The sequence below is a fragment of the Actinacidiphila sp. bgisy160 genome, assembly GCF_057707815.1.
On record NZ_JBYIQW010000011.1, the window covers coordinates 1 to 55627 of the forward strand.

Here is a 55627-nt window from a genome sequence, read left to right on the forward strand (position 1 = left end):
CACGGTCCTCGTCCTGGGCACCGTCAGCCTGATCACCGACGTCTCGTCGGAGATGGTCACCGCCGTGCTCCCGCTCTACCTGGTCGCCGGGCTCGGGCTCTCCCCGCTCGGCTTCGGCCTGCTGGACGGCGTCTACAACGGCTTCAGCGCGCTCGTACGGCTGGCCGGCGGCCACCTCGCCGACCGGGGCGGCGGGCGGCACAAGGCCGTCGCGGCCGTCGGCTACGGCCTGTCCGCGCTGTGCAAGCCCGCGCTGCTCCTGGTCCACAGCCTGCCCCTGATCGGTGCCGTCCTCGCCGTCGACCGCACCGGTAAGGGGCTGCGCACCGCGCCGCGGGACGCGCTGATCTCGCTGTCGTCCGCGCCGGAGACCCGTGGGCGGGCCTTCGGCGTGCACCGCGCCATGGACACCGCCGGGGCGCTGCTGGGACCGCTGGTGGCGTTCCTCATCCTGCGGAAGGCCGCCGAGGGGTACGACGCCGTCTTCACGGTGAGCTTCTGCGTGGCCCTCGTGGGCGTGCTGGTGCTGCTCCTCTTCGTGCCGGGCGGCCGCGGCGGCGTTCCCGCCCCTGTGCCCGCGCACGCGCCCTCGCTGCGGGCCTCCCTGGCGCTGCTGCGCCGCCGGGACGTACGGCGGCTGACGGTCTGCGCGACACTGCTGGGCCTGTCGACGGTCAGCGATTCCTTCGTCTACCTGCTGCTGCAGCATCGTCTCGGCGTCCCCGACCGCTGGTTCGCGCTGCTTCCCCTGGGCACCGCGGCGGCCTTCCTGCTGCTGGCGATGCCGCTGGGGCGGCTGGCCGACCGCATGGGCCGCTGGCGGATGTTCCTGGCGGGTCACCTGGCGCTGCTCGCCGCGTACGGGCTGCTGCTCGCACACGGCCCCGCATACCTCGTCCTGCTGCTGCACGGCGCCTTCTACGCCGCCACCGACGGGGTGCTGATGGCGGCCGCCTCCACCACCGTCCCCGACGAGCTGCGCGGTGCCGGGCTCGCCCTCGTCCAGACCGGGCAGGCCGTGGCGCGCTTCGCCGCCTCCCTGGCCTTCGGCGCGGCCTGGACCGCCTGGGGCGACCGCACCGCGCTGACCGCCGCCGCGCTGGCGCTGACGGCGTGCGCGGTCTGCGCCGTGTTCCTGCGTCCGGCGCAGCGCACTTGACCACCGAGGAAAGGCCTCCCATGAACACCCGCAGCCGTCTGTTCGTGCTGCTCGCCGCCATGGCGGCGCTGGCCGCCGTCGCCGCCGTGTCCGTGCTGCGCGCCGCCGACCGCGCGGCGGAGAAGGACCGCCCGCAGGCCGGCGGCCCCGCGGTCACGGCCGGGACGGTGACGCTGGCACCGGACGCGCCCCGCATGGTGTTCCGCAACATGGCGTGGGGCCCGCACCGGGACGAGCTGGCCACCGTCCCGGCCGGCAGCCCCGGCGCCGCGCGCACCGCCTCGGACGTCACGTGCCTGCGCTTTCACGCGGCCGCGGGCACCGGCATCTGCCTGCGGTCGGTCAAGGGCGCCGTCCAGGACGGCTACCGCGCCGTGGTGCTCGACGCCCGGCTGCGCGAGCTGCGCCACTTCCCCCTCGCGGGCATCCCGACCCGGGCCCGGGTCTCGCCCAGCGGGCACATGGCCGCCTGGACGGTGTTCGTCGGGGGCGACTCCTACGCGGGTACCGACTTCTCCACCCGCACCTCCGTCCTGGACACCCGTACCTGGACCCTCGTCAAGAACCTCGAGGACTTCCGGATCACCAAGGACGGCCGGCCCTACCGCGCCGCCGACGTCAACTTCTGGGGCGTGACCTTCTCCGACGACACCCACTTCTACGCCACGCTCGGCACCGGCGGCCGCACCTACCTCGTCCGCGGCGACGTCGCGGCCCGCTCCGTCCGCACGCTGCGCAGCAACGTCGAGTGCCCCTCGCTCTCGCCCGACGGCACCCGGCTGGTGTTCAAGAAACGCGTCGAGGGCCTGTCCCCCGACGCGCCCTGGCGGCTGTACGTCCTGGACCTGGCCACCTTGCGCGAGACCCCGCTCGCGGAGCGGCGCAGCGTGGACGACCAGGTCGTCTGGCGCGACGACCACACGGTCGTCTACGCCCTCGCCGGGGACTTCGGCGCGGACCTGTGGACGGTGCCCGCCGACGGCACCGGCACGGCCCGCCGCATGATGACGGCGGCCCTGGCCCCGGCGTACCTCGGATAGGGCGCGGCCGGGGCCGTCCGCTCAGGTCTCCAGCGCCACGTCGGTCGCCTCGACCAGCGCGACGACCTCGGCGCCCTCGGCGACGCCCAGCTCGTCGAGGGCCTCCCGGGTGATCACGGCGGTCAGCTCGCGGCCGCCCGCGAAGCCGATCCGCGCGGTCGCCATGGCCTCGCCGCGTGTGACGGCGGTGACGGTGCCCGGGATCCGGTTGCGGATGCTGATGCCCTGCACCGGGGCCGTGGCGAGGGAGACCTTCGTCGCCTCGATCAGCACGGTCACCCCGCCGCCGGGGATGATGCCGAGTTCACGCACGGCCTCGGCCGTCACGGCCGCCGTGAAGTCGGGTCCGCCGCCGTCGAGACGGACCGTGACCACGGCCATCACCTCGCCCGGGACCACCGAGGCGACCTTGCCGTCGATCTGGTTGCGAATGGTCAGTGCCATGTGCGGCAACGTAAGGCCGCCTCCGGCGCGCCGCGCGGAACGACCCGCCGCCCGCCCCGGGCCCGGGCGGCGGTCCAGCCCACCGCCGGCGGCTCAGGCGGTGACGAGGTCCGCCCAGCGGGTGAACCCGGCGCGGTCGGCACGGATGCCGTGCCGTGTGGACAGGGCCTTGACGATGCCAAGACCCCGGCCGTGCTCGTCGGGGTCGCTGGATCCCCCCGGCATGCATGGTCGGGCCGACGGGCCGGAGTCGGTCACTTCTATGTGCAGGGCGCTGCGCCCGTCGACCTCGGTCCAGCAGATGCGCAGCGAGGCGGGGCCGTCGGCGTGCACGATCGCGTTCGTGGTCAGCTCCGAGATCACCAGCAGCGCGTCCTCGGCGACCTCCGGGCCCAGCTCCCACTCCGCCAGCACGCCCCGCACTCGCCGGCGCACGACGGACAGGGCACCGGGGATCTGCGACAGCGCGCAGACGTGCACGTCCTCGCGCTGCGGCATCGTCTCGGGCTGTGCCGCCATGGTGTCCTCCTCCGGGGGGAGCCCTGCTGGGTGGACTCCCGGACCTGGACGAAAGCTTCCGAGACCGGACATCGCGGGTCAATGAATAGGGGTCGTCATTATCGAACGCCCTCCTCAGAGGCCGAACGATCTGCGCAAACGCGCTGATGCCCATCGCCGTTGCCGGAGATAGCATCGACGTATGGCCGGCCCGCTCCAGTCCATCGAACGGGCGGCGGCGATCCTCAGGCTCCTGGCCGGCGGTCCCCGCCGCCTCGGGCTGGGCGAAGTGGCCGCCTCGCTCGGGCTGGCGAAGGGCACCGCCCACGGCATTCTGCGCACCCTCCAGCACGTGGACTTCGTCGAGCAGGACCCGGCGACCGGGAAGTACCACCTCGGGGCCGCACTGCTGCACCTCGGCACCAGTTACCTGGACGTCAACGAGCTGCGGTCCCGGTCGATCAACTGGGCCGACGCGCTGGCCGCCCGCAGTGGCGAGGCGGTCCGCCTCGGCACCCCGCTGGAGGGCCAGGTCCTCGTCGTCCACCACGTCTTCCGTCCCGACGACAGTCTGCAGACGCTCGACGTCGGCGCCCTGCTGCCGCTGCACGCCTCCTCACTCGGCAAGATCCTGCTGGCGTACGGGGCGGCACCGCTGGAGCCGCTGCTGAAGGAGGAGCTGGAGGCGTACACCCGGCACACCCTGGTGGTCCCGGAGGAGCTGACCCGGGCCCTGTCCGAGGTCCGCGAACAGGGCTGGGCGGCGGAGGTGCAGGAGATGTCGATGGGCGAGGCGGGGGTCTCGGCGCCGATCCGCGGGTCGGGTGGCCTCGTCGTGGGCGCGATCGGCCTGACCGGTCCGGTCGAGCGGGTCTGCGACACCAAGGGCCGTCCCCTGCCGTCCCTGGTCACGCTGCTCCGCGAGGCCGCGCGGGCGATCTCCAGAGACCTCGGCGCCGCCCGCTGGTGAAGCCGGCCCGCACACCGGAGACGCCGGGGACGCCGGAGAGCGTGAACGCGAGGAAAGCATGAGAAAGCATCGGAAAGCAGGCCCCGATCATGGTTGAACGGTATGTGATGTCCATCGACCAGGGCACCACCTCCACCCGATGCATCCTGTTCGACCACCGGGGGCGCCTGGTGTCGGTCGCCCAGCGCGAGCACCAGCAGCACTTCCCCAAGCCCGGCTGGGTCGAGCACGACGCCCTGGAGATCTGGCGCAACCTCGAGCGCATCGTGCCGCAGGCGCTGTCGTCGGCCGAGATCGCGGCGGACGAGGTCGCCGCGATCGGCATCGCCAACCAGCGGGAGACGACCGTGCTGTGGGACCGGAGCACGGGCGTTCCGCTGGGCCGGGCGATCGTCTGGCAGGACACCCGCACCGCGCCGCTCGTCGAGCGGCTGCGCAAGGACCCCGGCGACGACTTCTTCCTGGACCGCTGCTGCCTGCCGCCGTCCACCTACTTCTCGGCGCCGCGGATCCGCTGGCTCTTCGACGAGGTGCCCGGACTGCGGCAGCGCGCCCGCGACGGCGAACTGCTCTTCGGGACGATGGAGACCTGGCTGATCTGGAACCTGACGGGCGGGGTCGACGGGGGCCTGCACATCACCGACGCCACCAACGCCAGCCGCACCATGCTGATGAACATCCGCTCCCTGACCTGGGACCAGGACCTGCTGGACTTCTTCGGCGTCCCCCGCGCGATGCTCCCGGAGATCCACGCCTCCGCCGAGAACTACGGCGCGGCCCGGACGGTCCTGCCCGGCGTCCGTATCACCGCCGCCCTGGGCGACCAGCAGGCGGCGCTCTTCGGCCAGACCTGCTTCTCCCCCGGCGAGGCGAAGTGCACCTACGGGACCGGCAGCTTCCTCCTGCTCAACACCGGGTCCAAGATGATCAGGTCGCGGCACGGGCTGCTCTCCACGGTCGCGTACAAGATCGACGACCAGCCGGCGGTCTACGCCCTGGAGGGCTCGATCGCCGTCACCGGGTCGTTGGTGCAGTGGTTCCGCGACCGCCTCGGACTGATCAGCAGCGCCCCGGAGATCGAGACCCTCGCCCGCACCGTCGAGGACAACGGCGGCTGCTACATCGTGCCCGCCTTCTCCGGTCTCTTCGCCCCGCACTGGCGCAGCGACGCCCGCGGCGTCATCGTCGGCCTCACCTCGTACATCACCAAGGGGCACCTCGCCCGGGCCGTGCTGGAGGCCACCGGCTGGCAGACCCGCGAGGTCGTCGACGCCATGAACGCCGACTCCTCGCTCAGGCTGAAGGAGCTCAAGGTCGACGGCGGCATGACCGCGGACAACCTGCTCATGCAGTTCATCGCCGACGTCCTCGACGTCCCCGTGGTCCGCCCCATGGTCGCCGAGACGGTGTCACTCGGCGCCGCCTACGCCGCCGGCCTCGCCTCCGGCTACTGGCCGGACCTGAAGGTGCTGCGCAACAACTGGCACCGAGCCGCGCAGTGGCTGCCCGACATGGACCCGGAGCGCCGCGCCGCCGAGTACGAGAACTGGCAGCGCGCCGTCGAGCGCTCCATCGGCTGGATCAGACAGCCCGGGGCCCCGTGACCTACGGCGTGACCAGGGGCGGGACCAAGGACACCGCCCGGCCGGTCACCCGTACCCGCGGGTCCCGCGGGCCGACGCCCACGACCAGCTCGCTCGGGCGCCCCATGTCCTCGCCCTGCCGGACGACCACCCGGGCCGCCTCCGGCACCAGCCCGAGCTCCCGCAGGTAACCGCCGAACGCCGCCGCGGCCGCGCCGGTCGCCGGGTCCTCGACGACCCCGCCCACCGGGAAGGGGTCGCGGGCGTGGAAGAGGTCCGGGGCCTCCCGCCACACGAGGTGCACCGTGGTCCAGCCGTGGCGGCGCATCACCGCGGCGAGGGCGTCGAAGTCGTAGACGAGGTCCGCCAGCCGGGCCCGGTCGGCGGCGGCCAGCACCAGGTGGTGGACCCCACCGAAGGCCACGTGCGGCGGCAGCGCGGGGTCCAGCTCGCCCCGCACCCAGCCCAGCGCGGCGAGGGCCGCGTCCAGCTCGGCGTCCGTGGCCGGGCGGGACCGGGTCGGCACGCTGGTGAGGGTGGCGTGCAGCGCCCCCTCGCCGTCGCCGGCCGTCAGCACCGGGATCTCCCCCGCCGGGGTGTCGAAGACCAGCTCGCCGGGCCCGATGCGCTCCGCCAGCGCGACGGCCGTCGCGACGGTCGCGTGACCGCAGAAGTCGACCTCGGCGAGGGGGCTGAAGTAGCGCAGCGCGAACCGCCGGCGGGCGGGATCCGCGGCCGTGACGAACGCCGTCTCGGAGTAGCCGACCTCCGCGGCGAGGGCGAGCATGCGCTCCTCGTCGAGGTCCGACGCGTCGAGGACGACGCCGGCCGGATTGCCGCCCGCGGGGTCAGAGCTGAAGGCGGTGTAGCGCAGCACGTCGGTGCGGGTTCCAGGTGTCATGCCGTCCACGCTGTCACACCAGGCATCATTCATAGAAACGATGGTTCTTCATGGATGCGATTGATGCAACCGATCGCAGCGGATACGGTCGTGCCGTGGACACCCGACTGCTCACCACCTTCCTCACCCTGGCCAGGAGGGGGAACTTCACCAGCGCGGCCGCCGAGCTGCACATGTCGCAGTCCACCGTGACGGCGCAGATCAAGTCCCTGGAGAAGGAGCTGGGCGTACGGCTCTTCGACCGCATGCCGCGCGGCGCGCAGCTCACCGGGGCCGGTCGGCGCCTGATGGCGGAGGCCGAGGACGTCCTCGATGCGGAGACGCGCCTGCGCGGCACGGCGGCCGGGGACGCACGCTCCGGCGGGACCGTCGCCCTCGGCGCCGGTGACACGCTCTGCTCGACGCACGCGCCCCGGATCGTCGCCGCCCTGCGCCGCACCCACCCCGGCATCGACGTCCACCTCCATCCGGCGGGCACCGACGCGGCCGTGGAGGGCCTGCGGGCCGGGCGACTCGACGTCGCCCTGCTGCTGGAGGACCAGGTCGCGCTGCCCGACATGACCGCCCGGCCGCTCGCCGCCGAACCGCTGGTCCTCATCGCCTCCCCCGGCCACCCGCTGGCCGCGCTGGGCCGGCCCGTCACCTGGGAGGAACTCGCCCGGGAGACGTTCTTCCTGCACGAGGAGGGCTGCTCCTACAGCGACCGCGTCGCGCGCGAGCTCCTCGGCGTCCGTGACGCCCGGCCGCGGCTGACCCGGTTCGGCAGCAGCGAGGCCGCCCGCACCTGCGTGGCCGCGGGCCTCGGCCTCGGTGTCCTCCCCCGCGCCACCGTCCGCACCGCCCTACGCGAGGGCACCCTCACCGCCGTGCCGGGGCCCCACCTCCCCGACGTGCCCGTCCAGCTCGTCCGCCGGCGCGGACGCTGGACCTCCCCCGCGCTCCAGGCCGTCCTCGACGCGCTGACGGAGCACTTCTCGCGGTAGCGGGCGAACAGGCGCGCGGCGGCCCGGGTCCGTACGTCGGGAGAGGTTCCCAGGCCACCCCCATCATCCGGGTCACCCCGGCGCCGTGACGGGTGCGCCCATGGCCAGAGCTCGCACCACCCGCCCGCTTCACAAGGCGCCCCCGTCCGTACGAAGTCCTGCACGACGGCCGACGCCCGGTCGATGCCCAGCACGAAGTAACCCGTGAACTCCGCGGGGTCGTCCATGACGGGGACGTCCACCACGGCACCCGGCGGGACAGTCCCGTCGCCCACGACAAGGGACGTCACCACCCGAGCCACCAGGATCCGATGGCTTCCGGACGCGCTGGGCCTCGACCCTTCGTGACAGCCGGCAAGAGCGCGGATTGTCATCTGCGGCGTTGCCGCCTACGTCAGTCGTCGAATTCGAAGCCGTTCGCTTCCGCTGACGTCACCAACTGCCGCATACGGTCGCCATCCGTCGCGACAGCGCTCATGCGCATACCCAAGTCCTCAAGAGCACTCCGCTCCGAACCGTAGGCGCAGAACATGCCTCCCTCCGGGTCGTAGGAGAAACGCCCTTCCAGAGCCGGGGCCTCAGTGCTGACGAGCACTTGGGCAATGCCTTCCCAGAAGTAGCCGTTGGGTTCGTGCCCCAGTGCTTCGACCACTTCGTCCACATCCGTGGTTCCGGCATCCAGCAACAGGGAGTATTCGCCGGGGGACAGCTCAAGCAGCCTCAAAGGTTCCACGGGCGGAGCCTCGCGGTAGATCAATTGAAGCGCAACCGCCAGGCCGGGTCGGGCATGTCCGGCTTCCGATGCGTATCTGACCGACGTCAGCGATCCACGAACCCGACTCACTCCCCGTCGGCCAGCGCCGGCACCTCATGCTCAGGGAACAAGCCGCTGGCCCGCATCGCCTCGGCGGCCCGCGGGTCCATCAGGAAGACGAGTCCCTCATTGCCGCCTGCGCAGAGGGTGTGAGCACGCAGCGCGCTACGCCCGGCAGCGGCGAGCAGCTGGTTGACGACAGCCAGGGGACGGACGGTCGACAACGCCCACGGATCCCCGCCCTCCCAGTCCTCAGGCCTCGCGACCACGCAACGAATCCCATTGATCGAAACCGTGTAGTCGTCGGCATCCGGGACCGTCTCGATCTCCAGCACCACGCCGTATCGCGCCAGTGCCGGAGCCAGCTCTCGAAGGAACCTCTCGACCCCGCCCTCCGCCAGTTCCTCGAGAAGGTCGAGATGCAGCGGATAGCAGCCGGTCGCAACCTCGGTCATCGCCGACTCACGCAGTTCCGCCGGCAGATGATCCCACAACCCGTAGCGGTTCAACGCCTCGGCCATTGCGCGATGACGCTCATCACCCCGCCACGGATCACCGCCCTCGGCCCTGGGGCGAAACCGCCTGGCCCCTACATCGTCAAACGCCATGGGCCGACGGTAGCGCGATGACCTGACACTGCAGCTGATACCAAGTGGAAGTGGCGCGATCCGCCGGGCCGCCAGCATCGTGCTGCCGGCCCGGATCGCGTCGTCCGGGGAAGACCCCGCTGACCTGCGCCTACAGGTTCGGGAGGTTCTTGCGGAGCTCGAACGCGGTGACCTCGCTCCGGTACTCCTCCCACTCCTGCTTCTTGTTGCGCAGGAAGAAGTCGAAGACGTGCTCCCCCAGCGTCTCGGCGACCAGCTCGCTGCGTTCCATGAGCGTGATGGCCTCGCCGAGGTTCTGCGGGAGGGGCTGGATCCCCAGGGCGCGGCGCTCACCGTCGGAGAGGGCCCAGACGTCGTCGTCGGCTCCGGGCGGGAGCTCGTAGCCCTCCTCGATGCCCTTGAGGCCCGCGGCCAGGAGGACGGCGTAGGCGAGGTAAGGGTTGGCACCGGAGTCGAGGGAGCGGACTTCGACCCGGGTGGAGCCGGTCTTGCCGGGCTTGTACATCGGGACGCGGATGAGCGCGGACCGGTTGTTGTGGCCCCAGCAGATGTACGACGGGGCCTCGCCGCCGGCGCCGGCGGTGCGGTTGGCGCCGCCCCAGATGCGCTTGTACGAGTTGACCCACTGGTTGGTGACCGCGGAGATCTCGTCGGCGTGCCGGAGCAGGCCCGCGATGAAGGAGCGGCCGACCTTGGAGAGCTGGTACTCGGCGCCGGACTCGTGGAAGGCGTTGCGGTCGCCCTCGAAGAGGGACAGGTGCGTGTGCATGCCGGAGCCGGGGTGCTGGCTGAAGGGCTTGGGCATGAACGTGGCGTTCACGCCCTGCTCCAGCGCGACCTGCTTCATGACCAGGCGGAAGGTCATGATGTTGTCGGCGGTGGACAGCGCGTCCGCGTAGCGCAGGTCGATCTCCTGCTGGCCGGGGGCGCCCTCGTGGTGGGAGAACTCCACCGAGATGCCCATGGACTCCAGCATCGTGATGGCCTGGCGGCGGAAGTCCTGGCCCACGTTCTGCGGGGTGTGGTCGAAGTAGCCGGAGTTGTCGGCGGGCACCGGCACGGTGCCGTCCAGCGGCAGGGTCTTCAGCAGGAAGAACTCGATCTCGGGGTGCGTGTAGAAGGTGAACCCGAGGTCGGAGGCCTTGGCCAGGGACCGCTTGAGGACGAAGCGGGGGTCCGCGTACGACGGGGAGCCGTCCGGCATGAGGATGTCGCAGAACATCCGTGCGGTGCCGGGGGCCTCGGCGCGCCACGGCAGGATCTGGAACGTGCCGGGGTCGGGCTTGGCGATCATGTCCGACTCGTACACCCGGGCGAAGCCCTCGATCGCGGACCCGTCGAAGCCGATGCCCTCGTCGAAGGCCTGCTCCAGCTCGGCCGGCGCCACGGCGACCGACTTGAGATAACCCAGCACGTCGGTGAACCACAGCCGCACAAATCGGATGTCGCGCTCCTCGAGGGTGCGGAGCACGAACTCCTGCTGCTTATCCATAGCTATCCAACCTCACAGGTCATGGGGCCTGTTGTCCGTGCCGGCTCGAGCGAGGGCCAGACCAGTATCGCGCGAGGGGGTTACCGGTCTGTTTCGGCGGCGGCCGGGACCGCCGGACACCCCTCGCCACCATTGTGATGCACCCTTGCGATCTTGACATAGGGGGCCGACCCGGAAAGGCCCGTCCGCCCCGGCTTCCCGGGCCGAGTGCGCGACCCCACAGGCGCCACCCACGACATCGCGTCGCTTTGACGATTACACTGAGCGGCGTGCCTCAACTTCGCCTCGCCCTGAATCAGATCGACTCCACCGTCGGCGACCTCGCCGGGAACGCGGAGTCGGTAGTGCGCTGGACCCGGCACGCGGCCGAACAGGGAGCCCACCTCGTGGCATTCCCGGAGATGGCGCTGACCGGGTACCCCGTGGAGGACCTCGCCCTGCGCTCCTCCTTCGTCGAAGCCAGCCGCGCCGCCCTGGAGGCGCTCGCCGGGCGTCTGGCGGCCGAGGGCTTCGGGGAGCTGCCGGTGGTCATCGGCTACCTCGACCGCAGCGAGAAGGCCCAGCCCCGCTACGGCCAGCCCGCCGGCTCGCCGCGCAACGCCGCCGCCGTGCTGCACGGCGGGAAGGTCGTCCTGAAGTTCGCCAAGCACCACCTGCCGAACTACGGCGTCTTCGACGAGTTCCGCTACTTCGTGCCCGGCGACACCCTCCCGGTGATCCGGGTGCACGGGGTCGACGTCGCCCTCGCCATCTGCGAGGACCTGTGGCAGGACGGCGGCCGCGTGCCCGCCACCCGCACCGCCGGCGCCGGGCTGCTGCTCTCCGTCAACGCCTCCCCGTACGAGGTCGCCAAGGACGACACCCGCCTGGACCTGGTGCGCAAGCGCGCCCAGGAGGCCGGCTGCACCCTCGCCTACCTCGCCATGATCGGCGGGCAGGACGAGCTGGTCTTCGACGGCGACTCGATCGTCGTCTCCGAGGACGGCGAGGTGATCGCGCGCGCCCCGCAGTTCGAGGAGGGCTGCGTCCTGGTCGACCTCGACCTGCCCGCCGCGGACACCACGAAGGTGCCGGGCGGTCTCGCCGACGACGGCCTGGAGATCGAGCACGTCACCCTCTCGGCCGAGCCGCTCCCCGCGTACGAGCCCGAGGTGCGCGGCGGGGAGGCCCCGCGGCTGGGCGACGACGAGGAGATCTACACCGCGCTGGTCGTCGGCCTGCGGGCGTACGTCGCCAAGAACGGCTTCCGCTCCGTGCTGATCGGCCTCTCCGGCGGCATCGACTCGGCGCTGGTCGCGGCCCTCGCCTGCGACGCGGTCGGGGCGGCCAACGTGTACGGCGTCTCCATGCCGTCGCAGTACTCCTCGGACCACTCCAAGGACGACGCCGCAGAGCTGGCCCGGCGCACCGGGCTGAATTTCCGCACCGTGCCGATCGCCCCGATGTTCGACGCCTACATGGGCTCCCTGGGGCTGACCGGGCTGGCGGAGGAGAACCTGCAGTCCCGGCTGCGCGGCACGATGCTCATGGCCATCTCCAACCAGGAGGGGCACATCGTCCTCGCCCCGGGCAACAAGAGCGAGCTGGCGGTCGGCTACTCCACGCTGTACGGGGACTCGGTCGGCGCGTACGGGCCCATCAAGGACGTCTACAAGACGACCGTCTTCCGTCTCGCGAAGTGGCGCAACCAGGCCGCGGCGGAGCGGGGCCAGACCCCGCCCATCCCCGAGAACTCCATCGCCAAGCCGCCGAGCGCGGAGCTGCGGCCCGGCCAGGTCGACACGGACTCCCTGCCGGACTACGACGTGCTGGACCAGGTGCTGGCGATGTACGTCGACCAGGACAAGGGGCGCGACGCGATCGTCGCCGCCGGGTTCGACGGGGAGCTCGTGGCGAAGGTGCTGCGGATGGTGGACACGGCGGAGTACAAGCGGAGGCAGTATCCGCCGGGGACGAAGATCTCGGCGAAGGGGTTCGGCAAGGACCGGAGGCTGCCCATCACCAACCGCTGGCGCGAACACGTGTGACGTCGCCTGACAGTGCGGGGGTGCCCCTCGCGGCCCGTTGTCGGGTGCGGGTTGTTCGTGCCTGCGGCGGGCATGCCCCACCGGCCCTCCCCCAGCCGGCGCGATCGGTGACCGCCTCGCGCGTTCGTGGTGCGCCGGGGCGGCCTGCCCGAACCCGGGCTTCAGGGGGCTGAGGCCCCGGGTCGGGCCCGCCTCGGGGCGGCGCCGGGGGAATGATGCCCCGTTCAGGCGCGGAGCAGGGCCGGTTGTCCGTACGGCTCCGGTCTCGTTGCCGTTCGCATCCGCGGACGGCAACGAGACCCAAGGTCACCGGAAAGGTGGCCCGCTCCGGCGCCTGAACCCCCACCACGAACCACCCGCACACCGCAGCCGGCATCCGTGCGCCCGCGGGACGCGGGACGGCGCGACAGCCGACGGCGGCGGACCGGCGGAGCCGCCGTCAGCCCACCCCGCACCGCGAACGGCACCGCGCCGCCGTCAGCCCACCGGCTCCGCGGACCGCACCACGGCATCGGACGCCACGACGACCCGGGACGAGGACGACCCCGCGGCCGGCACCCTCGCCGCACGCCGCTCCCACAGGCCCGCGACCGTGGCGATCGCCAGCCCCGCGACCGCCAGCCCCGCACCCGCCACCGCCGGGGCGGTGTACCCGAGGCCGTGCGCGAGCACGACCCCGCCGAGCCAGGCGCCCCCCGCGTTGGCCAGGTTGAACGCGGCCTGGTTCGCGGAGGAGGCCAGCGCGGGAGCGTGCCGTGCCTTCTCCATGACGAGCATCATCATGGGCGACCCCGTCGCGAAGGCCGCGACCCCGAGCAGGACGACCGTCAGCGCCGCGCTCCACCGGGCGTGCGCGGTGACCGTGAACAGCAGCAGGACGACCGTGAGCGCGCCGAGCCCGCCGATCAGGGATGGCCGCAGGGCGCGGTCGGCGAGGCGGCCGCCGAGGAGGTTGCCGATCGTCGCGCCGACGCCGAAGAGGGCGAGTACCAGCGTGACGCTGCTCGCCCCGAAACCGGCGACCTCGGTGAGCAGTGGCGTGATGTAGCTGTAGACCGCGAAGACGGCGGCGAAACCGAAGATCGTGGTACCCAGCGCCAGCCAGACATGTCCGCTGCGGAACGCCGACAGTTCCCGGCGCAGTCCACCGCCTGGGGCGAGGGGGATGCGGGGCACGAGCAGGGCGATGCCGGCGATGGCGGCGAGGCCGATGAGGCCGACGGCGAGGAAGGTGGCGCGCCAGCCGAGGTGCTGGCCCAGGAGGGTGGCGGCGGGGACGCCCACGATGTTGGCGACGGTGAGCCCCGCGATCATCAGGGAGACGGCGCGGGCCTTGCGCGCGGGGTCGACCATGCCCGCGGCGACGACCGCGCCGACACCGAAGAAGGCGCCGTGCGGGAGCCCGGCCAGCACGCGTCCGGCGAGCAGCCAGCCGAAGCCGGGGGCGAGGGCGGAGAGCGTGTTGCCGACGGTGAACAGGCCCATGAGGGCGAGGAGCAGCGCCTTGCGCGGCATCCGCGTGGTGACCGCGGCGAGCAGTGGGGCGCCGATGACGACGCCGAGGGCGTAGCCGGAGACGAGGTGACCGGCGGTCGGGATGGAGGTGTGCAGGTCGTCCGCGACGTCAGGCAGCAGGCCCATCATCACGAACTCCGTGGTACCGATGCCGAATGCGCTGATCGCCAGTGCGAGCAGGGCGAGAGGCATGACAGGCCTTTCCGGGGCAGGGTCGGGAGCAGCTATTAGTTTAGCTACGGAACAAAACCTGCCCGGCCCTTTCTTCCCGTGGCGCAGAACTCGTTACGGGAGTGCTACCTTCGCCGCCACCGGCCGGTGGTCGCTGCCCGTCGCGGGCAGCACCCACGAGGCGGTCGGCTCCGCTCCCCTGACGAGGATCTGGTCGATGCGGGCGGTCGGGAAGCCGGCCGGCCAGCTGAAGCCGAAGCCGTCGCCCGCGGCGCCCTGCGTGGAGCGCATCTGGGAGGTGACGTTGGCGAGCGCGCGGTCGTTCATCGTGCCGTTGAGGTCGCCCATGAGGATCACGTCGGGGAGCTTCTCGTCCGCGACGGCCTCGCCGAGCGCGTCGGCGCTGCGGTCGCGCTCGCCGGCGGTGAAGCCCGCGTTGAACTTGACCCGCACCGAGGGCAGGTGGGCGACGTAGACCGCGACCTTCCCCTGCGGCGTGGTGGCGGTGGCGCGCAGGGCACGGGTCCAGCCGAGCCGGATGTCCACCGGCCGGACCTGGCTGAGCGGGTACCTGCTCCACAGGCCGACGGTGCCCAGCCTGGCGTGGTACGGGTAGCGGGCCTTGAGTCCGGACTCGTAGACGGAGACCTTCCCGGCGGGGATCTCCTCCAGCGCGACGAGGTCGGCCCCGGAACCGACGAGAGCCTGGGCGGTGCGCGCGGGGTCGGGGTTCTCGGCGTTGACGTTGTGGGTCAGCACCGTGAGGTCGCCTCCGCCGGTGTCCTTGTTCGTGAGGAGCCCGCCGAAGAAGTGCAGCCACACCACGATCGGCAGCAGAACGGCGATCAGCGCGGTCGCCGAGCGCCGCAGCACACCGGCCACCAGCAGCACCGGGAGCAGGAGCCCGAGCCACGGCAGGAAGGTCTCCAGCAGGCTGCCGAGGTTGCCGACCCGGTTGGGCACCGCGCCGTGAAACGCCATCAGCAGGGCGACGACGACGGCCAGTACGGCCGTGACGATGCCCCGCCGCCACATTCCGTCACCGAAGACCCGGAACCGCCGGAAGCGTCCGAAACGCCCGTTCGCACCCGAACCCTGCGGCCTGGTACCGCCGTCGGTGGTCACGTCCGCGTCGTACGCCTGAGCCATGGGGGGAGTCCTCACTGTTTTGCCAGGTGCTCAGTCGACCATAGGGGATCGACGACCGGAGGACGGGACTCGCCGGGCGACGGTTCCCCACCGCCCCGGCGAAAACGCGCCCTGTGACAGAATCAGGACATTCCCCCCTGTTCGCCGACGGGTTCAGCGTCCGGTGCGGACGCCCTGCAGCACCGAGTCGACGATCAGCTCCGACAGCCCCTCCGGCAGCGCCGCGTCCGGCCGCAGCATCGAGCGCGACAGCATGGGGCCGATGAAGAGGTCCCCGAGGAGTTCGGGGTCGATGTCGTCGCGGAGTTCGCCGGTGCGGATGCCCTGCCGCAGGACCTCGCGCACCTGGGCGCGCCGGGCCGCGATGACGGTGTCATGGTAAGCGGCCCACAGCTCCGGCTCGTTCTGGGCCTGCGCGAGGACGTTGCGCAGCAGGGCGGAGGAACGCTTGACCAGGGCCCTGCGCCGTATGAACTCGACGCAGGTGACCAGGTCGTCGCGGACCGAGCGGCCGGTGAGCCGCGGGGTCTGCTCGTCGACGGACTTCATCACGTCGAGCATCAGCGCGTTCTTGCCCGCCCAGCGCCGGTAGACGGTGGCCTTGCCGACCCCGGCGGCGCGGGCGATGCGCTCCATCGACAGCTCCCCGATCGTGGCGCCCTCCTCCAGCAGGCTGAGGACGGCCTCGATGATCGCGGTGTCGGCGGCGGCGTTGCGCGGGCGGCCGCGCGGGAGGCGCAGGGCGGGCCCGGAGACCGTGACGTCCTCCGGCTCCGCCGCCGCCCGGGTCCCGGTCACCGCTCCGCCCCCACCGGGCTGGCCTCGCGTTCGTCTCCGCCGGCGGGGCGCGCCCCGGGGGCCTTGCCGGGCAGGAAGACCAGGACGACGAGCATGCCGAGCAGCGCGACACCGCTCGCGACGTAGGCGGTGACGTGCATGGCGTCGAGGAAGGCGTCCGTGGCCGGGGCGATCAGCGCCTTGCCCGTGGGGCCCATGCCCTCGGCCACGGCGCGCGTGGCCTCGATGGACTCGCCGGCCTGGTGCTGCACACCGGCGGGGAGGCCGGTCAGGTGGTCCGCGATGCCGTCACGGTAGACCGTCGACATCAGCGAGCCCAGGACCGCAACGCCGAGCGCGCCGCCGACCTGCCGGAAGGTGTTGTTGACGGCGGAGCCGGAGCCGGCCTTCTCGCGCGGCAGGGAGGACATGATGGCGACGGTCGCGGGCGGCATCACGTGGGCCATGGCCGTGCCCATGAGGAAGAACAGCACCTCCAGCTGCCAGATCGGGGTGTCGGCGTCGAGCAGCTGGAAGCCGACGAAGCTGAGCGCTATCAGCGCGAGCCCGGCGGCGCAGGTGGCGCGGGCGCCGATGCGGTCGACGACCAGCCGGGCGCGGGGCGCGAAGACGAGCTGGGCGACGGCGAGCGGGAGCAGCAGCAGACCGGACTCCAGGGCGCTGTAGCCCCGGACGCTCTGGGTGTAGAAGACCATGAAGAACGTCACGCCCATGAGCGCGAAGAAGACCAGGCCGATCGCGGAGACCGAGGCCGAGAAGGTCGGGTTGCGGAAGTAGGAGACATCGAAGGCGGGGTGGCTGCTGCGGGCCTCGTGCCAGACGAAGGCGCCGAGCACCACGAGACCGCCGACGATGGTCGTCAGAGGCGTGGCGGCGGTGAAGTCGGCGAGCTGGCCGCCCTTGATGATGCCGTACACCAGCAGCACCAGGCCGACGATGGAGAGCAGGACGCCGACGGGATCGAGCCGGCCCGGCCGCGGGTCGCGGGAGTCGGGGACGATGAGCACCATCGCGACCAGGGCGACGGCGATGATCGGTACGTTGACCAGGAAGACCGAGCCCCACCAGAAGTGGTCGAGGAGCAGTCCGCCGGTGACCGGGCCGATGGCTATCGCGAGGCCCACGGCACCGGTCCAGATGCCGATCGCCTTGGGCTGCTCCTCGCGCTCGAAGACGTTGATGATGATGGCGAGGGTGGCGGGCATCACGAAGGCACCGCCCAAGCCCATCACCGCGCGGAAGCCGATGAGCTCGGCGGAGGAGCCGGCGAAGGCCGACAGCACCGATCCGACGCCGAACACGGCCATGCCGAACAGGAGCACTTTCTTGCGGCCGATGCGGTCGCCGAGCAGGCCCGCGGTGAACAGCAGGCCGGCGAAGACCAGCGTGTAGGAGTTGATCGCCCACTCCAGCTGGCTCTGGGTGGCACCCAGGCCGGTCGGGGCGGGCTCGGCGATGGTCTTCATCGCGACGTTGAGGATCGAGTTGTCCAGCACCACCACGAGGAGGCTGAACAGCAGGACGGTCAGGATCGCCCAGCGGCGGCGGTGGACCGCCTCGGGAACGCTGAGGCTCTGCGGCTTCGCTATGTCGGCGGGCATGCGGCCAACGTAATCCCGATTTCCGATACGGGACCGTCTCGTATTGTAAAAGCTCGGCAAAAGGGGGAGTGACGGACTCCCCCCCTTTGCGCGCACGGCGGCGCGTGTCAGCATGGAAGCGGTCCGGGGACGCCGTCAGGGCGCCTCGAGATGACACAAGGAGCCGTTGCAATGACGCATGCCGTTCCGGCTGCCCAGACGCCCGCTCAGCCCGCTCCCGACAGCAGCAAGGCGCTGTACGGAGGCAAGGGGACACGGCGGATCACCGTCCGGGACATCGCCGCCGCCAAGGAGCGCGGCGAGAAGTGGCCCATGCTCACCGCCTACGACGCCATGACCGCCTCGGTCTTCGACGAGGCCGGCATCCCCGTACTGCTGGTCGGCGACTCGATGGGCAACTGTCACCTCGGCTACGAGAGCACCGTCCCCGTCACGCTGGACGAGATGACGATGCTCTCCGCCGCCGTCGTGCGCGGGACCAAGCGCGCGATGGTCATCGGCGACCTGCCGTTCGGTTCGTACCAGGAGGGCCCGACGCAGGCGCTGCGCAGCGCGACCCGGCTGGTCAAGGAGGCCGGGGTGGGTGCCGTGAAACTGGAGGGTGGCGAGCGCTCCGCCCAGCAGATCGACCTGCTGGTCCAGGCCGGCATCCCCGTGATGGCCCACATCGGCCTCACCCCGCAGTCGGTCAACGCCTTCGGCGGCTACCCGGTCCAGGGCCGCGGCGAGGAGGCCGCCCAGCAGCTGCTGCGCGACGCCAAGGCCGTGCAGAACGCCGGCGCCTTCGCCGTCGTGCTGGAGCTCGTCCCGGCCGAGCTGGCCGCGGAGGTCACCCGCATCCTGCACATCCCGACGGTCGGCATCGGCGCGGGCGTGGAGTGCGACGCCCAGGTGCTGGTCTGGACCGACTTCGCCGGGATGACCGGCGGCCGGGTGCCGCGCTTCGTCAAGCAGTACGCGGCACTGCGCGAGACCCTCGGCGGTGCGGCGAAGGCCTTCGCCGAGGACGTCGTGGGGGGTGCCTACCCGGCCCCGGAGCACAGCTTCCACTGACCCTCCGACGACCCGTCGCGGCGCCGCGCGCGACTTCCCCCTGAGGCGGTGCGAACCACCGCCGGCTTCCGCCCCGGGAACCCCCTCCCCGGGGCGGAAGTTTTTTCCGGGGACGTTGAGCACACCGGCCCCCACCCCCGTATGTGTGGGCAACCGCCCACCAGGGGCGGAGCACCGACGAGACAATGCCGGGGGCCTTGGCATGAACGTTCAGAAGTTGCGCCGATCAGTGGGGGCGGGGGCACTCGCCTCCGCCGCCCTGATCGTCGCCACCGCCTGCAACGCGGGCGTCGACCATGCCAGTCCCCCGGTGGGCGCGATCCAGGCGTCGCAGCCCGCACCGGCGCCCGGCCTCCGGACCGTCGACAACGCCCAGCTCGGCAAGCTGGTCACCGACGAGAAGGGCTGGGTGCTGTACCGCTTCGAGAAGGACGAGCCCAACCCGCCGACCTCGAACTGCACCGGCGAGTGCGCGACCCGGTGGCAGCCGGCCGCCGCGGTCTCGGACACGCAGGTGCAGGGCGTCGACCAGAACCTGGTCGGCAGCGTCAAGCGTCCCGACGGGACCATGCAGCTCACGCTCAACGGCATGCCGCTCTACCACTTCACGGGCGACCAGAACCCGGGCGACACCAAGGGCCAGGGCGCCGACCGCTCCTGGTACGCGGCCACCCCGGACGGCGCGAAGGCCAGGACGCCCGCGCAGCCGAAGAGCGCCTCCACCGAGACCGGGTCAGACGGGTACTGATGGGACAGCAGGCATTGAGAGGACTCGACCCCCGGCGATCAGTAGGGCAGGATGCGCTCGTGGCCGACCATCGCTCAGGTGGGGTCCCCGAAGAGGACCTCATGCGGGCGCTCTACCGCGAACACGCGGGCGCGCTCTTCGCATACGTTCTTCGGCTGGTCGGCGGGGACCGCTACCTGGCGGAGGACGTCGTGCAGGAGACCCTCCTGCGCGCGTGGAAGAGCGCGTCCCGGCTCGACCCGGGCGCCCGTTCCCTGCGGCCCTGGTTGGTGACGGTCGCACGGCGGATCGTGATCGACGGCCACCGCAGCCGTCAGGCACGGCCCCCGGAGGCCTCCCCGGCCGCCCTCGACCAGCTCCCGGCCGAGGACGAACTCGAACGCTCCCTGAGGCTGATGACGATCTCCGACGCACTGGATGATCTCACCGAGGCCCACCGCCAGGTGCTGATCGAAACGTACTTCAAGGGCCGGACGGTCAACGAGGCCGCGGCGACGCTGGGGGTACCGCCCGGCACTGTGCGCTCGCGCGTCTTCTACGCGCTCCGCTCCCTGAAAATCGCTCTTGAGGAAAGGGGTGTGACCACCTCGTGACGGTCTACGGTTACGGCTCCGGGGCAGGTACCCCCCACGACCCGCACGTCGACGTCGGGGCCTACGTCCTCGGCGTGCTCGACGACGCCGACATGGCGCGCTTCGAGCAGCACCTCGCCATCTGCCACCAGTGCGGACAGCAGCTCGACGAGCTGAGCGGCCTCGTGCCGGTGCTCGCCGAACTCGCCCCCGCCGGCGCCGGAGTGCCCGTCCCGCCCAGCGGCGACAAGGTGCTCGGGAGTCTCCTCGGCAAGGTCTCCGGCGAGCGCAAGACCCGCGCCCGGCGCAGGATGTTCGCGCTCGCCGCCTCGGTGGCGCTGATCGTGGCGGGCCCGACCGTCGCGGTGCTCGCCTCCGGCGGCTCGGAGGGCACCCAGGCCAGGGCCTACGCGGAGCAGTTCAAGGGCACCGACAACTCCACGGGCGTCAAGGCGACGGTCGGCGTCAACGAGAAGAAGTGGGGCAGCGAGGTCGGCCTCACCCTCGCCGGGGTCCAGGGACCGCTCACCTGCCGCCTGGTCGTCGTCGGCAAGGACGGCTCCCAGCAGACGGTCGGCACCTGGAGTGTCCCGACGGCCGGCTACGGTACCTCCGACCAGCCCAATCCGCTCACGCTGGACGGGTCGGCGGGGATGCAGCCGGACGACATCTCCCGCTTCGACGTCGTCACGTCCCAGGGGCAGCGGCTGGTGTCGGTCACCACTTGAGCCCTGCGGGGGCACCGAAACGCAAGGGGACGCGCGATGCGCGTCCCCTTCCCGCCGTTCTCGTGCCGGGGGCCCCACCGGAACTGCGTCCGGTGGGGTCCTTTTCGCAGGTGGGCGGCAATCTATCGGTCCGCTGAGTCCGTAGAAGTCCGCTGACGTCCGCCATTGTTGCCGTCAGCGCTGCCGTCAAAGGTCTAGACCTTGCCTTTCGGGGGCTGCGACCGTGCGAGCTACGCGGTGATGAGTTCCAGGCCGTGGTGCATACGGAAGTCGTCGAAGTCCTTGACGTTCAACGTCGCCAGCGGGAGGCCGTGTGTGAGGCAGCAGGCGGCGATCCACATGTCGTTCATCGGCCGGGGCCGGCCTCGAAGCAACCCGGCGGCTGAGAGGGCTCCGTAGGTGTCGGCCACGTCCTCGTCACCGGGCAGCATCGCACTCCTGCCAGCCATTCGGCGAGAATGGTGCGGTTTCCCGGCCCCCAGTGGCGAACCTCAGCCCACTTGGCCAGCTCTGCGCGCGTGACGAACGTGATGATCGGCTGCGTGTTCACCAGCCTGGTCGCCAGCGCAATCGGCAGACGCTTCTTGATGATCAGGGAGGAGACGTCGGAACGACCGTGCGCATGCTCGCTGCTCAGCTCAGGCCACGTCGCGGCGGCGCTCGGCGTACGTGAACGCCAGGAACTCGTCCAGTTCCTCGTCCGACTCGAAGATGTCGGCGGACATGGCCTCCAGGTCGGCGAGCGACTGGATCGGCTTGGCGTTCTTGGCCCGGACCAGTTCCTCGACCGACAGCCGGGGCCGGCGCGGCGGGATCACAGGATGGTCAGCGCTGCTCGTGCTCATGGCGACCTCCGCGTTCCGTCCAGTGTGCTTCCTCAAGGCAGCATAGGGCCGTCCCCGGCCATCGGGTACCGACTTCACCCTACGGAGTAGCCCTCCGGACACACGTGCACGCGGACGGTGAGGCAGCGCTCGGCGGAGGCGAAGTCGACCCGTCCCAGGGCCTTGGCCGAGTAGACGGTGTCCTAGCGCGACCCACGGACGGGCCGCACGGCTTGACCTGTATAGGACATGTCCGGATCCGGCAGTCCTGGCACCGAGTGCCACCACCCTCGCCAGGCGTCGGCCGGATGTCGGTGAGGCGTCAGCGATATGTCGGCGCCGTGTCGGTGGGGTGCGCGACCGTGGCGGCATGACACAACGAGATGCCAAGAGCGCGGACGCCGCCGTCAGGGTGCGCGGGCTCGTGAAGCGCTACGGGGAGACGAAGGCCCTCGACGGGGTGGACCTGGACGTGCGGCAGGGGACCGTGCTGGGCGTGCTGGGGCCGAACGGCGCCGGGAAGACGACGCTGGTGCGGATCCTGTCCACACTGATCCGGCCGGACGCCGGCACGGCGACGGTGGCCGGCTACGACGTCATGGCGCAGCCCCGGCAGCTGCGCCGGGTGATCGGGCTGACCGGGCAGTACGCGTCGGTCGACGAGTCGCTGTCGGGCCGCGAGAACCTCTACATGATCGGCCGGCTGCTGGACCTGGCCCGCCGCGACGCCCGGAGCAGGGCGGACGAGCTGCTGGAGCGGTTCTCGCTGACGGACGCCGCCCGCAAGCCCGCCAAGGAGTACTCCGGCGGCATGCGCCGCCGGCTGGACCTGGCGGCGTCGATGATCGGACGCCCGGCGGTGCTGTACCTGGACGAGCCGACCACGGGTCTCGACCCCCGCACCCGCAACGAGGTGTGGGACGAGGTGCAGAACATGGTCGCCGACGGCTCGACCGTGCTGCTGACCACGCAGTACATGGAGGAGGCCGAGAAGCTCGCGCACGAGCTCACGGTCATCGACCGCGGCCGGGTGATCGCCGGGGGCCGGGTCGAGGAACTGAAGGCGAAGGTCGGTGGCCGGACGCTGCAGGTGCGCCCGGTGGATCCGGGGGCGCTGGACGCGATGGCGGCGGCGCTCGGTACAGGGGCGCAGGCCGTGCCGGACCACGCGAACGGGGTGCTCAACGTGCCGATCCTCAGCGACGGACAGCTGACGGAGATCGTGGGCGTGCTGGGCGCGCACGGTTTCGCGATCGCCGGCATCGACACCCATCTGCCCAGCCTGGACGAGGTGTTCCTGGCCGTCACGCGCGGCAGCGGCACCCGGGACCGAGAGGAGCTCGCGGCATGACCGCCGTCACCGTCCCCTCGGGGAGCACCAAGGCCGCGGCCGCCGATCCGCGGATCGGGCTGCGGGCCAACCTGCGGCACATCGGCGCACTCGTGCGGCGCAACGTCCTGCAGATCCGGCAGGACCCGGAGTCGATGTTCGACGCGCTGCTCATGCCGATCGTCTTCACGCTGCTGTTCGTGTACGTCTTCGGGGGCGCGCTCGAGGGCAGCCAGGAGAAGTACGTCAACTACATGGTGCCCGGCCTGATGGCCATGATGGGCATGAACATCGCCATGGCCGTCGGCACGGGCGTCAACTCGGACTTCAAGACCGGGGTGATGGACCGCTTCCGGACGATGCCGATCGCCCGCTCCTCCGTGCTGATCGCGAAGATCGTGGTGGAGATCGGCCGTGCGCTGGTCGCCACGGTGATCCTCCTCGTCATGGGGTTCATCCTCGGGCTGCACGTGGACAACGGTGTGTTCGGGCTGCTGGGCGCGGTGGTGCTGTCGCTCGCGTTCGGGGCCTCCCTGATGTGGGTCTTCATCCTCCTGGGTCTGGTCGCCCGGACCCCCCAGTCCGTCCAGGGACTCGCCGTGATCGTCGTCCTGCCGCTGCAGTTCGGGAGCTCGATCTTCGCCAAGCCGACCACCATGCCGGGCTGGCTGGAGGCGTTCACCCGCTACAACCCGCTGTCCAACCTCGCCGACGCCTCCCGCAACCTGATCAACGGTGGTGCCGTCGCGCACTCGGTGATGATGACGGTGATGTGGGCCGTGGGCATCACGGTGATCAGCGCGCCCCTGGCGGTGGCGAGGTTCCGCGACAAGACCTGATCCTGGAGGCATGGACCCCGTCGAGGCGCTGGACCGGATCGCCTTCCTGCTGGAGCGGGACGGCGCCCCGACCTACCGGGTCCGTGCCTTCCGCGGCGCCTCCGCCGCGGTCGCCGCGATGCCGCCGGAGGAGCTCCGGCGGCGCGCGGAACGGCCGGGCGGCCTGGAGGAGGTCAAGGGCCTCGGCCCGAAGACCGCCGCCGTCGTCCGGGAGGCGCTGGCGGGCGACCGCCCCGCCTACCTGACCCGGCTGGCGCAGGACACGGCGGACGCGTTCCCGCGGCCCGGCGGCGACGCGGGGCAGCGGATGCGGGCCGCGCTGCGCGGCGACTGCCATCTGCACTCCGACTGGTCCGACGGCGGCAGCCCCATCGAGACGATGGCCCGCACCGCGATGGAGCTGGGCCACGAGTGGGCGGCGCTCACCGACCACTCCCCCCGGCTGACCGTCGCCCGCGGGCTGACCGCCGAACGGCTGCGCGCCCAGCTGGAGGCGGTGGCCGAGCTGAACGAGCGGCTGCCGCCGTCCTTCCGGCTGCTGACCGGCATCGAGTGCGACATCCTCGCGGACGGCGCGCTCGACCAGAACGCGGAGCTGCTGGACCGGCTGGACGTGGTCGTGGCGTCCGCCCACTCCAAGCTGCGGATGGACCGGGACGAGATGACCCGGCGCATGATCTCCGCGATCAGCAATCCGCTGGTGGACGTGCTGGGCCACTGCACGGGGCGGCTGGTGGCCGGCAAGCCGCGCCCGGAGTCGGAGTTCGACGCGGACCTGGTCTTCGCCGCGTGCGAGCGCTTCGGGGTGGCCGTGGAGATCAACAGCCGCCCGGACCGCCTCGACCCGCCGCGCCGGCTGCTGCGCAAGGCCGTGGAAGCCGGGGTGCTCTTCGGCATCGACAGCGACGCCCACGCCCCCGGCCAGCTGGACTGGCAGATCCTCGGCTGCGCCCGCGCCGAGGAGTGCGGCGTCCCCCCGGAGCGCGTCGTCAACACCTGGGACGCGGAGACCCTGCTCCGCTGGGCCCGCACCCGCGAGGTACCGGCCGCGGCGTCCCAGGGCTGAGCCGCTGCCCGGTCCGGGCGCGCAGGCAGCCGTTCAACGGCCTTTCGGGCGCCGGGTGGTGGCCGCCTCGCCGGTCACGCGTCGGGCCGCAGCCGCAGCACCGTGGTGAGGGCGTGGCGGCCCTCGCCCTGGAGGATCTCGACGGGGAGGGGGGCGGGCAGCGGGCGGTAGGGGGTGCCGTCGTCGAGGGCCGGGCCGAGCGGAGGCGGCGGGGGGACCAGGAGCGCCGCGAGCTGGGTGCGCAGGGAGGCGTCGAGAGGTGCGGAGGCGAAGGGGCCGTCGCCGAGGTCGAGAACGAGGGCGCGGGGGGCCCGGGGAGTGCCGGTGAAACCGATGGCCTCGGCGTCCTGCGGAACGGCGTGGCGGAGCTTGAGCCAGTCACGGCGGTCGGGGCGGTAGCGCTGGCCGCGGCCCTTGACGACGAGGCCCTCGATGCCGGCCGGGGCGAGCGAGGCGTACCACTGGAGCGCCTCGTCGCGGTCGGTCGTCATGGGAACGGCCTGCAGCGGCGGCCCGAGCGGCTCCAGCAGGGCGACGAGGGCGGCGCGGCGCTCGTCGTAGGGGCGGCCGCGCAGGTCGGTGCCGCCGGCGGCGAGCAGGTCGAAGGCCGCGTAGTTGGCGGGGAGGACGGGGCCGCGGGTGGAGCCGCGCAGGGCGCGGCGCTGGAGGGCGCCGAAGTCGATGCGGCCGTCCCGCCAGATGACGACCTCGCCGTCGAGGACGGTACCGGCTGGCAGGGCCCTGGCGGCCTCGGCGATCTCGGGGAAGGTGGCCGTCACGAGCCGGCCGGAGCGGGTCTGCAGGCGCACGGGGCCGGTGAGCACGACCATGCGGTGGCCGTCGAACTTGGGCTCGTAGGCGCAGCCGCCGGGGAGGGCGTCGGCCGCGGGGACGGCGTCGACGCGGCGGGCCAGGGCGACGCGGACGGGGAGCGGGAGGGGATCGGTCACGAGGGGGCCGCCCGTCACGGCAGGGTGCCCCGCCCGGCGGCGTCGTCCAGGGCGGCGAGCAGGTCGCCGCGGTGGGCGGCGCGTTCCAGGACCTCCTCCGGGGTGAAGGCGAGGTCCTCGGCCTTCCGGCACGAGGCGATCTCCTCCCACGTGACCGGGGTCGCGACGCCGGGGCGGTCGCGCAGCCGCAGGGTGTACGGGCAGGCGGTGGTCTTCGCGGAGGCGTTCTGGGACCAGTCGATGAAGATCTTCCCGGCGCGCAGGCTGCGGGTCATGGAGAAGACGACGAGGCCGGGGTGCTCGTCGCGCATACGAACGGCGAGCGCCCTGGCGTAGCCCGTGGCGGCGGCCTCGCTGACGGGCCGCAGCGGCGCGTACAGGTGCAGCCCCTTGCTGCCGGAGGTGACGGGGGAGGTGGTGAGCCCGTCGTCCTCCATCATCTGCCGCAGACGTTCGGCGACCCGGCAGCACAGGACGAGGTCGGCGCCCTCGCCGGGGTCGAGGTCGAGGACGAGCCGGTCGTGGGCGTCGCGCCCGCCCGCCACGGTCCACTGGGGGACGTGGACCTCCCAGCCGCCGAGATTGGCCATGGCGACCAGGGCGGGGGTGGAGTCGACGACGACGTGCGGCTCGTCGGCCTCCCCGGCGGTGGTCACCCAGTCGGGCGTGCCGGCGGGCGGGCGTTTGGCGAACCAGCGCTGGGCGTGCGGGCCCTCCGGAGCGCGGACGAAGGAGGCCAGGCGCCCGGTGGCGTGCGGCACCAGCACCGGGGCGATGCCGGCGTAGTACCGCAGCAGCTGTGCCTTGGTGTGACCGGTGACCGGGAAGACGACCTTGTCCAGGTGGGTGAGGACGACGCGGCGGCCGTCCACCTCGACCGTCTGCCGGTCGGGCGAGGCTGAGGGGGCGGGCATAGTCTGGAAAGTCCCCGGAAAGGGACGAAAGTATGCGATCCATGTGGAAAGGTGCGATCGGCTTCGGACTGGTCTCCATTCCCGTCAAGCTCTACGCGGCCACCGAGGAGCACGGCGTCTCGCTGCACCAGGTGCACGCCGAGGACGGCGGTTCTCTGGGGGTGCGGGCTGTTCCGGCGAATGACGGGCCGAATCTGTGCAGCTCAGCACCGGCGTAGCCGAAACTATCGCGTGCGACACCTGTGGCGCCATCACCCTTGGGGGTGGTCGCTCACAACGCTCGGTTGCAGCGCCGCCACGCATCGGACGACCTTGGCCAGCACGCGCCAAGGTCGTCCGTGAGATGACGCGGTTCAGGGCCGCGTATCGATGGGTCGAAGGCGGTTGGTCAGACGCTGTCAGGCCAGGGGAACCCGAGCTCCTCGGCTCGCTCGCGGCTGCCGCCGCACACTCGTGCGTAGGACTTCGGGTCCTCTTCGCCCAGCCGGCGCAAGGCGGCGGCGGCCTGCGCCTCGGGCGTTGTGCCGTCGTCCGGAATGACCCAGCGGAACTGGAGGGGACTGTCGGCTCGTTCCGGTCTGCCGGACGCCAGCCCCGGCACATACCAGAAGGTCACCTCGGCGGTGTCGGGGTCATCGAAGCCGCTGCTGATCCAGCCTCGGCTTGCATCCCATTGGCTCAACAAGTCCGGCTCCTCGATCAGCCCCGCCTTGATCAGGCGGGCGATGGTTCGTGCCCGCCAAGACCAGGAGCTGTCGGTCTCCGCCCTGGCGATCGCAGTGTCGTACTCGGAGGCGTCGAACCAGTACGTGGGCAGCTCGGGCGCGGGCTCGCGAGAGCCCGGCAGTGTCTGCCGCCACTTCTCCCACACCACCTGGTCCGCGTCTCGCCGGATGGTGACGTAGAGCGCGCCGCAGCACCCCTCGGTGCAGGAGGCTTCCGCGAGTTGCACTTCGCGGGGCTCCTCACCGGCGCGCAGGCGGCCATCGTCCAGTAGATACTCGGGGCTGTGGACGGGACCGCGGCCAAACGCTGCCGGGACCACCGGCCGGCCATCGATGAGCACTCGTGTCTCAACGGGATTTCGGTCCGCAGGGTCGCCGGCCACCACCTCGATGCGGAACTTGTCGGGCGTCGCCGGACGTGTGAACGGCTGCCGTCCGGTGCGGCGGATCCAGTCGGATCGTCGCCGCTTGTCCTCTTCGCCTCCGGTCGCGCCCGCCACCGCCCATCGGGGCTCGGCCAGCAGCCGCCCAAGCGATTCCAGCAGTGCCGCTCGCCGTCCGGGCGCCCAGTCCAGCAGCACGCCGGTGCCGCTGCTCAGGTCCAGGGCGAGCGATAGCAGCATGGCTGCGTTGTCGAGGGTGGGCGGCAGCAGATCGGACCGAGTGACGACCCTGTCGTACACACGGAGCGCGTCACGGTAGGCCAGGAGGTCGGTCGGATCATCGCGTGAGCATCCCATCCGGACGAGCAGCCTGCCCGCACGAGCGAGCAGGCGGGTGTCGGAGGGATGGTGATCGAGTAGGTCGGGCAGGTGGGAAGCCTCCGCGATCCGGCGGGCGACCGCGCTGCTGACGAGGCGTGGTGAGTCAGGAAGCGCGACCAGCTCCGGGCGCACGGCCTGCCGGTCAGCTGTCCATAGGGCGTGGACGAGCGACTGCAGCTCGTCGCGGCGGGCGTAGACCACGAGCCACACGACAGCCGCGGATTGGCGATCGAGGTTGTCGAGCGCGTTGACAGCTGCGCCGGTGAGATCCCGGAACAGGCCGAGAACAGAGAGATACGGGACGTCCTCGGGCTCGCCGAGGCGACCCAGAAGGGCGATACCCACGGTGACGGCGGACGCGGTCGTACCGGTCCGGATCAGCCGCCGCCCCAAGGCCCGGGCCGCACCAACCTGTTCGGCTGGCAGTGCCAGGCCGGCGACGCTGGACTTGATCAGGTGCCTGTGGCGATCCTGAATGCCAAGTCGCTCGAAGCGGCGATGCAGGGTGGCGGGGTCATCCGGGAGTGGGCTCAGCGCTTTCAAGATGGCGCTCTTCGCCTCTTCTCGAGGAAGCAGATCCTCGCCCGCTGCGTTCTTCTGCGGCAGCGAATAGCCGCGTCGGAGCGGGACACCCTCGGGGGACTCGCGCAACAGACGTAGGGCGTGGTCATACAGAGCAGTCGGGGGAGTGAGCGCCTTGCGCTCTTCCTGGGCGCTCACAGGGTGAAGTGGGACTCGATTCCGTAGGTCATGTGCGCAGCTTGCCAGCCGGTCAGCGCCATGTCGAGGGGATTGGTTCCTGCGTCAAGCAGCCTGGACCTGAGGTAGGGGCGTCAAGACGCTCGGGTCCTGCGTCGTCCGCCTGTGCCGGCGAGAGCTTTGATCAGATCCTCCCGGGTCATTGTCGAGCGTCCCGGGATGTCGGCGTCTGATGCCCGCTTGTAGAGGTCCGCCTTGCTCAGGGATTCCAGCTCCGAGGCCTTCGCGGTTTTCTTCTCCGTCTTCTTTGCCGCACGCGTTGCCTGCCGCTTCTCGGCGGCCTTCCGCAACTGGGTGGGCGGTCGCCCTTCCGTGGATTCAGCCTTCCCGGCAGCACCGCCCTTGGCGGTCTTGGCCCGGTCGACGCTGGCCTGCAGGGCCTCCATCAGGTCGATGACGTTGGTGGACGACGGCGGCGCCTCGCCCTTCTCCACTACCGCTCCGGAACGTTTGGCCTCGACGAGTTCCCGCACCTTCTCCTGATATGTGTCGTGGTAGCTGTGCGGATCCCAGTCGATGCTCAACGCGTCGACGAGTTGCACGGCGGTCTGCAACTCGCGGTCGACCACTTCCTTCGCCTCGGGAATGTTCCCGATCTCGCGTCGCGGGTCGCGGACCTCGTCGGCCCAGTGCAGGGTGTGGAGAGCCAGGACGTCCTCTTCTGCTTTCACGGCGACGAGGTATTCGCGGTTGCGCATGACGACGGTGGCGATCCCCACCTTGCCGGACCGCGCCAACGCCTGGTGCAGGAGGGTGTAGACCTTCGAGTACTCCTGGCCGCGTGGGGCCAGGTAGTAGCTCTTGTCGAAGTAGATGGGGTCGACGTTCTCCAGGCCGACGAACCCCGTGATGTCCAGCGCCTTGGAACGTCCCGGGGCGATCTCGTCGAGCTCTTGGGGTTCGACGACCACGTACTCGTCCCCCATGTCGAAACCCTTGACGATCTCGTCGACGGGGACTTCTTCACCGGTGCGCTCATTCACACGCTTGTTGCGCACCCGGTCAGAGGTGCCGCGTTGGATCTGGTTGAAACGGATCGTGTGACTCTCGGTCGCCGTGAAGAGCTGCACGGGCACGGACACCAAGCCGAAGGTCAGTACGCCGCTCCAGACTGCGCGTGCCATCGTGATCCGCCTTCCTTGATCTCTCCAGAACCATCGGACCCCGGCTCTGCAGTGATCGCATCTCGGCGGTGCCACGAGGTCACCTCTGGCTTTGGTTCAGCGTCCGGGTCAGCTCGCGGTTCGCCGCCCGTGCGGCGTCGAGGTCCTCGGTGCGCTCCTCCAGTTGGCTCTGGAGGTCGACGACCCGCTGTTCGAGGGTCGTGACCTGTCGCTGGAGCTGGTCGAGGTCTGCGCTGGCACCCAGCCCCGACTCGCGCCAGGCCTGGTCGCCGAGCATTTCTGACAGCCGCTTCTCCAGTTGCCGGACGCGGGTCGCCAGCCGTGTGTTGCGTTCGAGGGCGTTCGCGAGGTCTGCCTGCAGCGATGCCCTGCTCACGGGGGTCTGTCCATCGAAGGAGGCTGGGTTGCCGGCGGCTGTGTGGAGATGTTGCAGCAGGTCGCGGTGACGGTAGAGGAACGAGCGGTCCACTCCAGCGGCCCTGGCGATGCCGGCGGCGGTGATCTCCTCGCCCCCCTTGGTGGCTGCCTCGATCGCCTTCAGTACGCGCTGCCGGCGTCTGGCCGCGTCGGCCCGCCTGCCCTCGGCCATAGGGTCCGTGCTGGTCATGGGGTCCTCTCGGGGCGCAGGTCGGGTAGCGGCTGGCGGACGCGGGGCATACCCAGCAGGACGCTCTGTCGTCCGCGGCGGACGACGGCGACGGCGTCCTCGATCTCGGTGCGCTGTTTCTCGTCCAGGTCGTCCATGCCGTCCTTCACACGTTTGATCAGCCGTCTCACCCGCCGGATCTCCTCGTCCGACGGCATCGCTTCGGCTTTCGCCCAGTCGTCGGCGTCCAGTGCAGCGGCCAGTCGTTCGCGATTGCGCAACAGGTCGGCGAGGTAGGCCTCCAGGTCGGGCAGGTAGGAAACGTCGGTGCGGAAGTGGCCGCAGCCGACGCAACGGAATCTGACCGGGCAGTCCTGACCGCCGGCGGCGACGTTGGACGGTTCGGTGCAGACGCCGTAAGGGACCGCGACCTCGCCGACCGCGCGGCGGGCGTGCTCGGAGTCGAGCAGGGCCTTGGCCTGGCGCCAGACGCGGTTGCCGTGCCGGTCGAACTGCATCTCCGTGACCCGGTCGACGGCCTCGCGCCGCCGTTCCTCGCTGATGCGGTAGTAGGCCTGCGTGGTGTCCATCCGCCGGTGGTCCATCAAGACGCGCAGGACATCAACAGGAACCCCCGCATCCGCGTGCCGCTGGCAGTAGGTATGCCGGTAGGCGTAGAGGAAGATCCTGGACTTGTCGAACGGCAGCATTTTGGTCACCGGTTGCCCCTCGACCTCGAGACGCGTGGGGACCAGGAAGTCCGGCAGCGAGCGAACCCACTCACGGTGACGGCCGGACAGCCAGCCGGGCCCGATCGGCTTCCGCCCCCACGGATTGCCGACCCTGGTCGGCAGAAGCATCAATTCTGCGGTCGGTGTCAGGGGGTAGTCGGCACGGATCCGCTCCTGCTGCTGGGTGATCACTCCAGCCGTGGTCTTGGAGATCGGCAGCCGGCGTCCCTTGCGGTTGGCCTTGTAGTTGTCGTAGATCAGCAGGAACTGGCCGTCGGCATCCTGCTTGAGGCAGTCCCAGCGTAGCTGGCAGATCTCCTGCGGCCTCCGACCGGTGTCGATCAGCAGTTCCACGGCCACCCGGTTCTCCTGGCCGTTGCGGCGGTGACCGACAAGGGACGGCAGGTGGTCGCAGAGCTGCCGCATCACCTCGGCAGGCAGATCCTTGCCCGCCTCGGAGTCCTCCGGATCGTCGGGGATGTCCTCGGCGACAAGTGCGAAGTCGTCCGGCAGCCCGTGCAGAGGTTGTCCCGGGCGAGCGAGTCCAAGCGACCGCATCCGGACCAGGTTGCGGTGGACGAAGCGGCAGGTCACCAGCCACTGGTGGGCAGAGATCTCCCCCGTGTGGTGCAGGTAGGCCAGGCGGTTGGTGAACGCGACGATGTCACGTCGGCCCACCTCGCGGACGTCGTCGCCGTGATCCTCCCGCTGCAGCCGCAGGCTCTCGGAGAGGAGCGCGAAGGCATTGACGATCTGCTGAACGCTACTGAGAGCCTTTCCGCGACGCTGAGGCAGCGAGAAGAAGGCCCACTCCTTGAGCGCGTCCCGCAGCCACGGCTGATGGATCGCGGTGAAGCGCACCTGGCCGGAGTGGCCGAACACGGCGCCGTTCCATACATCCTTGATCCGCTCGCCATCGGGGGTGAGGCCGACCCGGCCGACGAGGGTGACCAGGCTGCTGCACAGCCCCCGGACGCCGCGGGAGACGTGATCGGGTTCCACAGCGCACAGCGAGGGAAGTTCGAGTTCGCGCAGCCGGTTGGTGAGGTTGCGGAGCTGGAACTGGGTGGTGTGAAAACCCTCGCTGGTTCGGGCCTGGATGCCGTAAAGGATCTCGGCGACCACCCGGTCGGGCAGCCCTCGCAGGCTCACCTCGTTGTTCGCCGTGACCGGGGCGGTCGTACGCCGCCAACGCTCCTCATCATCGGCCGTGAGCCGTCCTCGCCGGATCGCGTCGGAGAGGCGAACACGGTGGGCGTGGCAGTAGGGCGACTTTCCGTCCCTGTCCCGGTGGCAGGACACGACCTCGCAGGGCCCGAAACCGGGCAGTGCGACGATGTCGTCGAGCGCGAGGAACTCCTCCACCGTCACTTTCCTGCGGTCAAGTTGACTCATGTGTGTCGAGCAAAGCGGCCGCCGCCACGAGCGGAACGGCCGCTCGCATCCGGACACCGAGCAGGTCTCGACGCCGACCCGACGCCCGTCACCGCGGCCCATTTCGACGAACTCGTCCAGCGCGGGTTTGCCCAGTTCTCTCCACCGCAGTCGGCAGCCCGAGCAGAGCTCCCTGCTGTAGCTCGTCTGCGAGCAGCCCTTCACCCGGCAGAGCGGCGTGCCGAGTTGAGCGTGGTCGGCCGGGAAGAACAGCACGCGGACCGTGGGCGACCACCCGAGGACGGCCAGGAAGTCGGGGTCGATCGCCGCCCACAATGCCGAGACGCCGCCGGGGTCCTGCCCGTGCTCGGGACCCGGGGCCGGGACAGCCCTGAGGGTCATCGAAGGCCCTCCTCGGTCAGTTCACGCGGTGAGGGAACACGATCGATCGCCTTCCTCAACCGGGCATCCGCCGGGTGCAGGTAGGGGCGGGCGGACTCCGGGTGCCTGTGGCCCAGGAGCATCTGGATCTCGTCCAGGGTGCCGCCCGCGTCGGCGACGTTGCTGGCCATCGCGTGCCGCATCATGTGCGGCGCGATCTTCCGTTCCAGGCCTGCCCGCCGTGCCAGGCTCTCCACCGTCTCGCCGATGGCGTCCGGCGTGACCGGTGAGCCCAGCGGTTCCCGGAAGAGGTTCACCAGGACGAAGTCGCCGCCCGCGGCTCCCAGCCGCTCGTGGCGTTCCAGCGCGTACTGGTCAAAGGCCTGCACCACCAGGAAGTCCACCGGCAGCACGACCGAGCGTCGCGACTTCGACCACGCCTGATTCTGGTTCTGCCGCCGCACGATGTGAAGATGGGCGCCCCCGACCGGGCATCCCAGGGCAGCGGAGTCCATCAGCAGATGGACGTCGCTGCGACGCAGGCCCGCGGCCTGGCCCCGACGCAGCCCGACCCGGGACAGCAGCAGCACCAGGAGCCGGTCTCGGGCCGAACGGCAGGCCCGGAACATCGCCACGATCTCCTCGTCGCTCGCCCGGTCGACCTCCGGCTCCGACTCCGGCAACCGGTGCTGAGCCCGCAGCCGGTAACGCATGGCCCCGTCCTCACCTTGCGCCTGGACCGGGAGATCGCGCGTGTCGCCCAACTCATAGAGCCGTTCCAGGACCCAGCCCGGCACGGCCTTCTCCGCCACCGCATGGGCCAGGAACCCCCGAACCGCCGCCAGTACCCCGTTGATCCGGCGAGCCTTGCGGACCGGCTCCGCCCCTGGCCCGGGCACCACCGTCGGCCGCCTTTCAGACCTGCAGGGCTGCCACTTCAGCCAGAGGATGAAGGAGCTGAGGTCGCGGGCGGCCGTACGCCAGTCCCGGCCGGTCGCCGCACACCAGCGCAGGAACAACGCGATCCCACCCGCGTAGGACTTCGTCGTCGACTCCGCACGGTCCCTGCCCAGCCGCAGGCCCAGCAGGAACCGGTCTGCCTCCTTCACCACCTGGAGATCGCCATCGACCACCGTCCAGTAGGCGGCACCGGATGGCATCCGCACACGAAACGCTTGCACCAAGAACCCCTCACTTCACAGCCGTGCGCAACGATCCAACGCAGAGCCACACCCCCGGAGAACCGTCGCGGCATCCTCAACGACGGCCCTCGGCACCACGTCACGCGACGGACTCCCAACCCCCGGAGAACGGCGGCCGCATCCGCATGAAGCGGTTCTGCGAGAAGGAGGGGAAGGAGGTCCCCTACGCGGAGATCGCCAAGGGGTACGAGGACGAGACCGGCCGCACGGTGGTGCTCACCGACGAGGACCTGACCGCCCTCCCCCTGCCCAGCAAGAAGCTGATCGACGTGCTCGCCTTCGTCGACGCCGACGAGATCGACCCGCTCTCCTTGTCCCGGGCCTACTACGTCGGCGCCGAGACCGCCGCCGCCAAGCCGTACGTCCTGCTCCGTGAGGCCCTGAGCAGCAGCGGCAAGGCCGCCGTCACCAAGATCGCGCTGCGTACCCGCGAGTCGCTGGCGCTGCTGCGCGTCCACCAGGACGTGCTGGTGCTGCACACGATGTACTGGCCCGACGAGGTCCGCGCGGCCGAGGGGCTGGCGCCGCCGGAGAAGGTCACCGTGCGGCCGCAGGAACTGAAGATGGCGCGGAGCCTGATGGACACCCTTTCCGAGGACTTCGACCTGGAGTCGATGCACGACGAGTACCAGCACGCGCTGGACGAGCTCGTCGCCGCCCGTCTGGAGGGCGAGCCCGTACCCGAGATGGGCGAGGTCACCGCCGCCCCCGACAACGTGGTGGACCTGATGGCCGCGCTGCAGGCCAGTATCGACGCCCGCGGCGCGGAGAAGACCGGCGCGAAGAAGACGGCGGCCGGCAAGGCCCCGGCGAAGAAGACGGCCGCCAAGAAGACCCCCGCGAAGAAGGCGGCGGCCAAGAAGACCGCGGCGAAGAAGGCGGCGCCCCGCAAGAAGGCCGGCTGAGGGGGCCTCAGACGGGCTCGCGCAGCAGCTCGACCGCCTCGGGGAAGGTGAGCCCCCCGCCCTCGCGGCGGGCCGCCGCGAAGTCCTCCTCGCCCAGGTACCCGCGCAGGCGTACCGCGTCCTCGTCCAGACTCATCCGCTCCCACGGGGTGCAGGCGGTCTGCCGCAGCGCGTCGTGCGCGCCCAGCAACACCGCGGCGCGGCGCGCGGGGCCGCGGACGTCGTCGCCGTTCCGCAGACCCGCGATGGCGGTGAAGAGCGCGACGCCCGGCGGGAAGAGCAGCACGCCCATGCGCGGCCCGATGACCTGGCTGAGCGGGTGCCCCTCCATGGAGGCGACCGCCTCGACGAGATGAGGCAGGCCGCCGTGCGGGTCACCGGCCATGCCGGTGAGCCAGCCGCGGATGGCCGCGAGCAGTCCGACGATGAACGAGGGCATGCCGCGCGGTGGGTCGGACTGCATGACGTCGAGCAGCCCGAAGGCCTCGTCCAGTTCACCGCGCCGGGCGAGCAGGGCGATGAGGAGTACCTTGCCGTAGTAGTCCGCGTCGTCGCCCACCGGCCGGAAACGCGCGGCCTCGGCGACTCCCGCGCGGATCAGCCGCTCGCCCTCCTCGAGGTCGCCGGCGTTGGCGAGGGCGTCGCCGAGGCGGACCATCATGATCGGCACGTGCTGGTACGCACCGAGTTTGCGGGCGAGCTCGATGGCCTCGCGGCAGCTCTCCGCGGCACGCGCCCAGTCGCCGGCGTTGGCGGTCGCCTCGGCCTCCGCCGCCAGCGCCTCGGCCATCCCCCAGTCGTCGCCGACCCGGCCGAACAGCTCCCTGGCCTCGCGGATGTCGTCCATGGAGGCGTCGAGCCGGCCCTGCATGTCGTTCATCACCTTGGCGCGGAACTGCAGCGCGAACGCCAGCTCCCACACGCGGCCGTGCGACCGGCAGCTCTCCACCGTGCCGTCGATGAGCTCGGGCACGCGATCCAAGCGCCCGCTCAGGACGCCACCGAGCATGCGGAAGAGCCCGGGCCGAAGGCTGGACTGCGGCAGCTCCGGCGGGTAGGCCTCGATGATCGCCTCGCCCAGCTCGATCAGCCTCGGGTCGTTCCACACGTCGTGCTCGCCCATGTACGCGAACACCTCGCCGGTGCGCACCCAGCGCCGGGCCTCGGTGAGTTGCTGCGGCGTCATCGGCGGCGGGTCCTCCAGTGGCCCGCGGTCCAGCGGCGGGAGCCGCAGCGGCTCGGCGAAGGCGTCCACCGGGCTCATCGCGACCACCACGGCGGGCCAATGCCCGATCTCGCTGCGATAGTTGCGCATCTCCCAGAACCAGCTGCAGGACAGAACGAGGCAGAGCGCCTCCTGCTCGTCCCCGGTGTCCACCGCCCGGCGGATCGCGGCCCGCAGGTTCTCGTGCTCGCGCTCCAGCCGGTCCAGCCAGAGCAGTTGGCGCGGTCCGCGCAGCTCCGGGTCGGCGGTGCGGGCGTACTCACGGAAGTACGTGGTGTGGCGGCGCCCCACGGTGTCGCGCTCACCGGCCTCGTCGAGGCGTTCGGCGGCGTACTCGCCGATCGTCTCCAGCATCCGGTAACGCGCGCCGTCCTCGGCCAGGTCGGCGACGACCAGCGACTTGTCGACGAGCGAGGCCAGAACGGAGGCGATGTCACGGGCGTCCACGGCGCCGCCGTCCTCGCCGCACACCGCCTCGGCGGCGGCCAGGTCCCAGCCGCCGGCGAACACCGCGAAACGCCGCAACACGATCCGCTCGGCCTCGCTGAGCAGGCCCCAGCTCCAGTCGACCACCGCGCGCAGCGTCTGCTGGCGGGGCAGCACGGTGCGACTGCCGGCGGTCAGGATGCGGAAGCGGTCGTCGAGCCGGCCCGCGAGCTGACGGGGCGTCATCATCCGCAGCCGGGCCGCGGCCAGTTCGATGGCGAGCGGCAGCCCGTCGAGGCGGCGGCACAGCTCGGCGCAGGCCTCCGGGTCCTCGTCCGAGGTGAAGCCGGGTCGCGCCGCCGCGCCGCGGTCGGCGAGCAGCCGCAGGGCGGGGGTCTGCGGCAGCGGGTCCAGCGGCCGGATCAACTCGCCGGGCACACCCAGCGGTTCCCGGCTGGTGGCCAGCACCGCCACCCCGGGGCAGTGCGCGAGCAGCCGCTCCGCGAGCTCGGCGGCGGCGCCGATCACGTGCTCGCAGTTGTCCAGGACCAGCAGCATGCGGCGTTCCGCGCAGTACTCGGCGAGCTGCAGCAGCGGGTCCTTGGCCGCGCCCCCCTTCGCCTCGGCGGCCAGCGCCGCCTCGGTCGCCGAGGCGGCGTGCAGCAGCGTCTCGCGCAGGCCCAGCGCGTTCACCACGGCGACGGCCACGGTGCGCGGGTCCTCCACGGGTGCCAGCTCCGCGAACCAGACGCCGTCCGGCCAGCGGTCGGCGACCAGGTCGCCGGCCTCCTGCGACAGGCGGGTCTTGCCGGTGCCGCCGGGGCCGGTGATGGTGACCAGCCGTGCCGCCGCCAGGTCCGCGGCGATCGCGGACAGGTCGCTCTCGCGGCCCACGAAGCTGGTCAGCCGGGCGCGCGCGTTGCCGAGCCGCGCCGGGCTCCCGGACGGGGGCGCCGGGGCGGGGGTGGCGGAGGCGGGGGCGAGGGCGGAGGCGGGGGCGGGGGCAGAGGCGGAGGCGGGGGCGGAGGCGGAGGCGGAGGCGGAGGCGGGAGGATTCAGCAGCTCGGCGTGGAGGGCGCGCAACTCCGGGCCCGGATCGGTGCCCAGGGTCTCGGCGAGCTCGCGCCGCACCTCCTCGTACGCCACCAGCGCGTCGGCGCCCCGGCCCGCCTCGCCCAGCGCGCGCAGCCGCAGCACCTGCACGGCCTCGTTCAGCGGATGGGCCACGGCCAGCTCCACGGCCTCCGGCAGCACCTGCTCGGCACGCCCGAGCGCCACCTCCGCGGTGATCCGCAGCCGCTGGGCGTCCAGCCGCAGCGCGTCGTAGCGGGGCGCGACGGACGTGCGTTCCGGGAGGTCGGCGAGCACCGGGCCGCGCCACAGCGCGAGCGCGCAGTCCAGGGCCTCGACGGCCTTGGCCGCGTCACCGTCGGCCAGCGCCCGGCCGCCGTCCTGCACGAGCCGCTCGAAGCGGTACAGGTCCACGGCGTCCGGCACGGCGACCAGGCGGTAGCCGCCGTCCACCGATCCGACCGCCTCGTGCCCGATCGCCCGCCGCAACCGGGCCACCAGTGCCTGCAGCGCCCCTGTGGCGTCGGAGGGCGGTTCGTCCTCCCACACCTCGCCGATCAGCGCGTCGGTGGTCCGCACCCGCCCGGGGCGCAGCGCCAGTGCGGCGAGCAGCGCCCTCAGCCGCGCACCGGCCAGCGGAACGACGGTGCCGTCGTCGCGATGAGCCTGGGTCGTCCCGAGAATGCCGTAGCGCACGCCCCCCATTCTGTCCGAGCGGCCGGTGCCTCCGCCCCCGGGTCGTGGTTGCGGCCGCGATGGGAAACCGCGCTAACGCGGCGCCGCAGACGAAGAACCGGTCACCTGCCTTCGCACGCGTCCGCCCGGAACTCCCCCATCGACGTCGTGGCGTTGCCGTCCCCGTCGGTGCCCGGCTCCCCCATGCCCTTGTACCAGCGGACCTGACCGGGCTCGAGCCCGGCGAACTGCGCCGCCGTGAAACTCACGTGCGCCGTCGACCAGGAGTTGTCCCGGGTCCAGCCGTACAGGCTGTAGGTGCGGTGCGGTGTGAAGGGGACGGACGCGGGCACCTCGGCGCTCCAGCCCCTGCCGCCGCTCTCCAGCAACCACGTGGTGAACCCGGTGGCCGGCTTGCCGCGGCTCCACCTGCCGAGGCGAGCCGGGGCGTCGTCCGCGTCGGAGTCGTAAAGCGTGGCCCCGTCGATGTGGTCGTGGCAGACCACTATCACCCCCAGCGGCCTGCCGTCCTCGCTCACGGAGATACCGGTGGTACCGGCCACCGGCACGGTGCATCCGGTCAATGTGCCGAGCACGGCGATGCCGAGCAGCGCCGGCACGGCGAACCTCTTCCACGTCATGACTCCCCCGTCCTGACCGAGCACTACCAGGCCCCCCGGCCCCGGACGCCTCCAGGGTGCCTCCGTCCCCGCCCCGGCGCGACGGAACGTGCACGATCGATGACGTATCGCAACGCTGTCGCGACCCGGACGTCCGCGGGCCGCCGAACCGCAGGACCGCCTTGCCCCAGGAACGTCCGGCGTTGCCGGGGCGTTATCCCGCCGTGGGTGTGCCCGGCGGCGGCCGGATGGCATGATCGGGCGGCCAGCACCACGACCGACGACGCACCGCCACCGCAGGAGCCCGCACGATGACCACCGCAGCAACCCGCAGTGAACGGCAGATCAGCCCGATCTTCCTCGGCCTGGTCGCGATCATGGCCGTGTCGGGCTGGGCGGTGTGGACGGGCTTCTCCACCAGCACCGGCTTCGCCGTGTTCCTCTTCGTCGTGTCCGGCTGGATCGTCTCGCTGTGCCTGCACGAGTACGCGCACGCCCGCACCGCGCTGCACGGCGGCGACATCTCGATCGGCGCCAAGGGCTACCTGACCCTGAACCCGCTGAAGTACACGCACGCGCTGCTGAGCATCGTGCTGCCGGTGATCTTCGTGATCCTGGGCGGCATCGGCCTGCCCGGCGGCGCCGTATTCATCGAGCGGGGCCGGATCCGAGGCCGGTGGAAGCACAGCCTCATCTCGGCCGCGGGGCCGCTGACCAACGTGCTGTTCGCGATCGCCCTGATGCTGCCCTTCACCCTCGGCCTCATCACGCTGGACAGCGCCCACGCGCCCTTCGCGTCCGCCCTGGCGTTCCTGGCGATGCTGCAGGTCACGGCGGCGATCCTGAACCTGCTGCCGGTGCCGGGCCTGGACGGCTACGGCGTGATCGAGCCCTGGCTGTCGTACCGGACGCGGCGCCAGCTGGAGCCGTTCGGGCAGTTCGGGCTGCTGGCCGTCTTCGGTGTGCTGTGGATCCCCGAGGTCAACGCCGCGTTCTTCGGCTTCATCCACTCCGTGACGGCGGCCTTCGGCATCCCGGACGGGCTGTCGGGCCTCGGCTACGCCTTCTTCCAGTTCTGGAAGGGCGACCCGTTCAGCCAGTGATCCGCTGTTCGGCGGACTCCCGCTCCGCCCGCGCCTTGCGCAGGTAGTACCAGCACATGTTGCTGGTGAGGCCCGCGATCAGGATCCAGAAGACGCCGAGCCAGCTGCCCTCCACGAAGGAGACGACGGCGGCGGCCACGGCGAGCGCGCACAGGACGAGCGCGTAGAGGGCGAGGCGGGGCATGGGGGGCGGCTCCTGTCGGGTCGGGCACGAACCCGGCCATTGTCCCCCATGCCCCCGCGGCCCTACACGTCGGTCAGGCGCAGACCGGCGTGGGACTTGTAGCGGCGGTTGACCGAGATCAGGTTGGCGACCAGCGCCTCCACCTGGTGGGCGCCCCGCAGCCGGCCGGCGAAGACGCCGCGGACGCCGGGGATGCGCGCGGCCAGGGCCTGGACCAGGTCGGTGTCGGCGCGGCTGTCGCCGAGGACGAGGACGTCGGTGTCGATCGAGGCGATCTCCGGGTCCTCGAGCGTCACGGCGGACAGGTGGTGGAAGGCGGCGGTGACGCGGGACTCCGGCAGCAGCGCGGCGGCCTGCTGCGCGGCGCTGCCCTCCTCGGGCTTCAGGGCGTAGGCGCCCTGCTTGTCGAAGCCCAGCGGGTTGACGCAGTCGACGACGAGCTTGCCGGCCAGCTCGTCGCGCAGCGCCTCCAGGGTCTCGCCGTGGCCCTCCCACGGGACGGCGACGATGACGACGTCGCTGCGGCGGGCGGTCTCCGCGTTGTCCGCGCCCCGCACCCCGAGGCCGAGCCGGTCGGCCGTGGCCTGGGCGCGGTCCGCGGCGCGCGAGCCGATGATCACCTGCTGGCCGGACTTGGCGAGCCGGTACGCCAGGCCGCGGCCCTGCGGGCCGGTGCCGCCGAGGACGCCGACGACGAGGCCCGACACGTCGGGCAGCTCCCAGGGGTCCTTCGCCGGGGCCTTGGGGGCGGGGGTCTCATTGCCACTGTCAACAGTCATACCGCGATCCTGCCAGGTGGGGGCGGCGCGTGGCCCGCGCAGGCGCTGTGACGCGCCCCTCGGCGCCCGGCCCGCCGGCGCTGCTCCGCCGCTGCCGCGCGGGCTGTCCGCGGTGCGCGGAAGTCCCCGTACGCACCGGTATCGGCTCGGGCGACGACGGATGTGGGGTATGACATCGATGCGCGGCCGCGGGGTGGACGCAGGACGTCCCTTGTCCCGTGCGGGCCGCACGGGACAGCTGACGGAACGTCAAAGCGCGGAACAGCACAGGGAAAGGCGGCCACCCGTGACCAGAACCGCCGGCAGGAGCCGCGGCCCGAGGCTCCAGGACCGCATCATCGAGCTGATCCACGAACAGCGGCTCGCCCCCGGCGCCACCCTGCCGACCGAGCCGCAGTTGATGGACCTGCTCGGTGCGAGCCGCAACAGCGTGCGCGAGGCGGTGCGGGCGCTGCAGGCGCTGGGCATCGTGGAGATCCGGCACGGCACGGGGACGTTCGTCGGGGAGGCGCCGCTGGCGGTGCTGAAGCCCTCGCTCACCTTCCAGCTACGGTCCCGGGCGCGCGCCCTGGCCGACCTCGTCGCGGTGCGCGAGCTGCTCGAGGTCGGCCTGATAGCCGAGGTGGCCGGGACGATACCGCCGCGGCGGCTGGACGAACTCGACGCGCTCGCCGCCCGGATGGCCGACGACCCGGACGCGGACCGCGCCTTTCACGCGCTGCTCTACTCCTCCTGCGGCAACGAGCTCGTGCTGCAGCTCGTCGACCTGTTCTGGAGCGCCTGCCACGAGGCCGGCGCCGCCCTGGCGCCCGCCGACGACCCGGCCGAGCGCGTCGTCGCCGACCACCGCGCCGTCGTCGGCGCGCTGCGCACCGGGGACGCGGACGCGGCCAGGGCCGCCATGCGGCGGCATTTCACGGAGGTGCGGGATCGGGTGTCCCGGGCCCTGCCCGCGGACGGCGCGGACTGACCCGTTCGGGTGAGCACGGCGCGAAGCGGGGCCGGGCGGCGGCGCGGTCCGCGAGGATGCGGGGATGGATGCCGTACGGGTGGAGGTCGTCCGTGAACTGCTGGCCGGGAGCGAGTGGCCGGAGCTGACCCGGTGCTTCGCCGGCTCGCTGCGCGGGTCCGTCCGCCGGGGGGCCGCGGGCGGGCTGCTGCTCGTCGGGAGCGGAGGCTACGAGCCCTGGCACATGGCGGCCCATCTGGACGACGAGGCCGCCTGGAGCGGGCTGCCCGAGCTGTCACCGACCCTGGTGCGGCACCGCGTGCCGCCGGGCGCGCCCCCGCACCTCTCGGTCGGGGCGGCCCGTCTGGAGGCGGCGGGCAGGGGCGAGACGGTACTGGTGGTCACCCCCGAGCGGGCCGACGCCGGGCTGCTGGAGCGGGTGGACGACGCGCGGCGTTCCGGCGCGACGGTGCTGGCCATGGACGCGGGCGACCCGGAGCTGCGCGGGCTGGCGCACGACGCCCTCACCGTGCCGCCGGAGCCCTCCGAGGTCGGCATGGACGTGCTGCAGCACCTGGTCAGCGCGGCAGCCGGACGCCGGGTGCGGCTGCGCGACCGGCTGCCGCGATTCGCGCGGCTCGCCGAGCAGTTGGTGTCGCCACCACCGGCGAGCTGGTAGGAAGCGGTCCATGACCGCAACCGGGACCGATCCGCTCCGCCCACTGCGCGGGGTCGTGCCACCTCTGTGCACCCCGCTCACGGAGACGGGGGACGTCGACACCGAGGGACTGCGGGCCCTGGTCGGGCATGTGCTCTCGGCCGGGGTGCACGGGGTCTTCGCCCTGGGTTCCAGCGGCGAGACGGCCTTCCTCACCGACGCGCAGCGGCGCACCGCGCTCACGGCGGTCGTGGAGGCCGTCGGGGGCCGGGTTCCCGTGCTGGCCGGTGTCGTCGACATGACCACCCCGCGCGTCCTGGAGCACGCCCGGGCCGCCGTCGCGGCCGGCGCCGACGCCCTGGTGGCGACCGCGCCCTTCTACGCGGCGACGCATCCGGTGGAGATCGCCGACCACTTCCGGCGGGTGCGGGACGGGGCGGACGGGGTGCCGCTGTTCGCGTACGACATCCCCTCGGCGGTGCACACGAAGCTGCCCGCCGCGACCGTGCTGGCCCTGGCGGAGGAGGGCACGCTGGCCGGCCTGAAGGACAGCAGCGGTGCCGACGGCCCCATGCGCCGACTGCTGACCGAGCTGCGCCATCGCGGCCTGGACCCCTTCTTCACCCTGCTCACCGGGTCCGAACTCGCCGTGGACGGCGCCCTCCTGGCGGGGGCGCACGGCGTCGTCCCCGGCCTCGGCAACGTCGATCCGCACGGATACGTACGGCTCCACGCGTACGCCGTCGCGGGACGCTGGCGGGAGGCCGCGGCGGAGCAGGACCGGCTCGCGCGGCTGTACGCGATCGTCGACGCGGGGGCGGACTCCATGCCGATGGGCCCGGGTTCCTCGGCGCTGGGCGCCTTCAAGGCGGCGCTGCGGCTGCGCGGCGTCATCGGCTGCGCGGCCACGGCGCCCCCGCAGGTCCCGCTGGACGACACCGCCGTCGCGGTGGTCCGGCAGCGGCTGGCGGCCGCGGGGCTGATGCCCTGACGGTTCCGGACGGTGCCCGGCCGGACCGGGACGTGCCCGGCGGAGGAAAAACCCGGTTGCGCCGGAGGACCCGCGCGCGGAGCATGCGACCTCGTGTCCAGAATCCTTCCCGACCTCGCACCGTGGCGGACCTCGCGCGACTTCCGCCTGATGTGGTGCGCGGGCCTCATCACCAACTTCGGCAGCTTCCTGACCTTCGTCGCCGTCCCGGTCCAGATCAAGGCGCTGACCGGCTCGACGCTCGCGGTCGGCGCCCTCGGGGCCGTCGAACTGGTGCCGCTGATCGTCTGCGGGCTGTACGGAGGGGCACTCGCGGACGCCCTGGACCGGCGCAAGCTCATCCTGTGGACGGAGGCGGCCCTTGGGGTGCTGTCGGCCGTGCTGCTCGCCAACGCCCTGCTGCCGCGGCCGTTGATCTGGCCGTTGTACGTGGTCGCCGCGCTGACCAGCGCGCTGAGCGGGCTGCAGCGGCCGGCCCTGGACGCGATCGTGCCGCGTATCGTCCCGCACGAGCAACTGACCGCTGCCGCCTCGCTCAACGCGCTGCGCTGGCAGATCGGGGCGATCGCGGCGCCCTCCCTGGCGGGTGTGCTGATCGCGTACGCCGGCCTGCGGTGGGCGTACGCCATCGACGCCCTCACCTTCGCCGTCTCCGTCGTCCTGGGCCTCGGGCTGCGGCCCTCGCCGCCCTCGCACGACGCCAAGGGCCCGTCGCTGCGCTCGATCGCGGAGGGGGCGCGCTACGCGTGGAGCCGCAAGGAGTTGCTGGGCACCTATGCGGTGGACATCGCCGCGACCGGGCTGGCGTTCCCGATCGCCGTGTTCCCCTTCCTGGCGGACGAGCTGGGCGCGCCCTGGTCGCTGGGCCTGATGTACGCGGCCCTGCCGGCCGGTGCGCTGCTGATGAGCCTCACCGGCGGCTGGTCGTCGCGGGTGCACCGGCACGGACGGGCGATCGTGCTGGCCGCGGCGGGCTTCGGCCTGTGCATGGCGGCGGCCGGCTGGTCCCGCAATGTGTGGCTGGTGCTGGCCTTCCTGGCGCTGGCCGGCGCCTTCGACATGATCAGCGGGGTGTTCCGGGCCACGATCTGGAACCAGACCATCCCCGACTCACTGCGCGGCCGGCTGGCCGGCATCGAACTGCTCTCCTTCACCCTCGGCCCGCAGCTCGGCCAGGTGCGGGCCGGCGGATCGGCCGCGCTGCTGGGCCTGCGCACCTCGGTGTGGACCGGCGGCCTGGCGTGCGTGGCGGCGGTCGGGGCGCTGGGCGTCTGCCTGCCGACGCTGATGACGTACGACGCAAGGACCAACGAGCACGCGGTGGGCATGAGAAAGGCGGCGGAGGACGCGGTGTCCTCCGCCGCCTGACCCGTGGGGGGCGGGAGTCCGATCAGCCGGTGAAGCCGGCGGTGATCGAGGTGAACTGCCAGGTGCTCTGGTTGATGCCGGAGCAGTTGCTGGTCACGCCACCGCCGGGGCACGGGCGGTCCCGGTTGACGGCCCAGTACGCGAGCCGGGCGATGTGGTGGGAGTTGGCCCAGTCCCGGATCTGGGTCCAGATGGCCGGGGTGGTGGTCTCCTGCTGGTCGCTCAGCCCGTTCATGCCGGAGATGCCGAGGTGGGCGTAGGCGGTGGCGTCGTCCCAGCCGAAGGTGGACTTCAGCTTGGCTTTCAGGCCCTCGGCGGCGTTCACGGTGTTGCCGTACATGTCGGCGCCGCCGCCGAAGTCGAACGGCATGATCGTGAAGACGTCGATGTTCGCACCGAGCGCGTTGGCCCGCTCGACGAGGCGGTTGCCCCAGTAGCTGGGACCGGTCGTCGACGTGCCGAAGGTGACGATGGTGCGGATGCCGGGGTTGTTCTGCTTGACGATCCTCAGGGCGTTCAGGACGCGGTCCTGGACGACCTCGCTCTCGAACTCGTCGGTGTTCTCGATGTCGACGTCGATCGCCTTGAGGCCGTAGGCGTCGATCACCTTCTGGTACGCGCCGGCGAGCGCCTCGGGCGTTGAGCAGTTGGGCCCGAGCTTGTTGCCGCTCCAGCCGCCGATGGACGGGACGATGTCGCCGCCCGCGGCGCGGATGGCGTTGATGGTGGACTGGTCGGTGCCGCCGGTCAGCGGCCGGGAGCCGTCCCAGGCGGGGTTGCAGCCGCCGGAGGAGAGGATGAAGGCCATCGTGAACCACTTGATGCCGGTGGCGCTCATCACCGTGGACGGGCTGGGCGGGTCGCCCCAGCCGAGGTAGAGGTAGGGCGCGGCCTGCTTGAAGCCGGTGCCCCCGCCGCCGCCCGCGTTGGTGGTGACCGACACCGCGTTGGAGGCGGCCGAGGTGTTGCCCGCGGCGTCGCGCGCCTTGACGGTGAAGGTGTACGCGGTGCTCGCGGCCAGGCCGGTGACGGTGGCGGAGGTGCCGGTCACGGTGGTGGCCAGGGTGCTGCCGCGGTAGACGTCGTAGCTGGTGACGCCGGTGTTGTCGGTGGCGGCGTTCCAGGACAGCGACACGCTGGAGGAGGTCTTGCCGGTGGAGGTGAGGCCGCTGGGCGCGGTGGGCGCCTGGGTGTCACCGCCGCCGGGGCCGTCGAGGCTGATGTCGTCGGCGTTGTAGGTGCCCTGGGCGTACCAGCCGTGCACGTAGATCTGGACGCTGGTCTGCGAGGCGCCGGTGGTGAAGGGGACGGTCAGCTGGGTGTAGGAGGCGGCGGACGGGGTCCAGGTGGACGCGCCGCCGGTCACTCCGAGGTAGACGTACGCGCCGCGCACCCAGCCGGAGAGCGAGTACGCGGTGTTCGGCTGCACGGAGACGGTCTGGGTGCACTGGGCGGTGTCGCTGCTGCTGACCGCGCCGGCGAGTGCCTTGGTGCCGCTGTGCACGGGGCTGCCGACGACCGATCCGCCCGAGCAGGACCAGCCGGAGAGGCTGCCGCTCTCGAAGCCCGGGTTGGCGACGAGGTTGGCTGCCTGGGCGGTGCCTGGCAGGGCGATCAGGCTGCCGGCGGCCGCGAGGAACGCGGCGGTGAGGCCGGCCAGGATGCGGGATCTGCGGGATCTGCGCGATCCGGTACGGGGGACATGACGACGGAAGAGCACGTGACCTCCCTGTGAGGGGGGCGGGGGGCTGCGCTGGGCGAGTGGTCTGGACCGTTGGTCTGGACCTGTCATCGCGGATTGAAGCGAAGTGTCGTGCTCCCGTCAAGAGGTCCGGACCACCGCCGCTTCCCGGCACGGCAGCGGCCCGGACCGGCCGCGGGGTTCCGGTCAGCCCACGCGCTCGATGCGTGCCTTCCTGATCAGGAACTTGCCGGGTTCCCTGACCTGCTCGAAGGCCGCGTTGTTCAGCAGCGCGCAACTCCCTGAGGTCGAGGTCACCGACACCGTGGTCGACTTGTTGTTGTCCAGGTTGGTCACCTTGAGCTTGGTACCGAGCGGGAACTGGTTGCTGGAGGCGGCGGGCGCGCCGGCCTCGCCGGAGAGGGTGACCGTCGAGCCCGCACAGACGACCTGACCGCCGGCGCCGCCCGCCGGCGGCGCGGCCTGGCCCTGGTTCTGGCCCTGGTTCTGGTTCTGCCCCTGGTTCTGGCCCTGGCCCTGTCCGGCGGGGGCCGCGGGCGCCGCCTGGGCGGCCCCGCAACCGGAGGCCTCCCGCTGCACGTTGATCTGCTTGATCACGGCCTCACGATTGGCGATCCGGGCCGCCGACTGGGCGTCGGGGTTGGCACGTTGACCCGCGATGAAGCTCTCGTTGTTGCGCAGCGCCTGGTCGAGTCCGTCGCACACCACCGAAGCGTGACCCATGCTCATCGTCACCACGGCGAAGCCGCCGGCCAGGGTGGCCGCGCCGGTCACGAGCGCGATCTTCTGCTTGGTGCTCATCGTGCGTTTCCTGGACATGGGGCCCCTTTCCTCCGACCGGCCGTCGGTCGGATCCGGTCCACGTGCCCTTGGAAACGGATCGTCGTTGGTCTGGACCTCAATCCGTTCGGAATCCCGGACAGGAAGAGGGACCGTGTGCTACGGGCGGGTAGCCTCGCCGTCCCAGCGAACCACCAGCCTCCCGCCCTCCTCCGCCACCCCGTGCCCGAACGCGGCACAGGCGCGCCGGAACCGCCGGGCGATCCAGGCCCGTTCACCGCGGTCGGCCAGGCGGGTGAAGCAGTAGTCGAGGGCGATCGGCACCGCCTCCAGCCGGACGGGACGGTGGCCGGCGGGGTCGAAGGTGACGAGGAACAGCAGGCCGCGGTCGTTGCGCAGCCGCGGATCGGTCGCGTAGTCGTCGACGAAGTCGCCGAGGTCGTAGAGCACCCCGTCCGTCACGCCGTGGAAGACGTGCGCGGAACTGCCCGCCACGAGCGTGGCGCCCGCCGTGCGCAGGGCCGCGGCGGCGTCGCGGATGTAGCGGGCCGGCGCGGTGGTCATGTTGGGCCCCCAGTGCGGGGTGACGAGCACAGCCGCGGTCCGGGCGCGCAGGGTCGTGACGGCGTCGGTCAGCCAGCGCGGGACGCCCTCGCCCAGATCGGCGTAGGCCACCCCGGGGCGGTCCGGTCCCGCGGCGTACTCGGCCGGGTGGTCGGTGACGCCGAGGACGCCCAGGCCCGTGGCGTCCGCGGCACCCGGCCGTCCGCCCAGCAGCGCCGGGGCGCGCGCCGCGGTCACGTCCGGGCCGGCCCCGACGGTGGCGATCCCGGCCGCGGCCAGGTGCTCCAGCGTGTCCAGCAACGCCGCCCTCCCGTAGTCCAGGGCGTGGTTGTTGGCCAGGTTGACGCAGCTCACACCGAGGTGCCGGAGGGCGCGCACGGCGACCGGCGGGGCGCGGAAGAAGAAGGACTTGAAGGGGTCGGGCCAGGGCTCGCCGCGGTCGGAGATCGCGCACTCCAGGTTGAGGACGAAGAGGTCCGCCTCCCGCGCGACGGCCACGACCTCCTCGGAGAACAACGCCTCCGGAGGGGCCTCGGCCAGCCGCGCGGCGACCATGCGGCCGAGCATCGTGTCGCCGGCCAGCCCGAGCTTCACCCTTCCATCGTGCACCCGGCCCCCGGCCGGGTCACTCCTCCCCGTCCTCCCGCCCGCGGTCCTTCCACCGCGGGTCGTTCTCCCACTGCAGGTTCCGCTCGGCGGCCGTCTCCATCGCCCGCTCCGCGTCCGCCCGGCTCGGGTACGGCCCCATCCGGTCCTTGGCGGGGCACTCCGGTCCTTCCTCTACCTTGTGGTGCTCTATGCAGTAGAACCACTCGCCAGGTTTCCCCGCGGGCTTGCGGACTCGCCTGAACAGCGCCATCGTCCCTCCTCGTACGACGTCCTGCCGCCATGCTGCCCGAACGGCCGCCGATACACTCGCTGACATGTCTGTCCTGGTTCCCGGCAAGCTCTCCCCCACCCGTTCCGTGCCCGCCTCGATCCCGCGTCCGGAGTACGTGGGCCGGCCGGCGCCGCGGCCGTACGACGGCCCCGAGGTGCAGTCGGCGGAGACGATCGAGAAGATGCGGATCGCCTCGCGGATCGCCTCGCAGGCCATGGAGGAGGCGGCCAAAGCCATCGCGCCCGGCGTCGCCACCGACGAGCTGGACCGGATCGCGCACGAGTACATGTGCGACCACCAGGCCTACCCCTCGGACCTCGGATACCGGGGTTTCCCCAAGTCGCTGTGCTCCTCGATCAACGAGGTCATCTGCCACGGCATCCCCGACTCCACCGAGCTGCGTGACGGCGACATCGTCAACCTCGACGTGACCGCCTACATCCACGGGGTGCACGGGGACACCAACGCCACCTATCTCGTCGGTGAAGTGGCCGAGGAATCAAGGCTGTTGGTGGAACGCACCCGGGAATCGCTGAACCGCGCCATCAAGGCGGTCAAGCCGGGACGGCAGATCAATGTGATCGGCCGCGTCATCGAGTCCTACGCCAAGCGATTCGGTTACGGCGTCGTGCGCGACTTCACGGGCCACGGCATCAATACCGCCTTCCACTCCGGCCTGATCGTCCCGCACTATGACGACCCCCGCGCGACCACGGTCATGAAGCCGGGGATGACCTTCACCATCGAGCCGATGCTGACCCTGGGCACCCACGAGTACGAGATCTGGGACGACGGCTGGACGGTCGTCACCAAGGACCGCAAGCGCACCGCGCAGTTCGAGCACACCCTTGTGGTGACGGACACGGGCGCGGAGGTACTGACACTGCCTTGACCCTTCCATTACCTTTCCTTTGCCAAAAACGGGGAAAGGCGCGGAGCGCCTCGGATAGGTTAGGCAAGCCTTCCACAGGAAAGGCTTACCTAAGCTGTTCCACTGAGCCGCCAGGAGATCGCATGTCCGCCGTCCGCATGTCCGCAGTAGCCGCCGCCGGCATAGTGGTCGCCGTCACGGCCGTCACCGGGTGCGCGGAGAAGGCGGACGACAAGTCCTCGGACGCCGTCACGGTCACCGCGACGGACACCGCGTGCGAGGTCTCCAGGACCGGTTTCCCGGCCGGCCACGTGCAGCTCGCCGTGGAGAACAAGGGCTCGAAGGTCACCGAGGTCTACGTCTACACGTCCAGCGGCAAGATCGTGACCGAGCGGGAGAACATCGGCCCCGGCACCAAGGCCACCATCACCGCCGAGATCAAGGCCGGTACTTACGAGATCGCCTGCAAGCCCGGCATGAAGGGCGACGGCATCCGCCAGAAGATCACCGTCACCGGCAAGGGCGCCGCCAAGGCCGACCCACGCCTGGACGCCGCCGTGGCCGCGTACCGCAAGTACGTCCAGGAGCAGGCCGACCAGACCATCCCGGTGGTCCAGCAGTTCGCCGACGCCGTCAAGGCGGGCGACGTGGAGAAGGCCAAGTCGCTCTTCGCGCCCTCCCGTGTCGGCTGGGAGCGCACCGAGCCGGTGGCCGAGTCCTTCGGCGACATCGACCCGCTGACCGACACCCGCGAGGACGGTCTGGAGGACGGCCAGAAGTGGACCGGCTGGCACCGGCTGGAGAAGTCCCTGTGGCAGGACGAGAAGGCCGGGGCCGAGGAGGGCGCCCTCGCCGACCAGCTGGTCTCGGACCTGAAGGACTGGCGGACCCGGGTAGGCACGGCCGACATCACCGCCACCAGCATGGCCAACGGCGCCAAGGAGCTGCTGGACGAGGTCGCCACTGGCAAGATCACCGGTGAGGAGGACCGCTACTCCCACACCGACCTGTCGGACTTCCACGCCAACGTCGAGGGCGCCCTGAAGGCGTACGAGCTGCTGAAGCCGGTCGCCGCCGGGAAGGACGCGGCGCTGACCGCCGAGCTGGACAAGCGGTTCCCGGCCCTGACGACGCTGCTCGACACCTACCGCAAGGGCGGCAGCGCGACGGAGTTCGTCTCCTACGACACGGTCGGCAAGGACCGACGCAAGGAGCTCTCGGACGCGGTCAACGCGCTCGCCGAGCCCCTGTCGAAGCTCGCCGCGGCCGTCGCCAAGTAATCCGAGGGGACAGCGGACCATGTCCGAAGAGACCGTCACATACACGTCACGGCGCAGGGTGCTCGGCTGGACCGGTGCCGGCGTCGTCGCCGCGGCCGCCGCGGCCGGCGGCGCCGTGGCCGCCGTCCGCTCCGGGGACGACGTGCAGCCCGCGGGTGCCGCGGGCAGCGCGATCGCCTTCCACGGGGTGAACCAGGCCGGCATCACGACCCCGGTGCAGGACCGGCTCCACTTCGCGTCCTTCGACGTCAAGACCGAGGACCGCGAGGAACTGGTCGCGCTCCTGAAGGAATGGACCGATGCCGCCCGGAAGATGACGCAGGGCCGGCCGGTCGGCGAGGGCGCGGTCGGCGGCCTCGCCGAGGCCCCGCCGGACGACACCGGCGAGGCGCTGGGCCTGCAGGCCTCGCGGCTCACCCTCACCATAGGCTTCGGCCCCTCGCTGTTCACCACGAAGGACGGCGGGGACCGCTTCGGCCTCAAGGCGCACCGCCCCGAGGCGCTGGTGGACCTGCCCAAGTTCCCCGGCGACGCCCTCGACCCGAACCGCAGCGGCGGCGACCTGTGCATCCAGGCCTGCGCGGACGACCCGCAGGTGGCGGTGCACGCCATCCGCAACCTGGCCCGGATCGGCTTCGGCAAGGTCGCGATGCGCTGGTCGCAGCTCGGCTTCGGCAAGACCTCATCGACCACGCCCGAGGAGCAGACCCCGCGCAACCTGATGGGCTTCAAGGACGGCACGCACAACGTCGCGGGCTCCGATCGGGCCGCTCAGGACAAGCACGTGTGGGTGTCCTCGAAGGACGGCCCGTCCTGGATGGCCGGCGGCTCGTACCTGGTCGCCCGCCGCATCCGGATGCACATCGAGACCTGGGACCGCACCCCGCTGCGGGAGCAGGAGCAGATCTTCGGCCGGACGAAGGGCGAGGGGGCCCCGATCGGCAGGCAGCGCGAACACGACGCACCGGACTTCAAGGCGATGCTCCCGGACGCGCACGTCCGGCTGGCGCACCCCGACAACAGCGGTGTGACGATCCTGCGCCGCGGCTACTCCTTCACCGACGGCACCGACGGCCTGGGCCGCCTGGACGCCGGGCTGTTCTTCATCGCGTACCAGCGCGACGTCCGGGACGGCTTCGTGCCGCTGCAGATGCGGCTGGCGAAGCTCGACTCCCTCAACGAGTACATCCAGCACGTGGGTTCGGCCGTCTACGCCGTACCGCCGGGCGTCCGCGACGCGGACGACTGGTGGGGCCGCGAGCTCTTCCAGACCAACTGAAGGGAAGTGACGGCGGTGTTCGCCAACTACCTGATCGGGCTCCGGGAGGGCCTGGAGGCCAGCCTGGTCGTCTGCATCCTGGTCGCCTACCTGGTGAAGACCGGCCGCAAGGAGAAGCTGCCGCCGGTCTGGCTGGGCGTGGGCACCGCGGTCCTGGTGAGCATGGCCTTCGGCGCGGCCCTGCAGTTCGGCTCCTCCACACTCACCTTCGAGGCGCAGGAGGCGCTGGGCGGTTCGCTGTCGATCGTCGCGGTCGGCCTGGTGACGTGGATGGTCTTCTGGATGCGGCGCACCGCGCGGCACCTGAAGGCGGAGCTGCACGGCAAGCTGGACGCGGCCGTCGCCATGGGCACCGGTGCGCTGGTCGCCACCTCCTTCCTCGCCGTGGGACGTGAGGGGCTGGAGACCTCGCTCTTCATCTGGACGGCCGTGCAGGCCACGGACGACGGCGTGCGTCCGCTGGTGGGCGCGGTACTGGGCCTGCTGACCGCGGCGGTGCTGGGCTGGCTGTTCTACCGGGGCGCGCTGCGCATCAACCTCGCCAAGTTCTTCACGTGGACCGGCGCGATGCTGGTCGTGGTGGCGGCGGGCGTGCTCGCGTACGGCTTCCACGACCTGCAGGAGGCCGACTGGCTGCCCGGGCTGGGCGCGCGGGCCTTCGACATCGCCGAGCAGATCCCGGTGGACTCCTGGTACGGGACGCTGCTCAAGGGCGTGTTCAACTTCCAGCCCGACCCGACCTGGCTGCAGGTCACGGTCTGGGCGCTGTATCTCGTACCGGCGCTGTTCCTCTTCCTCCGCCCCGGTAGGGTTACGGCGCCGTCCGCCGCAGCCCCGAAGGAGCCCACGACCGATGACCCGCAGGCCGCGATTCCTGCCGGCGCTCGCCCTGCTGGCGCTGACGGCGACACCGCTGACCGGGTGCGTGACGGTGCACGGGGAGCGGGCGCTCGTCCCGGCGGTGACGAAGGCTGAGGCCGCCAAGGCCCTGGACCGCTTCACCGAGGTCAACAACGAGGCGAACAAGAACCTCGACGCGAAACTGATCGCCACCGTCGAGAGCGGCCCCCTCGGCGCCGTCGACGGGGCCGGTCTGCGCGCCCGGCACGCCGTCGAGCCCGGCGGCAACCACGGCTTCAAGGCGCTCGAACTCGGCGACCCGCGCTTCCTGATACCCCGCCAGGTGGGCTGGCCCAAGTGGTTCGTGGCCGACGTCGCGCCGGAGCTGGGCGGCGCCGGCTCCGGCACGAACCGCTGGCTGATGGTCTTCGAACGGGGCGGCGCCCGCGAAGCGTGGCGCGTGTCGTACGTCGCCTCCGTACGGGCCTCCGCCATCCCGGAGTTCACCCGTGACGCGCAGGGGTACGTGGAGCCGGTGCAGGCCGAGGGGTCGGGGCTGGTGGTGGATCCCGGCGAGCTGGGCGGCGCCTACACCGGCTACCTGGCCAAGGGCGACGCCAAGGACGCGTCCGTGTTCGCCCCGGGCTCGTCGACCTCGGAGCTGATCACCAGCCGGGCGAAGAGCGCCCGTACCGCCCAGTCGGCCACCCAGTACGCCGACCAGCCCGCCACGGAGGGGGACTTCGCCCCGCTCGGGCTGCGCACCAAGGACGGCGGCGCACTGGTCTTCTTCGCCACGCACCACACGGCGAAGATCACCATGCTGCGGGCGGGCGTCACGCCGCGGGTCGACATGTACACCAAGGCACTGATGACCGGCACCCCGGACACGTCGGTGACGCTGGGCCGGGTCGCCCGCCAGGCCGTGCTCGTCCCGTCGAAGAAGGACGGCGGCGGTCAGGTCATCTTCCTCACCCGCACCGTGGGCCTGGTCGCCGCGCGCGGGGAGTGACCGGCGGGGGGCGGTGCGGGCTGGGGCGAGCGGCCGGGGTCAGTGCAGCCAGCCTGCCGTCTCGGGCTCGGGCTCGATCTGGGCGCAGGCGTCGGTCAGCACCCCGAGCAGCGGCAGCGGGTCGGGCAGCGCCCGGTCCGGGCCGTGACCGGTGACCCACGCCACGGTGGCGCCGGAGGGCAGCCGCGAGGGCGGGAGCAGCACATAGCTGGCGCGGCAGTGCCAGCGCAGTCCCGGGTGCTCGTCGAGGGTCTCCGGGTGGCAGTCCAGTTCGCAGGGCCACCACTCGTCCTCGTCGGCCGTGGCACGGGTGGCGGTGAAGAACAGCATCCGCCCGTCGGTGACCGCGACGGGACCGGCCGCGGAGCCCTCGGCGGCCAGCCGCTCCAGGGCGATCCGGCCCGCCTCTGCGGGTACGTCCAGGACGTCGTGGGCGATGCCGGTGGCGGTGATGAAGTTGGCCAGCGGGTGCGTGCGCAGCCAGCGCCTGACCTGCTCGGGGTCCGTGGTGGCCTGGGTCTGCCAGGCGAACGAGACGGGGTGCGTGCCCGGGGTGGGACAGCCGATCCGGTCACAGGAACAGCGGTAGCCCGAGACGGGCGACGGATGGGCGGCCGGTGCCAGCGGCAGCCCCGCGTCCGCGGCCTCCAGCACGAGCTCGTCCCGGCGCAGGTCGTCCCCGTTCCGGCCACCGGCGGCCGCGCGGACCGCGGCCCCGTCCACTCCGGCACCACGCTCCCCCGTCTTGCGGCGCAGCCAGTCGGACAACCTGCCCTTGGTGACCATCGAGCCCCTTTCCTCGCCCGTGAACCCTTGCTCCACCTTATGTAACGAGGTAAAGGCCGTTGGAGGAATCCACGGATGGTTGGAACCGTCCTGCTCCCCGTCCGCATTCCGGCCGCACACGGGTCCCCCGGGGAGGGGCGGCTCCGTCCCGGCCGATTCGGCCCCGCATATCGGGGCAAACAGTTGGAATGACATATGAGGGATTCAGCTGACATTCAGCTATGTTTTCCACGTCGCCGCTGGTCGCGGCAGTCTC

Annotated in this window: 53 protein-coding genes; 25 read left to right on the forward strand and 28 right to left on the reverse strand. The window is 71.7% G+C overall.

The window, feature by feature from the left end; all coding sequences use genetic code 11:
• Together AC3EUJ_RS12155 and AC3EUJ_RS12160 are read left to right on the forward strand one after the other, a co-directional pair.
• Positions 1 to 1159 (forward strand): MFS transporter (locus AC3EUJ_RS12155; RefSeq protein WP_431961113.1); only part of this gene is annotated, 1159 nt, incomplete at its 5' end.
• Positions 1160 to 1179: 20 nt separating this feature from the next.
• Positions 1180 to 2199: a TolB family protein gene (locus tag AC3EUJ_RS12160; RefSeq protein WP_431961114.1), complete on the forward strand. Its 1020-nt coding sequence runs from the start codon at positions 1180 to 1182 to the stop codon at positions 2197 to 2199.
• Between the two features lie 21 nt (positions 2200 to 2220).
• On the opposite strand, the gene AC3EUJ_RS12165 is transcribed toward AC3EUJ_RS12160, so the two are convergent.
• Positions 2221 to 2643 (reverse strand): TOBE domain-containing protein, encoded by a 423-nt coding sequence (locus AC3EUJ_RS12165; RefSeq protein ID WP_431961115.1) that lies wholly within the window; start codon positions 2641 to 2643, stop codon positions 2221 to 2223.
• Positions 2644 to 2736: 93 nt separating this feature from the next.
• Positions 2737 to 3162, reverse strand: coding sequence for an ATP-binding protein (locus tag AC3EUJ_RS12170; protein ID WP_431961116.1), 426 nt, complete (start codon positions 3160 to 3162; stop codon positions 2737 to 2739).
• 181 nt (positions 3163 to 3343) lie between these two features.
• Between AC3EUJ_RS12170 and AC3EUJ_RS12175 the strand changes: the two genes are divergently transcribed.
• On the forward strand, positions 3344 to 4111 hold the full coding sequence (locus tag AC3EUJ_RS12175) for an IclR family transcriptional regulator (RefSeq protein WP_431961117.1): 768 nt from the start codon (positions 3344 to 3346) through the stop codon (positions 4109 to 4111).
• An 89-nt stretch (positions 4112 to 4200) separates the two neighbouring features.
• Positions 4201 to 5715, forward strand: coding sequence for a glycerol kinase GlpK (gene glpK, locus AC3EUJ_RS12180; protein WP_431961118.1), 1515 nt, complete (start codon positions 4201 to 4203; stop codon positions 5713 to 5715).
• A 1-nt stretch (position 5716) separates the two neighbouring features.
• On the opposite strand, the gene AC3EUJ_RS12185 is transcribed toward glpK, so the two are convergent.
• Positions 5717 to 6595 carry a PhzF family phenazine biosynthesis isomerase gene (locus AC3EUJ_RS12185; RefSeq protein WP_431961120.1) on the reverse strand — a complete coding sequence of 293 codons (879 nt, stop codon included), beginning with the start codon at positions 6593 to 6595 and terminating at the stop codon, positions 5717 to 5719.
• A 95-nt stretch (positions 6596 to 6690) separates the two neighbouring features.
• On the opposite strand from AC3EUJ_RS12185, the gene AC3EUJ_RS12190 reads away from it, so the two are divergent.
• A complete protein-coding gene (locus AC3EUJ_RS12190) occupies positions 6691 to 7578 on the forward strand; it encodes a LysR family transcriptional regulator (RefSeq protein ID WP_431961121.1) in 888 nt (295 codons plus the stop codon).
• Positions 7579 to 7972: 394 nt separating this feature from the next.
• Here AC3EUJ_RS12190 and AC3EUJ_RS12195 read toward each other — a convergent pair whose 3' ends face one another.
• The 3 genes from AC3EUJ_RS12195 to AC3EUJ_RS12205 form a co-directional block, all read right to left on the reverse strand.
• The gene (locus AC3EUJ_RS12195; RefSeq protein WP_431961122.1) at positions 7973 to 8311 is read right to left on the reverse strand and encodes an Imm51 family immunity protein; all 339 of its coding nucleotides are present in this window, start codon (positions 8309 to 8311) and stop codon (positions 7973 to 7975) included.
• 107 nt (positions 8312 to 8418) lie between these two features.
• Positions 8419 to 9000 carry a hypothetical protein gene (locus tag AC3EUJ_RS12200; protein ID WP_431961123.1) on the reverse strand — a complete coding sequence of 194 codons (582 nt, stop codon included), beginning with the start codon at positions 8998 to 9000 and terminating at the stop codon, positions 8419 to 8421.
• A gap of 130 nt (positions 9001 to 9130) precedes the next feature.
• Positions 9131 to 10492 (reverse strand): glutamine synthetase family protein, encoded by a 1362-nt coding sequence (locus AC3EUJ_RS12205; protein ID WP_431961124.1) that lies wholly within the window; start codon positions 10490 to 10492, stop codon positions 9131 to 9133.
• A gap of 269 nt (positions 10493 to 10761) precedes the next feature.
• Here AC3EUJ_RS12205 and AC3EUJ_RS12210 point away from each other — a divergent pair, with 269 nt between their 5' ends.
• Complete coding sequence (locus tag AC3EUJ_RS12210) at positions 10762 to 12519, forward strand: NAD+ synthase (RefSeq protein ID WP_431961125.1); 1758 nt, start codon at positions 10762 to 10764, stop codon at positions 12517 to 12519.
• Positions 12520 to 12996: 477 nt separating this feature from the next.
• Here AC3EUJ_RS12210 and AC3EUJ_RS12215 read toward each other — a convergent pair whose 3' ends face one another.
• From AC3EUJ_RS12215 to AC3EUJ_RS12230, 4 genes are all read right to left on the reverse strand, one after another.
• Complete coding sequence (locus tag AC3EUJ_RS12215; protein ID WP_431961126.1) at positions 12997 to 14226, reverse strand: MFS transporter; 1230 nt, start codon at positions 14224 to 14226, stop codon at positions 12997 to 12999.
• Positions 14227 to 14319: 93 nt separating this feature from the next.
• Entirely contained in the window at positions 14320 to 15240 is a 921-nt protein-coding gene (locus AC3EUJ_RS12220; protein WP_431961241.1) for an endonuclease/exonuclease/phosphatase family protein, read from the reverse strand.
• Positions 15241 to 15507: 267 nt separating this feature from the next.
• A complete protein-coding gene (locus AC3EUJ_RS12225) occupies positions 15508 to 16152 on the reverse strand; it encodes a TetR/AcrR family transcriptional regulator (protein WP_431961127.1) in 645 nt (214 codons plus the stop codon).
• Entirely contained in the window at positions 16149 to 17753 is a 1605-nt protein-coding gene (locus tag AC3EUJ_RS12230) for a DHA2 family efflux MFS transporter permease subunit (protein ID WP_431961129.1), read from the reverse strand. Before AC3EUJ_RS12230 ends, AC3EUJ_RS12225 begins: the two co-directional genes overlap by 4 nt.
• 171 nt (positions 17754 to 17924) lie before the next feature.
• On the opposite strand from AC3EUJ_RS12230, the gene panB reads away from it, so the two are divergent.
• The 4 genes from panB to AC3EUJ_RS12250 all read left to right on the forward strand — a co-directional run bounded on the left by panB (position 17925) and on the right by AC3EUJ_RS12250 (position 20854).
• Positions 17925 to 18806 carry a 3-methyl-2-oxobutanoate hydroxymethyltransferase gene (gene panB / locus AC3EUJ_RS12235; protein ID WP_431961130.1) on the forward strand — a complete coding sequence of 294 codons (882 nt, stop codon included), beginning with the start codon at positions 17925 to 17927 and terminating at the stop codon, positions 18804 to 18806.
• A gap of 202 nt (positions 18807 to 19008) precedes the next feature.
• Positions 19009 to 19554: a hypothetical protein gene (locus AC3EUJ_RS12240; RefSeq protein WP_431961131.1), complete on the forward strand. Its 546-nt coding sequence runs from the start codon at positions 19009 to 19011 to the stop codon at positions 19552 to 19554.
• Positions 19554 to 20147, forward strand: coding sequence for a sigma-70 family RNA polymerase sigma factor (locus AC3EUJ_RS12245; protein ID WP_431961132.1), 594 nt, complete (start codon positions 19554 to 19556; stop codon positions 20145 to 20147). Before AC3EUJ_RS12240 ends, AC3EUJ_RS12245 begins: the two co-directional genes overlap by 1 nt.
• Positions 20144 to 20854, forward strand: a complete 711-nt coding sequence (locus tag AC3EUJ_RS12250; RefSeq protein WP_431961133.1) for an anti-sigma factor family protein — start codon at positions 20144 to 20146, stop codon at positions 20852 to 20854. The genes AC3EUJ_RS12245 and AC3EUJ_RS12250 overlap by 4 nt, the downstream gene beginning before the upstream one ends.
• A 230-nt stretch (positions 20855 to 21084) precedes the next feature.
• On the opposite strand, the gene AC3EUJ_RS12255 is transcribed toward AC3EUJ_RS12250, so the two are convergent.
• Both AC3EUJ_RS12255 and AC3EUJ_RS12260 read right to left on the reverse strand, forming a co-directional pair.
• Positions 21085 to 21303, reverse strand: a complete 219-nt coding sequence (locus AC3EUJ_RS12255; RefSeq protein ID WP_431961134.1) for a PIN domain-containing protein — start codon at positions 21301 to 21303, stop codon at positions 21085 to 21087.
• A 189-nt stretch (positions 21304 to 21492) separates the two neighbouring features.
• Positions 21493 to 21699 carry a hypothetical protein gene (locus AC3EUJ_RS12260; RefSeq protein ID WP_431961135.1) on the reverse strand — a complete coding sequence of 69 codons (207 nt, stop codon included), beginning with the start codon at positions 21697 to 21699 and terminating at the stop codon, positions 21493 to 21495.
• A gap of 349 nt (positions 21700 to 22048) precedes the next feature.
• Between AC3EUJ_RS12260 and AC3EUJ_RS12265 the strand changes: the two genes are divergently transcribed.
• The 3 genes from AC3EUJ_RS12265 to AC3EUJ_RS12275 are packed head-to-tail and all read left to right on the forward strand — an operon-like array spanning position 22049 to position 24913.
• Positions 22049 to 23029, forward strand: coding sequence for an ATP-binding cassette domain-containing protein (locus AC3EUJ_RS12265; RefSeq protein WP_431961137.1), 981 nt, complete (start codon positions 22049 to 22051; stop codon positions 23027 to 23029).
• Positions 23026 to 23847: an ABC transporter permease gene (locus AC3EUJ_RS12270; protein ID WP_431961138.1), complete on the forward strand. Its 822-nt coding sequence runs from the start codon at positions 23026 to 23028 to the stop codon at positions 23845 to 23847. Before AC3EUJ_RS12265 ends, AC3EUJ_RS12270 begins: the two co-directional genes overlap by 4 nt.
• 10 nt (positions 23848 to 23857) lie before the next feature.
• Positions 23858 to 24913 carry a PHP domain-containing protein gene (locus tag AC3EUJ_RS12275; protein WP_431961139.1) on the forward strand — a complete coding sequence of 352 codons (1056 nt, stop codon included), beginning with the start codon at positions 23858 to 23860 and terminating at the stop codon, positions 24911 to 24913.
• Positions 24914 to 24987: 74 nt separating this feature from the next.
• On the opposite strand, the gene AC3EUJ_RS12280 is transcribed toward AC3EUJ_RS12275, so the two are convergent.
• Both AC3EUJ_RS12280 and ligD read right to left on the reverse strand, forming a co-directional pair.
• Positions 24988 to 25863, reverse strand: a complete 876-nt coding sequence (locus AC3EUJ_RS12280; protein ID WP_431961140.1) for an ATP-dependent DNA ligase — start codon at positions 25861 to 25863, stop codon at positions 24988 to 24990.
• A 14-nt stretch (positions 25864 to 25877) separates the two neighbouring features.
• Positions 25878 to 26777 carry a non-homologous end-joining DNA ligase gene (gene ligD / locus AC3EUJ_RS12285; RefSeq protein WP_431961141.1) on the reverse strand — a complete coding sequence of 300 codons (900 nt, stop codon included), beginning with the start codon at positions 26775 to 26777 and terminating at the stop codon, positions 25878 to 25880.
• 41 nt (positions 26778 to 26818) lie between these two features.
• Between ligD and AC3EUJ_RS12290 the strand changes: the two genes are divergently transcribed.
• Positions 26819 to 26995, forward strand: coding sequence for a Ku protein (locus AC3EUJ_RS12290; RefSeq protein WP_431961143.1), 177 nt, complete (start codon positions 26819 to 26821; stop codon positions 26993 to 26995).
• A gap of 170 nt (positions 26996 to 27165) precedes the next feature.
• Here AC3EUJ_RS12290 and AC3EUJ_RS12295 read toward each other — a convergent pair whose 3' ends face one another.
• The 5 genes from AC3EUJ_RS12295 to AC3EUJ_RS12315 all read right to left on the reverse strand — a co-directional run bounded on the left by AC3EUJ_RS12295 (position 27166) and on the right by AC3EUJ_RS12315 (position 34381).
• Complete coding sequence (locus AC3EUJ_RS12295; RefSeq protein ID WP_431961144.1) at positions 27166 to 28986, reverse strand: hypothetical protein; 1821 nt, start codon at positions 28984 to 28986, stop codon at positions 27166 to 27168.
• Between the two features lie 113 nt (positions 28987 to 29099).
• Positions 29100 to 30149 carry a non-homologous end joining protein Ku gene (gene ku / locus AC3EUJ_RS12300; protein WP_431961145.1) on the reverse strand — a complete coding sequence of 350 codons (1050 nt, stop codon included), beginning with the start codon at positions 30147 to 30149 and terminating at the stop codon, positions 29100 to 29102.
• 79 nt (positions 30150 to 30228) lie between these two features.
• On the reverse strand, positions 30229 to 30756 hold the full coding sequence (locus AC3EUJ_RS12305) for a DUF6262 family protein (RefSeq protein WP_431961146.1): 528 nt from the start codon (positions 30754 to 30756) through the stop codon (positions 30229 to 30231).
• Positions 30753 to 33242, reverse strand: coding sequence for a tyrosine-type recombinase/integrase (locus tag AC3EUJ_RS12310; RefSeq protein ID WP_431961147.1), 2490 nt, complete (start codon positions 33240 to 33242; stop codon positions 30753 to 30755). Before AC3EUJ_RS12310 ends, AC3EUJ_RS12305 begins: the two co-directional genes overlap by 4 nt.
• The gene (locus AC3EUJ_RS12315; RefSeq protein ID WP_431961148.1) at positions 33239 to 34381 is read right to left on the reverse strand and encodes a tyrosine-type recombinase/integrase; all 1143 of its coding nucleotides are present in this window, start codon (positions 34379 to 34381) and stop codon (positions 33239 to 33241) included. Before AC3EUJ_RS12315 ends, AC3EUJ_RS12310 begins: the two co-directional genes overlap by 4 nt.
• On the opposite strand from AC3EUJ_RS12315, the gene ku (AC3EUJ_RS12320) reads away from it, so the two are divergent.
• The gene (gene ku, locus AC3EUJ_RS12320) at positions 34375 to 35328 is read left to right on the forward strand and encodes a non-homologous end joining protein Ku (protein ID WP_488180954.1); all 954 of its coding nucleotides are present in this window, start codon (positions 34375 to 34377) and stop codon (positions 35326 to 35328) included. The genes AC3EUJ_RS12315 and ku (AC3EUJ_RS12320) overlap by 7 nt on opposite strands.
• Before the next feature lie 7 nt (positions 35329 to 35335).
• Here the strand turns inward: ku (AC3EUJ_RS12320) and AC3EUJ_RS12325 are convergent, their stop codons facing one another.
• Both AC3EUJ_RS12325 and AC3EUJ_RS12330 read right to left on the reverse strand, forming a co-directional pair.
• Positions 35336 to 38755: an AfsR/SARP family transcriptional regulator gene (locus AC3EUJ_RS12325; protein WP_431961150.1), complete on the reverse strand. Its 3420-nt coding sequence runs from the start codon at positions 38753 to 38755 to the stop codon at positions 35336 to 35338.
• Between the two features lie 92 nt (positions 38756 to 38847).
• On the reverse strand, positions 38848 to 39366 hold the full coding sequence (locus AC3EUJ_RS12330; protein WP_431961151.1) for a hypothetical protein: 519 nt from the start codon (positions 39364 to 39366) through the stop codon (positions 38848 to 38850).
• Positions 39367 to 39656: 290 nt separating this feature from the next.
• On the opposite strand from AC3EUJ_RS12330, the gene AC3EUJ_RS12335 reads away from it, so the two are divergent.
• A complete protein-coding gene (locus AC3EUJ_RS12335) occupies positions 39657 to 40448 on the forward strand; it encodes a site-2 protease family protein (RefSeq protein WP_431961152.1) in 792 nt (263 codons plus the stop codon).
• Here the strand turns inward: AC3EUJ_RS12335 and AC3EUJ_RS12340 are convergent.
• The gene (locus AC3EUJ_RS12340; protein ID WP_431961153.1) at positions 40438 to 40632 is read right to left on the reverse strand and encodes a hypothetical protein; all 195 of its coding nucleotides are present in this window, start codon (positions 40630 to 40632) and stop codon (positions 40438 to 40440) included. The genes AC3EUJ_RS12335 and AC3EUJ_RS12340 overlap by 11 nt on opposite strands.
• A gap of 62 nt (positions 40633 to 40694) precedes the next feature.
• A complete protein-coding gene (npdG, locus tag AC3EUJ_RS12345) occupies positions 40695 to 41411 on the reverse strand; it encodes an NADPH-dependent F420 reductase (protein WP_431961154.1) in 717 nt (238 codons plus the stop codon).
• 286 nt (positions 41412 to 41697) lie between these two features.
• Between npdG and AC3EUJ_RS12350 the strand changes: the two genes are divergently transcribed.
• From AC3EUJ_RS12350 to AC3EUJ_RS12365, 4 genes are all read left to right on the forward strand, one after another.
• Positions 41698 to 42381, forward strand: a complete 684-nt coding sequence (locus tag AC3EUJ_RS12350) for a FadR/GntR family transcriptional regulator (RefSeq protein ID WP_431961155.1) — start codon at positions 41698 to 41700, stop codon at positions 42379 to 42381.
• Between the two features lie 64 nt (positions 42382 to 42445).
• Positions 42446 to 43039 (forward strand): hypothetical protein, encoded by a 594-nt coding sequence (locus tag AC3EUJ_RS12355; RefSeq protein WP_431961156.1) that lies wholly within the window; start codon positions 42446 to 42448, stop codon positions 43037 to 43039.
• A 10-nt stretch (positions 43040 to 43049) separates the two neighbouring features.
• Entirely contained in the window at positions 43050 to 44009 is a 960-nt protein-coding gene (locus AC3EUJ_RS12360) for a dihydrodipicolinate synthase family protein (RefSeq protein WP_431961157.1), read from the forward strand.
• A gap of 150 nt (positions 44010 to 44159) precedes the next feature.
• Positions 44160 to 45377 carry an MFS transporter gene (locus AC3EUJ_RS12365; protein WP_431961242.1) on the forward strand — a complete coding sequence of 406 codons (1218 nt, stop codon included), beginning with the start codon at positions 44160 to 44162 and terminating at the stop codon, positions 45375 to 45377.
• 22 nt (positions 45378 to 45399) lie between these two features.
• On the opposite strand, the gene AC3EUJ_RS12370 is transcribed toward AC3EUJ_RS12365, so the two are convergent.
• The 4 genes from AC3EUJ_RS12370 to AC3EUJ_RS12385 all read right to left on the reverse strand — a co-directional run bounded on the left by AC3EUJ_RS12370 (position 45400) and on the right by AC3EUJ_RS12385 (position 49282).
• Positions 45400 to 47097 (reverse strand): carbohydrate binding domain-containing protein, encoded by a 1698-nt coding sequence (locus tag AC3EUJ_RS12370; RefSeq protein WP_431961159.1) that lies wholly within the window; start codon positions 47095 to 47097, stop codon positions 45400 to 45402.
• Positions 47098 to 47265: 168 nt separating this feature from the next.
• Positions 47266 to 47898, reverse strand: a complete 633-nt coding sequence (locus AC3EUJ_RS12375; protein ID WP_431961160.1) for a hypothetical protein — start codon at positions 47896 to 47898, stop codon at positions 47266 to 47268.
• Positions 47899 to 48018: 120 nt separating this feature from the next.
• Positions 48019 to 49017: a CapA family protein gene (locus tag AC3EUJ_RS12380; RefSeq protein WP_431961161.1), complete on the reverse strand. Its 999-nt coding sequence runs from the start codon at positions 49015 to 49017 to the stop codon at positions 48019 to 48021.
• 31 nt (positions 49018 to 49048) lie between these two features.
• Positions 49049 to 49282 carry a hypothetical protein gene (locus AC3EUJ_RS12385; protein WP_431961162.1) on the reverse strand — a complete coding sequence of 78 codons (234 nt, stop codon included), beginning with the start codon at positions 49280 to 49282 and terminating at the stop codon, positions 49049 to 49051.
• Positions 49283 to 49346: 64 nt separating this feature from the next.
• Here AC3EUJ_RS12385 and map point away from each other — a divergent pair, with 64 nt between their 5' ends.
• From map to AC3EUJ_RS12410, 5 genes are all read left to right on the forward strand, one after another.
• Entirely contained in the window at positions 49347 to 50195 is an 849-nt protein-coding gene (map, locus tag AC3EUJ_RS12390) for a type I methionyl aminopeptidase (protein WP_431961163.1), read from the forward strand.
• Between the two features lie 122 nt (positions 50196 to 50317).
• Positions 50318 to 51454 (forward strand): iron uptake system protein EfeO, encoded by a 1137-nt coding sequence (efeO, locus tag AC3EUJ_RS12395; RefSeq protein ID WP_431961164.1) that lies wholly within the window; start codon positions 50318 to 50320, stop codon positions 51452 to 51454.
• A gap of 19 nt (positions 51455 to 51473) precedes the next feature.
• Complete coding sequence (gene efeB / locus AC3EUJ_RS12400) at positions 51474 to 52733, forward strand: iron uptake transporter deferrochelatase/peroxidase subunit (RefSeq protein ID WP_431961165.1); 1260 nt, start codon at positions 51474 to 51476, stop codon at positions 52731 to 52733.
• Between the two features lie 15 nt (positions 52734 to 52748).
• A complete protein-coding gene (efeU, locus tag AC3EUJ_RS12405) occupies positions 52749 to 53708 on the forward strand; it encodes an iron uptake transporter permease EfeU (RefSeq protein ID WP_431961166.1) in 960 nt (319 codons plus the stop codon).
• The gene (locus AC3EUJ_RS12410) at positions 53647 to 54585 is read left to right on the forward strand and encodes an SCO2278 family lipoprotein (protein ID WP_488180955.1); all 939 of its coding nucleotides are present in this window, start codon (positions 53647 to 53649) and stop codon (positions 54583 to 54585) included. The genes efeU and AC3EUJ_RS12410 overlap by 62 nt, the downstream gene beginning before the upstream one ends.
• Before the next feature lie 39 nt (positions 54586 to 54624).
• On the opposite strand, the gene AC3EUJ_RS12415 is transcribed toward AC3EUJ_RS12410, so the two are convergent.
• Positions 54625 to 55371, reverse strand: coding sequence for a bifunctional DNA primase/polymerase (locus AC3EUJ_RS12415; protein WP_431961167.1), 747 nt, complete (start codon positions 55369 to 55371; stop codon positions 54625 to 54627).
• Positions 55372 to 55627: the final 256 nt, after the last annotated feature.

Bases quoted from the DNA above. Each gene is read 5' to 3' on its own strand.
- AC3EUJ_RS12160 (WP_431961114.1), top strand. From the start codon at position 1,180: ATGAACACCCGCAGCCGTCTGTTCGTGCTGCTCGCCGCCATGGCGGCG.
- AC3EUJ_RS12165 (WP_431961115.1), bottom strand. From the start codon at position 2,643: ATGGCACTGACCATTCGCAACCAGATCGACGGCAAGGTCGCCTCGGTG.
- AC3EUJ_RS12170 (WP_431961116.1), bottom strand. From the start codon at position 3,162: ATGGCGGCACAGCCCGAGACGATGCCGCAGCGCGAGGACGTGCACGTC.
- AC3EUJ_RS12175 (WP_431961117.1), top strand. From the start codon at position 3,344: ATGGCCGGCCCGCTCCAGTCCATCGAACGGGCGGCGGCGATCCTCAGG.
- glpK (WP_431961118.1), top strand. From the start codon at position 4,201: ATGGTTGAACGGTATGTGATGTCCATCGACCAGGGCACCACCTCCACC.
- AC3EUJ_RS12185 (WP_431961120.1), bottom strand. From the start codon at position 6,595: ATGACACCTGGAACCCGCACCGACGTGCTGCGCTACACCGCCTTCAGC.
- AC3EUJ_RS12200 (WP_431961123.1), bottom strand. From the start codon at position 9,000: ATGGCGTTTGACGATGTAGGGGCCAGGCGGTTTCGCCCCAGGGCCGAG.
- AC3EUJ_RS12205 (WP_431961124.1), bottom strand. From the start codon at position 10,492: ATGGATAAGCAGCAGGAGTTCGTGCTCCGCACCCTCGAGGAGCGCGAC.
- AC3EUJ_RS12215 (WP_431961126.1), bottom strand. From the start codon at position 14,226: ATGCCTCTCGCCCTGCTCGCACTGGCGATCAGCGCATTCGGCATCGGT.
- AC3EUJ_RS12220 (WP_431961241.1), bottom strand. From the start codon at position 15,240: ATGTGGCGGCGGGGCATCGTCACGGCCGTACTGGCCGTCGTCGTCGCC.
- AC3EUJ_RS12230 (WP_431961129.1), bottom strand. From the start codon at position 17,753: ATGCCCGCCGACATAGCGAAGCCGCAGAGCCTCAGCGTTCCCGAGGCG.
- panB (WP_431961130.1), top strand. From the start codon at position 17,925: ATGACGCATGCCGTTCCGGCTGCCCAGACGCCCGCTCAGCCCGCTCCC.
- AC3EUJ_RS12240 (WP_431961131.1), top strand. From the start codon at position 19,009: ATGAACGTTCAGAAGTTGCGCCGATCAGTGGGGGCGGGGGCACTCGCC.
- AC3EUJ_RS12245 (WP_431961132.1), top strand. From the start codon at position 19,554: ATGGGACAGCAGGCATTGAGAGGACTCGACCCCCGGCGATCAGTAGGG.
- AC3EUJ_RS12255 (WP_431961134.1), bottom strand. From the start codon at position 21,303: ATGGCTGGCAGGAGTGCGATGCTGCCCGGTGACGAGGACGTGGCCGAC.
- AC3EUJ_RS12260 (WP_431961135.1), bottom strand. From the start codon at position 21,699: ATGAGCACGAGCAGCGCTGACCATCCTGTGATCCCGCCGCGCCGGCCC.
- AC3EUJ_RS12265 (WP_431961137.1), top strand. From the start codon at position 22,049: ATGACACAACGAGATGCCAAGAGCGCGGACGCCGCCGTCAGGGTGCGC.
- AC3EUJ_RS12270 (WP_431961138.1), top strand. From the start codon at position 23,026: ATGACCGCCGTCACCGTCCCCTCGGGGAGCACCAAGGCCGCGGCCGCC.
- AC3EUJ_RS12275 (WP_431961139.1), top strand. From the start codon at position 23,858: ATGGACCCCGTCGAGGCGCTGGACCGGATCGCCTTCCTGCTGGAGCGG.
- ligD (WP_431961141.1), bottom strand. From the start codon at position 26,777: ATGCCCGCCCCCTCAGCCTCGCCCGACCGGCAGACGGTCGAGGTGGAC.
- AC3EUJ_RS12290 (WP_431961143.1), top strand. From the start codon at position 26,819: ATGTGGAAAGGTGCGATCGGCTTCGGACTGGTCTCCATTCCCGTCAAG.
- ku (WP_431961145.1), bottom strand. From the start codon at position 30,149: ATGGCACGCGCAGTCTGGAGCGGCGTACTGACCTTCGGCTTGGTGTCC.
- AC3EUJ_RS12305 (WP_431961146.1), bottom strand. From the start codon at position 30,756: ATGACCAGCACGGACCCTATGGCCGAGGGCAGGCGGGCCGACGCGGCC.
- AC3EUJ_RS12310 (WP_431961147.1), bottom strand. From the start codon at position 33,242: ATGACCCTCAGGGCTGTCCCGGCCCCGGGTCCCGAGCACGGGCAGGAC.
- ku (WP_488180954.1), top strand. From the start codon at position 34,375: ATGGCATCCGCACACGAAACGCTTGCACCAAGAACCCCTCACTTCACA.
- AC3EUJ_RS12315 (WP_431961148.1), bottom strand. From the start codon at position 34,381: ATGCCATCCGGTGCCGCCTACTGGACGGTGGTCGATGGCGATCTCCAG.
- AC3EUJ_RS12325 (WP_431961150.1), bottom strand. From the start codon at position 38,755: ATGGGGGGCGTGCGCTACGGCATTCTCGGGACGACCCAGGCTCATCGC.
- AC3EUJ_RS12330 (WP_431961151.1), bottom strand. From the start codon at position 39,366: ATGACGTGGAAGAGGTTCGCCGTGCCGGCGCTGCTCGGCATCGCCGTG.
- AC3EUJ_RS12335 (WP_431961152.1), top strand. From the start codon at position 39,657: ATGACCACCGCAGCAACCCGCAGTGAACGGCAGATCAGCCCGATCTTC.
- AC3EUJ_RS12340 (WP_431961153.1), bottom strand. From the start codon at position 40,632: ATGCCCCGCCTCGCCCTCTACGCGCTCGTCCTGTGCGCGCTCGCCGTG.
- npdG (WP_431961154.1), bottom strand. From the start codon at position 41,411: ATGACTGTTGACAGTGGCAATGAGACCCCCGCCCCCAAGGCCCCGGCG.
- AC3EUJ_RS12355 (WP_431961156.1), top strand. From the start codon at position 42,446: ATGGATGCCGTACGGGTGGAGGTCGTCCGTGAACTGCTGGCCGGGAGC.
- AC3EUJ_RS12360 (WP_431961157.1), top strand. From the start codon at position 43,050: ATGACCGCAACCGGGACCGATCCGCTCCGCCCACTGCGCGGGGTCGTG.
- AC3EUJ_RS12365 (WP_431961242.1), top strand. From the start codon at position 44,160: ATGTGGTGCGCGGGCCTCATCACCAACTTCGGCAGCTTCCTGACCTTC.
- AC3EUJ_RS12375 (WP_431961160.1), bottom strand. From the start codon at position 47,898: ATGTCCAGGAAACGCACGATGAGCACCAAGCAGAAGATCGCGCTCGTG.
- AC3EUJ_RS12385 (WP_431961162.1), bottom strand. From the start codon at position 49,282: ATGGCGCTGTTCAGGCGAGTCCGCAAGCCCGCGGGGAAACCTGGCGAG.
- map (WP_431961163.1), top strand. From the start codon at position 49,347: ATGTCTGTCCTGGTTCCCGGCAAGCTCTCCCCCACCCGTTCCGTGCCC.
- efeO (WP_431961164.1), top strand. From the start codon at position 50,318: ATGTCCGCCGTCCGCATGTCCGCAGTAGCCGCCGCCGGCATAGTGGTC.
- efeB (WP_431961165.1), top strand. From the start codon at position 51,474: ATGTCCGAAGAGACCGTCACATACACGTCACGGCGCAGGGTGCTCGGC.
- AC3EUJ_RS12415 (WP_431961167.1), bottom strand. From the start codon at position 55,371: ATGGTCACCAAGGGCAGGTTGTCCGACTGGCTGCGCCGCAAGACGGGG.